This is a genomic window from Labrys neptuniae (assembly GCF_040797145.1).
Taxonomy (GTDB): Bacteria; Pseudomonadota; Alphaproteobacteria; order Rhizobiales; family Labraceae; genus Labrys; species Labrys neptuniae.
Window position 1 is genome coordinate 57672 of sequence record NZ_JBFNQD010000003.1, and the last position, 56824, is coordinate 114495.

Genomic DNA, 56824 nt, shown 5'->3' on the forward strand with positions numbered 1-56824 from the left:
CTGGTCATGGGTGAATTCGGAGGCCGGCACGCAAATGACATCGAGCCCGTCGCGCACCTTCTCGCCCAAAAGGTCGACGAAGTGCTTGGCCGTCGAGCCATGGCCCAGGCCCAGCCTCATGCCGCTTTCGACATGGGCGAGCGCGGCTCGGGCTGCTTCGCGCTTCATGTCGTCAGGGGTCATGGCAACCTTGTGCTGTTCGGGTTATCGGACGATGCGTCTCAAGCGGAGTTCGGTCTTTTACAGATTCCTCCTGATCGCGTCATGGGCGCGATCAGGAGGAATCTGCCTGGGATCAGGCGGCGGTTATAACGGCTTTGCCGCCGATTGCATCAGTTAAGTTTGAGAAGCAAGGGGCTAGACACAAGGAAAATCGGCCTCCCCCCTTAGCCCGGCGAGCCCACCCATGCGCCCATTGCGGCTTCTGCTTATTTCCCCGGCGGCGTGCAGATGACCTGATCCTTCCAGACATAGCACACGCTCATCGTCCCGGTACGCTGTTCCACCCGGAACACCGAACTCTCGCGCTCGTGGCTGGAGGCGATCAGCGTGTAGTCCCCGGGCTCCTGCTTGCCGGCCCCTTCACCGGCCGGGAAACAAAGGGTGACGCCGGTATTGTCCTCCTTGACCCCATATTGGCAGGCCCCCACCTCGCCGGTCAGCCGGTCGACCCGATAGATCCGGTTGAGGTCCTTTTGCGGGGCCGCCACGAAGACATAGTCGGCGGCAAGCGCCGGACCGGCGGTAAGAAGGAGGGCTGCAAGGCCTAGCGAACGCTTCATGATGACTGGCTCGTCGTTTCCTCGGCGGAGCGCATGTCCCGAATGCCTGGGGCGTCGTGTCACACGCCCTGGCGTGATCGAACCCGGTTACATTCGCATGGACGATACGATCCTAGCTCGAATCGTGAATTTTCAAATCTCCGCTTGCCACCCAGACATGGCATTTTCCAGACCAAGCCGGAAAGAACAGCATGATGCAGCCGCGGACGGCGATCTTCGACCTTGATGGAACGCTGGTGGACAGCGCCCCAGACCTGATGGGCACGCTGAACTTCATCCTGGCTCGCGAAGGGCTGCCCGCCTTGCCGCTCGAGAAGGCGCATAGTCTGGTGGGTGCCGGCGCCCGCGCCTTGCTGGAACGCGGCTTTGCCGTGTGTGGCTTGGCGGTCGAGCCGGCCCGCATGGATGTGCTCTTTGGTGATTTCCTCGATCATTATGGCAAACACCTGGCCGACAAGACGGTTGCCTTCGACGGCGTCGAGAAGGCCTTGAAGACATTGAAAGCGCGGGGCTGGATATTGGGCGTATGTACAAACAAGCCGACGGATCTTTCGGTCCGGCTACTGGAAGCCCTGAGGCTGGCCCCCTATTTCAGTGCGATCTGTGGACGCGACGCCTTCGCCTGGTTCAAGCCGGACCCCCGTCACCTCACCCTTTCCATCGAGGCCGCCGGCGGCGATCCCGCCCACGCTATCATGGTGGGTGACAGCAAGACCGACATCGACACGGCCTTGCGCGCCGGGTTGCCGTCGGTCTGCGTGGATTTCGGCTACACCGACATTCCCGCCACGCAGTTGGGGGCAACGCGCGTCATTTCGCATTTCGATCAACTGATTTCTGCGATCGATGCGATTACCGGCTTGACAGCGCAGCCGGCTTTATCCAAATAGGCGCTTCCCTTCGGGGGCGCGTAGCTCAGCGGGAGAGCACTCCCTTCACACGGGAGGGGTCACAGGTTCAATCCCTGTCGCGCCCACCATCCAAACTCCGCAAATTTATCCTCTGATGACCGTATTCGCCGTTCAGTGTTGAGACGCGGTGCGATGGATCAATTTGCGGGTCTGCGGCGATATACATCGTCATCCCATACGGAACTTTCTCCCTGCCCATGCGTTTGATCGAGCGTTTTCGATCAAATGCGTGTTTTCGTTTCATTTCGACAGGAGAGGCCCATGAGATTTCTTATTGCCGCCGCTATCGCCCTGGGCGCCACCTTCGCCCTCGCCACCCCATCCTCGGCCATGCCGGTGTCCCAGCCTGACAATCCTTCGCTGGTGCAGACCGTCAGGGACCGGACCTGCAACGCGCCGTCCCGCACAGCCCGCTGCAAATGGTATGGGATGCCCGGCGTGCATCGCGGGCCGCGCTGGCTGCGTCAACACGGCGGTGAAGGCTACCGGCATCGCCACCATCACCGCCGGCACTATCGCCACCATCGGCGCGCCTGATTTTTCCTGAGAACGCTGGCGAACCATCGCTGGGTGCAAGGCGCGCTTACCGGAATCGCGCCTTGCGTCAACTTTTGGTTCCAGGGCGCTTTTTCCTTCGCCACCACTGCCCTCAGTTCGTGACCGGCTTCAGCCGCGGCTTGGGCTCTGCCATGGCAAGGCCGGCTCCGGCCAACATCACCGCCATGCCGAGAAGGTCGAGCAGGCGCACCTGTTCGCCGAAGCAGATCATGCCGAGCAGTACGGCGATGATGGGAGACACGAACGCATAGGTCCCGGCGCGGGTGGCACCGATCTCCCTGAGAAGCGTCATGTAGATGGTGTAGCCGATCAGCGAGCCGAAGAGCACGAGGAACAGCCACCCCGCCCAGGCTGCCGAACCCCATTGGCCCGCCAAGGCGGGAATTGCTCCGGGCTCGCCGGCAAGCGACAGGGCCAGCAGCAGCAGGCCACCGAAGAGGGTAGTGGTGCCGGCCACGAAGGTCGAGGAATAGAGCCGCAGCAAGGGACGCGCTACCACCGAGCCCCAGCCATAGGCCACGGCCGCCCACGACACCGCTGCCGCCCCGGCCAGGCGCAATGCCGCGCCCTCGCCCGCCGCGGCGGACCAGTTTCGAACCGCAGTCGGCCCGAACAGGATGGCCAGCCCTGCCATGCCGAGAACCAGGGCACCGAAACGCCGCCGGTCGAAACTCTCTTCCCGCAGCCAGAGCGCAAAAGCCATCAGCGCTATCGGCGTCAATGACATTTCGAGCACGGCAGCCGTGCCCGAATCGACATGCGCCACGCCCCAGAACAGCGCCGCGTAACATAGCGTGATCATCAGCAGACTGGTGGCCGCAAGACGCGGCAGGTCCCGCCATGCCAGCCGCGGCAGCCCCTCGCGCCAAGCGGCGAACCCGAGCAGTAGTACACCCGCCGCGGTAAAGCGCGTGCCGGCGAACAGAAGGGGCGGCACCACCTCCACGCCGGCCTTGATCCCGATCCAGGTGGTTCCCCAGATCACGCAAAGAGCCAGGAACAGCAGTGTGGTGCGGCTAGGCATGCGGAACCTCTGTCGACTTGTTGTAACGGTTATATATCATTATAAGCGTTACAATGCACGCTTGAGTTTGGAGCCCAGGCGCTGGAAAGTGCGAGGATGAGCCAGACCAGGACCATTGCCACCGCCCGCCTCGTCGGCGGACATCCGGCCTTGGATTTCGTCAACACGGTCGACGCCTGGCGCGACCGCTGGGGGCCGGACCTGCTCGTCGCTTATGGCGACCTCGTCACCTGGGCCGAACGGGTCGATCTGATCGATTCGGCCCTGTCGGCCCGCCTGCGGCACCAGGCCGATACCAAGTCTGCCGAGGCGGACGCAGCCCTGACGCGGGCCCGGGCCCTCCGCACGACGTTGAGAAATCTCTTCCTCGCCGAAACCATGGACGAAGCGGGATGCGAGGAGGACGGTGTCCGCCTCAATGCCATGCTGCAGAACGCCAACCATCAGCGCGAACTGCGCCTGGTCGCCGGCTCCTTCGAATGGGGGTGGCGCGAGAGCGATAGTCTCGACGCCATCCTTCATCGCATCGCCTTCGCCGCGGCGGACCTGCTCACCAGTCGCAGTGACCGCCGCAATGTGCGGGAATGCCATGGCATCAATTGCGGCTGGCTCTTCCTCGACACCTCGCGTGGCGGACGCCGCCAATGGTGTTCGGAAGAGGCTTGCGGCACTCATATGCGCGTGCGCCGCTTCCGCGAGAAAGGCGGCTCGGACACCTGACCGCCTGTGGTTTTCAAAATTGCCGCCAATGGGCTGGCCTCGCTGCGCCTCCATGGGTTAAGGGACATGGCAAGCCATTGCCTGCCGCCGCCTGGTACCTCACCAGACGGCGGGAGGGCAGATGCAAGGAACAAGCATGGAGCGTTTCCTTGAACGCGCCTTGCCTCGAGGGAGCCCGAAGACGCAATGCCTGACCATGCCGATGCCCGCCGCCAGACTCTCGACGCCATTTTCACGGGGGCGGTCGCCGCGTCCCATCCGGCTACCTTCCTGCCACAGCATCTACCCGCGCCACCCAGCACAGGGCGTCTGATCCTGCTCGCCGCTGGCAAGGCGGCCGGCAGCATGGCGGAGATCGCCGAAGCCCATTACACCGCCCTCGGCATCCCGGCCGATCGCATCGACGGCGTCGCCGTGGCCCGGCATGGCTATGGCCGCCCGCTCAAGACCCTGCCCATGATCGAGGCCGGCCACCCTGTGCCGGACCAAGGCAGCATCGACGGCGCCGAGCGCGCGCTGGCGCTTGCAACTGCAGCCGGCGAGGATGATCTGGTGCTGGTTCTGCTCTCCGGCGGCGCCTCCGCCAATTGGGTGGCACCCGCCGGTGCACTGACCCTGGACGACAAGCGCGCCATCACCCGCCATCTCCTGCGCTCGGGTGCCGCGATCGGCGAGATCAATGTGCTGCGCAAGCGCCTGTCGCGCATCAAGGGTGGGCGCCTCGCCCAGGCCGCCTATCCCGCGCGCCTGCTCACCCTGGCCGTCTCGGACGTGCCGGGCGATGATCCCGCTGTGATCGGCTCCGGCCCCACCGTGCCCGACCCCGTCAGCAATGCCCAGGCCCTTGCCATTGCCGAGCGCTTCAACACGCCTCTCGGTGCGGCCGGGGCCCTCTTCGAGGATGCCGGCAACGAGACGCCAAAGCCGGGCGATGCCGTCTTTGCCAACAGCGAGTTTCGCATCGTCGTCACGCCCGGCGACATGATCGCGGCCGCGACCCGCCTTGCCGAGCAGCATGGCTACGAGCCCGTCGTGCTCGGCGCCAATGTCGAGGGCGAAGCCCGGCAGGTCGCCGCCGACCAGGCGCGGCAGGCCCGCGCGCTGAAGGCTGCCGGCCGCCGCGCCGCGCTGATCTCCGGCGGAGAGCTGACGGTGACCATCACCGGCAAGGGACGCGGTGGCCCCAACCAGGAATTCAGCCTGGCCCTGGCCCTCGCCCTCGACGGCGAGACCGGCATCAGCGCGCTCGCCGCCGATACGGATGGCACCGATGGCGGCGGCGGCCTCGCTACCGACCCGGCCGGCGCCATCGTCGACGAGACCACGCTCGCCCGTGCCCGCGCGGCGGGAATCGATCCGGCTGCCTATCTCGCCGACAACGACTCGACCGGTTTCTTCGAAGCCATCGGCGATCTCGTCGCCCCCGGCCCGACCTTCACCAATGTCAACGACCTCCGGGTCATCCTGGTGGATTGAGGCGTTTACGGGAAAGGAAGATGCGGACGTCCCGTCCGCATTTTTGAAACATCCGTCCGCCGCCAAGAAGGCTGGCGCGACTCGTAATTTGACCTGAAACTCCTGCTTTGGTGTCGCCGCTAGCGATTCCAGCATTGTTTCAAGGTCATATTTTCGATGTTTGCGCGCTTATTCCGATTTCTCGAAAGCCGCATAGACATATTCGCCGCTTTCGACGAACACGACACGCCACCCACCGGGGTGTGGCGTTTCATGTGGCATCACCTCAAGCCCGTGAAGGGCTGGCTCGCCGCCATCATGGCGATCGAGCTGGCCTTCAGCGGCGTGGAGGCCGGCATCTATCTGATGGTCGGCTGGTTCGTGGACCTGCTCAACAAGGGCTCGCCGCAGACCCTGCTTCGCGACCACGGCCTGCTGCTCGCCGGAGCCCTGTTCGTGATTCTGTTCCTGAGGCCGATTCTGTTTTTCGTGACCCAGGCCGTCACCAATCTGATCGTCGTGCCGCCGCTGACCAACCAGATCCGTTGGCGCAACCACATCTACACGCTCGGCCATTCCCTCACCTATTTCCAGAACGACTTTGCCGGGCGCCTGTCGGCACGCGTGATCCAGGCCGGGCAGTCGATCCGCTCGGCGATCATCGCGGTGATCGGCGACCTCTGGTATGCGCTGGTCTTCGCCGGGGTCACCATCGGCTTCTTCGGCTCGGTCGATGCCTGGCTGGTGCTGCCCGTCGTCCTCTGGCTGGCGGCCTATGCCGCACTACTCTCCTTTTTCGTGCCACGCGCCCTCAAGCGCTCGGAAGCCAATTCCCTCGGCCGTTCGACCACCACCGGGCGCATCGTCGATTCCTATACCAACATCCTCACCGTGAAGCTGTTCGCCCGCTCCGACCTCGAACGCTCGGCGGTGAAGGAGGCGCTCAAGCGTTGGAACCAGAGCTTCCTGGACCTGATGCGCCTGATCCTCGGCGCCAGTTTCGCGCTGCAGGTGCTCAACAGCCTGCTGCTGGTGGTGATCGCCGGTATGATCCTCCTGCTGTGGAGCCAGGGCAACATGACGGCCGGCGCCGGTGCGGCAGCCCTCACTCTGGTGCTTCGACTGATCCAGCTCTCGGGCTGGCTGATGTATCTGATCCGAGACGTCTTCGAGAATATCGGCGCGGTGCAGGAAAGCATGCTCACCATCGCCAAGCCGCATGACCTTGTCGATTCTCCCGATGCGGCCACGCTTTCGGTGCCGCGCGGGGAAATCGTGTTCGAGCATGTCCGCTTCGGCTATGGCGGCACGCAGCCGGTGTTCACGGATCTTTCGCTCACCATCCGCCCCGGCGAGAAGGTCGGCATCGTCGGCCCGTCCGGCGCCGGCAAGTCGACGCTCGTCAACCTGCTGCTGCGCCTCTATGCGATCCAGTCGGGCCGGATCCTGATCGACGGGCAGGACATTGCCGGCGTCAGCCAGGACAGCCTGCGCCGGCAGATCGGTGTGGTGACACAGGACAATTCCCTGCTGCACCGTTCCATCCACGACAACATCGCCTATGGCCGCATGGAAGCGAATCGGGACGCCATCGAGGACGCCGCCCGGCAGGCCGCCGCGCATGACTTCATCGTCACGCTGGGGGATCAGGACGGCCGCGCCGGCTACGAATCGCGCGTGGGCGAGCGCGGCGTGAAGCTCTCGGGCGGACAGCGCCAGCGCATCACCATCGCCCGCGTACTGCTCAAGAATGCCCCGATCCTGGTGCTCGACGAGGCAACCTCCGCCCTCGATTCCGAGGTGGAGGCAACAATCCAGAGCCAGCTTCGCCGCCTGATGCATGACAAGACGGTGCTCGCGATCGCCCATCGCCTCTCGACCATCGCCGAACTCGATCGCCTGATCGTGCTCGATGGCGGCCGTATCGTCGAGCAGGGACGGCATGAGGACCTGATCGAACGCGATGGCCTCTATGCCAGGCTGTGGCGGCGCCAGTCCGGCGGCTTCCTGGCCTTGGAGGATAGTTCGGCCGCTTGAGTAAGCATACAATTTAGTACCTGGGGGTAGGCTCGTTAGTACCTGGGGGTAGGCTCGTGGGTCGAGCGAGATGATAGGGGACCGTAAAGGCTCGACATTTGTGCCCCCTCGCCCCGCTTGCGGGGAGAGGATTGAGGTGAGGGGCTACACAGAACTCACATTGCTCGCGCAGCGCTGCCCCTCATCCTCACCTTCTCCCCGTAAGAACGGGGCGAAGGGGTGGCCAGCGTCGCATTTCTTGGCCGGAATTAGCAGTCTATGAGCGAGATGCCTTATGCTTCACTCCCGCACGCCACCGCAGCTCGAAATCGGCCGCCTTGGCGCTCGCGGGAAGGTGAACCAGGATGCCGCCCTCCTCCGTGGTTGCGACCGCCTCGCCGTCGAGGCTCGCCCGGGGCTTCATGCCGGCATGGAGATGCGGGAAGCGCAGGAAGCATGCCCGCTCGAGCGGCGGCAGCCGCAATGACAGCATGCCGTCCATCATCGAAAGCTGGGAGATCCGTCCGGCGACATCGGTGTCCAGCACAGTGCGCTCGCCCTGGATCAGGCGCAGGCGGCCCTGCGAAAGAGCGAGGCGAACCTGCCCAGCCGGGCTTGCGAAGGGTCCCAACTCGCCCTCCCCGCCCGGATTGGCGATTTCCCAGCCATGCCAGGGCGTGACATCGGTCGCAGCGGCGATACCGAGCTTCGCCATCAACGCCCCCCAGCTGTAGAAGCGCTCGGTGTCGGGCTGGTCGAGCGGCTCACCCGTCTCGGCATTGTAGTTTTCAGGGCAGATACGCCGGCTTTCCCAGGCGGAGCGGAACAGCGCAAAGCTGCGCTGGGCCAGGGCCGACGCCCTCTCGTCCAGCCCGTAGCGGTGCAGCCCGTGATAGACGAGATAGTTGAAGGGCGGCCAGATCCGGCCGCGCCAATAGGAATTGTCGCCGAAGGCGGGATCCGCACGGCTGACACCGGGAATGACCGGATCGCCGCCAAAGGCCATGGGATCGTCGAGATGCTGACATAGCCGGTCGACCTGCTCGGGCGTCGCGGCACCGGCAAGCATGGGATAGAAACTCGTCGGTGCCAGGCTCTTCACGAAGCCGCCGCCGCGCCGGCGATTGGCGAAGATGCCGCGATCGCCGTCCCATAAAGTCTCGCGAATGAGGTCTTTCGTGGCCTCGGAACGAACGGCATGGGCAGCCGCCTCCTCCTCACGGCCCAGCTCCGAGGCCATCAAGGCGAGCATCTCGGCATCAAGGGCCAGCAGGCTGTTGAGGCCGACATCCCAGAGATCGAGCGTGCGCGTCGCCTTGTCGTAGCGGGCCTCGTCGTGGACCGGCGAATTGTCCATCGCCGATTCATTGCGCGCCCCGAAATGAGTGCCCTTGTAGAGCCCGTCGCCCATATCCGAGGTGCCGAAGGAGGCAAGCCCCGTCCCGCCCGGATCGCGTTCGCGCCACCACCAGGCATGGTTGCGCGCCAGCGCGGCATAGGCGCCCTCGATCAGGTCTCGAGCGCGAAGGCGCAGATAGAGCTGCCAGACCACGAAGCCGCCGATGGGGCTCTGGCTGCGATCGACCCAGGCATCGCTGGCCGTCAGCAGGCAGGGCAGGTTGCCCTGTGGCGTCGCGCCCGAAAACACGGCGGCGAGATTGTCGCGCGCCAGGCCGGCATCGAATTCGCCGGCCATCAGGGCGGCATAGAACTGGTCGTTCAGCCAGACGCCAAAGCCGCCGAACTTCCCGAGGTCCCAATTGCGGCTGATGGCGGTATAGGGGCGCTGGTTTATGCCATCCCATACCGTGTTCCAGGCGACGACGTCGCGCAGCGCCGCCAAAGCGGCGGCGGGCTCGCCAACCGGTTGAGGCGGCACTATTTCGGGCTGCGCCAGCAGGGCCCGCGCCTGGGCGATCGCGAGGTCCTGCCTGTCGGCCATCGCGAGCGCGAAGCGATTGTCGCGCATCATTTCCAGGTTGAAGCGCAGCACGAGGACGGGCGCTGCCCCGGCCCGGGAGCGGGTATGGAAATAGCCGTGCGTTTCGTAGTCCTGCACCGCATCGGCGAGACTAGCATGTCCAGTCACCTGGACAGGCGGCTCCTCGCTGACGAGCGCCGCGAAGCGATGCCCGACACGGATGACGGCAGCGCCCTGCGCTGCGTCGAAGCGAACCTCCTCGCCGCTGTCCGACGACAGGCAGAGATTGATCCAGAAGCGCAGCCCCCATTCGCCGGCCTTGGCCGTCTGCCAGCTGCCGGTGAGGCTGAAGGGATCGGGCTTGGCGTAACGCCAGTCGAGGGTCGTTCCGGCGTGGGAGAGTTGGAGCTCCACCAGCGAGGCATCGAGGGCGTGCCGCCCCAGCGTGACGGCATCGCCCGGTTCGAACAGGCAGGCCTTGCCCGTGCTGGCCGCGAAGGCAAGCGGCGTGAGCCGAAGGCCGAGCGGCAGGAACACCATTTCGGCCGGCCGCGACGACCAGCTGTTCCACGCGCGTTCGAGCGGAATATTGACGCTGACCGGCATTGTCAGGCCTGCAACAGAACGGTGTTGGCCGGCGACCAGGCCAGCGTGATGGCCTGTCCGGGCGATACCGCCGAGACCTCCCGGTTCTGCGACAGGACCTTGATGTCGCTGCCATCAGGCCCTTCGGCGATGAAGGTCGAGACCGCACCGGCATAGATGATCTCGCGTATCCGCGTGGCGAAGACATTATCGCCGCCGGGGTTTTCTCCCGGCGCCAGAAGCCGCATCTTCTCGGGCCGCACCGCCGCCGTGACCTTGCTGCCGGAGCCCGGCAGCCCATCGCTCGTATGGATGACGCCGCCGTCGATCGCGATGCCGTCGCCGGTCATCTTGCCCTCGAAGAAATTGGCGTCTCCCAGGAAGGAGGCGGCAAAACGCGTGCGCGGGCGCTCATAGATGTCGAGCGGCGCGCCCTCCTGCACGATGCGCCCGCCATCGAGGATGGCCACCGTATCGGACAGGGTCAGCGCCTCCTCCTGGTCGTGGGTGACGAAAATGGTCGTGAGCCCGCTCTCGCGCTGGATGCGGCGCAGTTCGATCTGCATGTCCTGGCGCAGGCGCCGGTCGAGCGCGGACAGGGGCTCGTCCAGCAGGAGAACCCTCGGCTTGGTGACAATGGCACGGGCCAGCGCCACGCGCTGCTGCTGCCCGCCCGAAAGCTGCTTGGGCTTGCGCTGCTCGAAGCCGGTGAGATGCACCATCTCCAGCACCCGCGCCACCTCCTTGCGCGCCGCCTCGCCGCGAATGCCCTGGCGATTGAGCCCGAAGATGACATTGTCGAACACGCTCATATGTGGGAACAGTGCATAGGACTGGAACACCATGCCGACCTTGCGCTGCCACAGGGCCACCCCCGTGACGTCCTCGCCCCCGAACAGGATGCGCCCCTCATCCGGATCGACGAAGCCGCCGATGATGCGCAGCAGCGTGGTCTTGCCGGAGCCCGAGGGGCCGAGCAGGCTGGTGAACTCGCCCGCCTTGAAGGCGGTGCTCACCTTGTCGAGCACCCGCAAGGATCCGTAGCCCTTGCTGATCGAAGCGACTTCAACGCCGATCACGACTGCCTCCCAGATTGGACAATTGGGCGAAGATCAGCACGAGAACGGCCGAGACGCCGAGGAAGATGGCGGAGATCGCATTGATCTCCGGCGTGAAGCCCTTGCGGATCGAGGTGTAGATCTCGACCGGCAGGGTGGAGACGCCCGGCGTCGCCAGAAAGTAGGAGACCACGAACTGGTCGAGCGAAACCGCGAAGGCGAACAGCAGGGCTGCGATGATGCTCGGTGCCAGCAAGGGCAGCGTCACCGCAAAGAAGGCATGGATTGGCGTCGAGCCCAGGCTCATCGCCGCCTCCTCGAGATCGGCCCGCAATGTCTGCATGCCGGTGCCGACGATCAGCACGACATAGGGGATGGCCAAAGCGACATGGCCGATCAGCATGGCATGCAGGCCGCGCCCGATGCCCGTCCAGAAGAAGAACACCAGCATGGCGGTGCCGGTGATCAGCCAGGGAATGGCGATCGGCGGCAGCAGCAGCACCTTGAGCAGCGACTGCCCCCGGAAGGTGCGGCGGTTGAGGGCAAGCGAGGCCAGGGTACCGACAGCCGTCGCGATGACCGAAGTCGCCAACGCGATCATCAGGCTGTTGTAGGTGGCCGAGAGCAGAGGCCCGTTCTCGGCGAGGACGCCGAACCAGTGGAAGGTCGGCTCGATCGGCAGGGTGTAGAGGGGCGAGGCGTTGAAGGCCATCGCCACCATCACCGCGATGGGCAGATAGAGGAAGACCAGGGTGGCGGCGAGGAAGGTGCGCCCGAGTGCAATCATGGCGCCCTCCTACGGCGTCGCGGCGCGGCCGGACAGCACGCGCGAGGAGACGGCGAAGATCGCGAGCACCACCGCCAGCATGGTGAAGGACAGGGCCGCGCCCAGCGGCCAGTTGAAAGCCGCGGTGAACTGGTCCTCGATCACGGTGCCCATGGTGACGCCGATACGTCCGCCCAGGATACGGGGCTCCATGAAGCTGCCGATCACCGGCACGAAGATCAGGATCGATCCGGAAATCAGGCCGGGCATGCAGAGCGGCAGCAGGATCTTCCAGAACACCACCGGCGTGCGGGCACCGAGACTGCGAGCGGCCTCGATGGTCGAATCCTCGATCGCCGTGGCTGAGAGGTAGCAGGTCAGGATCATATAGGGCAGGTAGGCATGGACCAGGCCGATGATGATGGCCGGAAAACTGTAGAGCAGCGACACCGACGGCGCGGCCGGCACGATCCAGTGCAGGGCATAATCGAGAATGCCCCCTTCCCGCAGCACCATGGTCCAGGAGAACACGCGCACCAAGCCGTTGGTCCAGAATGGCAGGATGATCAGGAGGAACAGGATGTGCCTGGAGCGCCCGGCGGTCGCACGCGCCAGGGCGATCGCGGCGGGAAGGCCGATCAGCGCGCACAGGCCCGTGGTCCACAGCCCGATCTGGATCGAGGTCCAGGCGACGTTGAACAGATAGGGCCGCTTGATGAAGGCGAGGTAGTTGTCGACGGTGTAGACCAGTGCCCGCCCCGGAACCGGCGAGCTCTTCAGGAAGCTGAAGAACAGCATGGCGCAAAGCGGCAGGAAGACGGCCAGCAGCAGCCAGCCATAGGCCGGCGTCAACAGGGCGGCCGTGGCCCAGCCCTGCCCCAGGCGCCTGCGGGGGCCTGACTTGCCGCCATCGGCTTTCGACACGATCTCCACTCGTCCCTCCCCTTGTCGCCGGCATCGCTCAGCCTGAAAGCGGCGATGCAGCAAGCGCCATGGACCCTTCCTGCGATTGCAAGACGGTAGCGAACGGCCCTTGTCCGATGTGACAAGGGCCTGCCGATCTGATTCACGCCAAGCCGCCAAACCCTTGACGTGAAAGTCTTTTCCACGAGGTTCCCGGCGGAACGAGGCCCGCCGCAACCCTGCGGAACTGATTCATTCGGACTGGCTACTTCCTTGAATCAGCGTCGCTTTCTTGAAGCCCTGCTATTTGGCGTAGAAGGCCTTCACTTCTTCCCACAGGTCGTTGAAGGCCTGGCGGCGATCATCCGGCAGGGCGGCCATGAAGGTGAGCTTCGGCAGGTAGTCAGCCTTGTGGATCTGCCGGTTGAGATCATCGGCCGGCAGCTTGTTCATGGCTCCCTCATTGGCGGAAGCCGGTGCGCCCGCTTCCTTCGCCCAGGTCAGGTAGAAGGTGGGGTCGATCATGTAGTTGAGGAATTTGAGCGCATCCTCTTTCTTGGTGCTCGACGTCGGCACCGCCAGGCTGTCGAGCCAGCCGATCGCCCCTTCCTTGGGCACGATGAATTCCACCGGCAATTTGTGCTGGCGGATGGAGCGCACCGCCGCGCCGGACCAGTAGACGGAGATGTCGAAGGAATTGGCGGCGAAGGCCTTGTTCCATTCGTCCTCGCTGGACCACATCAGCTTGACGTTCGGCTTCATCGCCTTGAGCACCTCAGTGATCTTGGCGAGGTCCTTGGGATCGTTGGCATCCTGGCCGGTCAGCAGGGCGCCGATGCCGACCGAGGTGACCGCATCGTCGAACAAGGCCAGCTTGCCGGCATATTTGGGGTCGGAGAAGATCGTCCAGCTGTCGGCGCTGATGCCCTGGCGCACAGCGAGGGAATTCATGCCCCAGAGCCAGGCCAGACCATAGGTCTTGCCGTCGGCCTTGAGATTGGCGTGATCCTTCAGCGCCGGCGCCAGGTCCTTGGCATTGGCGATGGTGGCGAGATCGACCGGATCGATCAGGCCTTCGGCCTGTGCCTGCTGGGTGCGGGCGCTGTTGATCAGCACCACGTCATAGGCACCCGGATTGGTGCGCAGCTTGGTCAGCATCTCCGGTTCGGAGTTGAAATAGTCATGCTTGACCGTGATGCCGGTCTGCTCGGCGAAAGCCTTGAGCGCGAAGGCCTCGTCGGTGCCGTAGCCCTTCCAGTTGAGCACGGTGATTTCCTTGGCCTGGGCGGAACCCGGGCGCGCCCACAAGCCGGCGACGGCCGCGGCTCCCAGGGCGGTAAAATGGCGGCGCGTGATCCGATATGTCATCTTTCCAATTCCCTTCGTCGATGGCGACATGCTGCTCTCGATTTTCTTATCATTGGTTGGGCGTTCGTGCCTGCGGGGGCATCCACCCTATCTTGTTGTTGTCCTCTCGGCCTCCTGTTCGGCCAGGAAGGCGTTCAGTTCGTCCGTATGGGGCGCGGTTGCCGGCCCCTTGCGGGTGACGGCAAGGGCAGCGGCGGCATTGGCGCGCTTCGCGGCCTCGGCTGCGGGATAGCCGGCCGCGAGCGCGGCGAGGAACACGCCGGTATGGGCATCTCCCGCTCCGGTGGCGTCGACCATGCGTACGGACGGTGCCGGAACCTGCAGGCCGGGCTCGCCGATGTCGCCCCCAAGCAGGAAGCACCCGGCCGAGCCATCCCTCAGGATCACCAGGGCGCCCGGCGACAGGCGATCGCGAACCCGCTTGGCGGCCACTGCCTTGTCGTCGGCTCCGGTGAGCAGGCCGGCCTCGCGCCGGTTCAGGGTCAAGATATCGGCCCGTGCCAGCACCGCGGCCATGATGTCGGCTGGAATATCGGCGACCAGGGGACCGGGATCGATCATCACGGTGACGCTCGGCGGCAGGCCGGCGATCCAGTCGGCGATCGCGGGGCCGAGTTGCGGGTAGCAGAGATCATAGCCCGAAGCGAACAGGGCATCGGCCGGGCCCAGTTGCAGGGCGGAGAGCGGTTCTTGCCCCGGCCGCGCCTCGACGCCAGGGCTGGTGACGAAGGTGCGCTCGCCGTCAGGCTCGACCATCACGATGCAAAATCCGCTGTCGCCATCCGCGCTCATCGGCATCAGCACCTCGATGCCTTCGGCGACCAGTTCGGCACGAATACGCTCGCCATAGGGACCATCGCCGTGCTGGCCGGCAAAGGCGGCCTTGAGCCCGTTGCGGGAAGCCGCCGTGAGGATGTTGAAGCCCCCTCCCGCGCTGATCGTCGCCCCGGACCCCAGCACGTCACCACCGCGTTGCGGCAAGCGGGGCACGTCGAGGCGGACATCGGCCAGGATGCTGCCCACGGACAGGAGACGAGTGAGAGGCGGCCTGGTGCTCATGCCGTCGCGGGCCCTTTCCCGGTGGGCGGCAGGATCGATGCCCTGCCTCGCAGCGCCAGCAGGCGATCCGCCAGGCCGACAAGATCGAGATCCGGATTGGCGGCTTCCAGGGCAGAGATCACCGGGGCCGGAAAGCCTTCGACGCCGTGGCAGGCGCCGGCGACTGCGCCGGCGATGGCGGCGACGGTATCGCAATCGCCACCCAGGCTCGCCGAAAGGCGGCAGATACGCCAAGGATCTTCGGGCGCCAGCGAGATGATGGCCATCGCCGCGGGCACGGCCTCCTGCGTGGCGACGCCGGTTCCGACGATGTCGTAGATGAGTTCGAGGGCCTCGGCTTCGCCTTTGCCCCGCACCAGCTCGATCGCCCAGCGGATCCGCGCGGCGATATCGCCGCCGGCGAAATAGAAGCCGCGTTTCGCCCCATGCCGTGCACCCTCCACGGCGGCCTGCAGCGCCTCGTCGATGCTTGCGCCGTCGACAGCCGCGCTGACGGCGGCGGCAACGGCCGAGGCGCCGGCAAGGCCGATCGTGGTGTTGTGGGTGACATGGCCGGATTGGAAGACCGCATCGACCAGCGCCTCGACGGGACGCGCGGGGAAGACGATGCCGACCGGGGCAACGCGCATGGCCGCACCATTGGTCGCGCCGGTGCGCCCGGTCTCGTCGGTCGGCATGCCTTCGGCGATCAGTGTCAGCGCCTTGCGGGTGGAGGGGCCGAGGAGATCGGCAGAGCCCGCCGCGATCATGCGGGTTTCCCAGGCCAGAAGTTCGTCGGCGAAACGCCTGGGATCGACATAGCCTTTACCCTCGACCAGGAGTTCGCCGAGGATGACGGCCTGGTCGGTATCGTCGGTCACCCGACCCGCCGGCATGCCGCGGCTGATCGGGTTGTCGTCGGGCGCCGGTTCGAAGCGCTCGAGGATGCCGTAGCGTGCCGAGACGACGGAGCGCGGCATATATTGCGTGGGCATACCCAGGGCATCGCCGATCGCCAGGCCGACCAGCGCCCCCCGGGCTCGGCTTTGAGCGGAAACAGCCATGGTTGCCCTTTCGAGGAAGCGCCAAAAATTCGTTTGTGTACAAACGATCTTCCCGTGCAATTCGCCCCCTGTCAAGGGGCATCCGATCAGAGCGTTTTGCGATTTGGCGGTTACGCCAAGAATCGCAAAACGCGTCGAACCAAAGAGCTAGAGCAAACAAGCGTCTCCGTCTCAACGCGCTTTGCTCTAGGTAGCCGGATACTGCTTTCTCCACACCGATTCCGGATCGGCGTCAAAGGAAAAGCCGGGATTTCTCCCGGCCTTCTGCTTGTTTGAACACTGGGCGACAATCCGATTCGGGAAAGACGCCTACAGCGTTGATGCGGTTCACATAAGTGCCTTCGAGATTGCACAACCTTTGTCATTGCCGGGCTTGACCCGGCAATCCAGCTTCCTGGTCGGCAACACGCGGCTCCTGGATAGCCGGGTCAAGCCCGGCTATGACAAAATGGGGCGTTTTCTCCCCCACGTGAACTGCTTTGGCTTACAGCCTTGATCCTTCGTCAGAAATCGAACTTGTCGATGTTCTCCTTGGTGAAGACGAAGGGCGAGCCGAGCAGGACTTCCGAGCCGTTGATCACATTGAGCTCGCCGAGCTTGCCGGCCTTGACTTTGGTGTCGCCGGGCTTGAGCGAACCATCGGCCGTGGCGCGCAGGACCTGCATGGCGGCATAGCCAAGATCGACCGGATTCCACAGCACCACGGATTTCACGCAATCCTTGGCGACATAGGGCTTCATGGCATTGGGCGTGGCCAGCCCGATCACCGCCACCTTGCCGCACTGGCCGGCCTGGGTCACCGCCTCGGCCGAAGCGGGCGTGGCGACGCTGGTCATGCCGAAGATGCCCTTGAGATCCGAGCCATATTTGTTGATCAGCGTGGTCGCCTGCGAGAAGGACAGCGCATTGTCTTCCTGCGCTTCCACCGTCTCCAGGAGCTTCAGCTTGGGATGGCACTTGGCGGCATAGGCTGCCATCTCGGCGATCCAGCGGGCCTGGTTGGGCGTGGTGAAGGTGGAGGTGACGATGGCAACGCCCGCATCCTCGCCGCTCTCCTTGACCATGTTGTCGACCATGGCCTTGGCGATGCCGTTGAACTCGGCCTGGTTGACGAACCACTGGCGGGAATCCGGCGTGGAATTGGCGTCATAGCCGACGACGTTGATGCCCTTGGACAGCGCCTTCTTCAGCACGGGCGCGATCGCGACCGGGTCGTTGGCGGCATAGAGAATGCCGTCGACGCCGGAGGTGATGTAGTTGTCGATGAAGGTGATCTGCTCGTCGATATTGGCCTTGGTCGGGCCGTCGGTCTTGGCATCGACATTGCCGAGTTCCTTGGCCGCATCGGCGATGCCCTTGGAGGTGGCGTTGAAATAGCCGATGCCGATGAGCTTGGGCACGTCGACCACCTTGATCGGCTTGCCCTTGCGGTCGGGTGCGCCGGTGACGGCACCGCCGTCATAGGGCTTGCTCGTCGCGCTGGCCGGCGTGGCATCGCAGGCGAGCGGATTGGTGGGAAGGTCGCCGCCGGTCCAGGCCGAGGCGGCATGCGCCAGGCCCACCAGGGACACGCTCAAGGCGAGAGCCAGGGATATACGGATCATGGTCTTCCTCCACAGTTCGCCGGTCTTGTACCGGCTGCCATTGCCGTCCTCGCCGCCGGAGAAACCGATTCCGGAACGAGAGCCAGATCGTTGAAATTGAACGCCTTACGCCAAAACATCCTCTTCGAGCGGGAGCACTGCCCCCGCCGAAAGATCTTCGTCATGCCGGCCGCTTGCGACCGGCGATGCGGCTCAGCAGGGGAACCAGGTTGCTGAGCAGCACGGTGAGGATCAGGGCCGTACCGATCAGGATGATGGTGCTGTCACCCTTGTAGCCCTGCAGCAGCAGGCCGTTCTTCAGCGCCTGCATCAGAGCAAGGCCGAGCACCGTGCCGATGACGGTGCCGCGCCCGCCGAAGATGCTGGTGCCCCCCAGCACCACCGCCGTGATGGCATCAAGCTCCCAGCCCGACCCCATGTCCGAGCGCGTGGTGGTGACGCGGGAGACGAAAATCACGCCGGCCAGCGAAGCACACAGGCCCGAGGCGCCATAGATCAGGATCTTGGTGCGGTCGACCGCGATGCCCGAGAAGCGCGCGGCAATCTCGTTGGAGCCGATCGCATAGGTAGCACGGCCGAACACGGTCAGGCCGAGCACGCAGGCCGCCACGATCGCCGCCAGCACGAGCAGCCAGACCTGCACCGGCACGTCGAGCACCTGCCCCTGCCCCAGCACCAGGAACCAGTCGGGATAGCCGCGCACGGACCGGGCCTGGCTGATGCCCTCCGCCAGGCCGCGATAGAGGGCGAGCGTGGCCAGGGTGGCAATCAGGGGCGGCACCTTGAAGCGGGTGATGATCAGCCCATTGACGACGCCGCACAACGTGCCGAGCGCCAGAGCCAGCACGATGGCGACCGGCAGCGGCAGGCCGAGATTCTGCCAGAGCACGCCGAGCACGATGGCGACCACGCCGACGATCGAGCCGACGGAGAGGTCGATGCCGCCGGTGACGATGACGAAGGTCATCGCCAAGGCAATCAGGCCGATCTCCGTCATCAGCCGGGCCTGGTTGAGGAGGTTGTCGACGGTGAGGAACCTGTCGGAGGATTGCGCCAGGAAGACGAGCACGACCACCAGCAGTAAAGCCAGGATGGCCTCGTGGCGGAGCAGAAGGGAGCGCCAGTTCATCATGCCCTCCCCTCAAACCATGCGATGGCGGCGGACCATGTCCGCCAGCACCGTGACGAGGATGAGCACGCCGACGATCGCCTGCTTCCAGAACACCAGCACGTTGGAATAGGGCATGAAGGTCAAAGCCGAGGTGATGGTGGCGAACAGCATCGCCGCCAGGGTCGAGCCGATCACCGTGCCGGTGCCGCCGAGGATGGAGACGCCGCCGATCACGGCGGCGGTGATGACGGTGAGCTCGAGACCGGGCGGCACGGTCGACTGGATCACCTGCAGCTGCGTGGCGAAGAGCAGTGCCGCCAGACCCGCGAAGAAGCCGTGAATGGCGAAGACGGCAACGGTCACGGGCTTGGCCGGAATGCCGGCTGCGCGGGCAGCCTCCGGATTGCCACCGACCGCATAGATCGAACGCCCGAAGGCCGAATAGCGCATCCAGAAGGCGACCGCCGCCGTCAGCACCACCATGATGACGATGGGCGAGCGCACGCCGAACCAGCTCATCTGCGCGATCAGGAAGTCGGGCGGCAGGTTGTTGATCCAGTTGCCGCTGGTCGCCAGGATCAGACCGCCCTTGAGGATCGAGAGCATGCCGAGCGTGACCACGATGGAGGGGATGCTGGCATAGGCGACCAGCACACCGACGAAGGCATTGATGGCGATGCCCACCAGCACCGGCACCAGCCAGGCGATCCAGACGGGATAGCCCTTGGTCGCCAGCGTACCGGCGATGGTGGCGAGCACGCCGATCAACGAGCCGATGGAAACGTCGATGTGGCCGGATATGATCACCATCGCCATGCCGATGGCGGCCACGGCGATATAGGCATTGCCGGCGAAGATGGCGTTCAGGTTGCTGGCGCCAAGAAAGCGCGGATTGTAGAGGCCGATGGCTGCGATCAGCACGACGAGCGCGCCGAGCACCACCATCTCCTGGCCGAGCCCGCCGAAGAGGCGCGCCAGGGGGCTACGCGAGGGCGCAAGGGCGGAAGAGGATGCAGTTTCGCCCATCAGGCGGCTCCCTGCAGGGGTCGAGCATTGGTCATGGCGGCGCCGACGGCATCGGGCGTCGCCCGGACACGGTCGAATTCGGCAACGATGCGCCCGCCATTGATGACGAGGACGCGATCGCTCATGCCGAGCACCTCCGGCAGTTCGCTCGATATCATCAGGATGGCGACGCCCTGCTGCACCAGCCGCCCCATCAGCGCATAGATCTCGGCCTTGGCGCCGACATCGATGCCACGGGTCGGCTCGTCCATGATCAGGATACGCGGATTGGCCTCCAGCCACTTGGCCAGCACGACCTTCTGCTGGTTGCCGCCGGAGAGCTGGCCGACGACCTGCTCGGGGCCGCGGGTGCGGATGCCCAGGCGCTTGATCGCCTCCACCGAGCGGCGGATTTCATCGCCGAAGCGGATGGCGAAACCGTTCGACATCTTGTCGAGTACCGCCATCGAGACGTTCTCCCGGATGGTCATCGGCCGCACCAGGCCCTGGGAGCCGCGATCCTCGGGCACATAGGCGATACCAAGGTCGCGCGCCTTGCGCGGGCCGTCGATCACCACCTTGCTGCCATCGACCAGAATCTCGCCGGTGCCGGCCGGCGTGATGCCGAAGATGGTCAGCGCCAGTTCCGTGCGCCCTGAGCCGATCAGGCCGGCGAGGCCCAGGATCTCGCCGGCCCTGAGGCTCAGCGAGACGTTCTTCACCTTGCGGCCGTAGCTGACGTCGCGCAGTTCGAGCGCGACCTCGCCGAGCGTTGCCTCCACCTTCGGGAAGAGCTGCTCGATCGAGCGGCCGACCATCATCGAGACGAGCGAGGCCTCGGTCACCTCGGAAATGTCGCGCGTGCCGATATAGCTGCCGTCGCGCAGCACCGTGACCCTATCCGCCAGCTCGAAGATCTCGGGCATGCGGTGGGAGACGTAGATGATGGCGACACCGCGCTCGCGCAGCTTCTTGACCACGCTCATCAGGCGGCGCACATCCGCCTCGACCAAAGCGGCCGTCGGCTCATCCATGATCAGCAGGCGGGCATCCTGCGACAGCGCCTTGGCGATCTCGACCCGCTGGCGATTGGCCACGGAGAGGGTGCCGACCTTGGCATCCACGTCGAGATCATGGCTGTCGAGGGAATCCAGGAGCTGCCGTGCCCTGAGGCGCATCGCGCTCCAATCGAGCCCGCCCCACTTTTGACGGGGGGCATTGCCCAGAAAAATGTTCTCCGCCACTGTCAGTTCCGGGAACAGCAGCAATTCCTGATAGACGGTGGCGACACCATGGCGGCGCGCGTGGCGCGGAGAGGTGAAGCGGACAATCTCGCCGCCGACCGTCAGCGTGCCGGTATCCGGCTGATGCACGCCGGCGATCACCTTGATCAGCGTCGACTTGCCGGCGCCGTTCTCGCCGAGCAGGGCATGGACCTCGCCCGGGCGCACGTCGAAATTGACGTCGCGCAGCACCTTCACCCCGGAAAAGGATTTGGAGATGTCGCGGAGGCTGACGACGGCTGTCATGGCGCCCTCCGAACGACGGCCGCCCTGGAGCGACCCAGGCGTGATCGAAAGGCTTGCCCGGTGGTGATCGCCATCCGGCCGACCCACGTCTCCCCCATGTCAGCGCCTTTCCTCACGCTTTTTTGTAAGACATATCGCCCAACTAGATCAAAAATCATCTTTCAGCAAGCGGGATACAGCATCCTGTGCAATAATTAACTCATGCATGATCTAGAATCGTCACTCTCGCAATAGCCGGATTTCAGAGAGAGACTAGCATTATCCGTTATATTTCAATATTTAGAGGCACCTCGGCAACGGGGCGGCGCCGCCTGGCGTCGCCAACACATGCAAAGGCCTGAGCGCCAATTCGATTGATCTTAATCACAAAGACCAGGACGCGGTCATGTCAGACGGCATCGGGCGAGAGAGCAACGATCCGGATCGTGATGCCGGCATTCTCGAGCATCTTGGCATCCCGATCCGACAAGCCATCATCGGTGATAAGCACGCCCACCCGGGAAAGCGGCAAGGCGACGCTGCGCGCACGGATGGCAAATTTCCGACTGTCCGCCAGCACGACGACCTGATCGGCATTGGCGCTGAGATCGATGATGGTGCGCACCAGCAGGGGGTGGGATTCCAATAGCCCATCCCGTCCGATGCCCTGGGCACCGAGAAAGAACTTCGATGCATAGAACGGCGGCGCCGGAGCTGTGGGATGGATGATGCCGGGCTCGCGGTGCAATTCGCCTCCCGCAACCGTCAGGCTGCAGCTGCCGCGGTCGCTGAGAAAGGCGATCAGGGGCATGGAATTGGTATAGAGGCGCACATTGCGATGCGCGAGCTTCGCGCCGAGATAGAAACAGGTGGAGCCACCATGGATGATGACGGAATCGCCATCGCGCACCAGCGTCGCCGCTTCCTCCGCGATCGCCTGCTTGGCTTCCACGGCGAGATCGCGATTTTCGTCATAAGGCTTGGCCGCATGACGGCCGGGCGCGGCCGACCCGTCGAGCGCCGCGATGCCGCCATAGACCTTCTGGGCCTTGCCGGACTGGTCGAGCTTGTCGATATCCCGGCGGATGGTGGCAGCCGACACGCCCAATTGCCCCTGCAGGTCACGCACAGTGAGGAAGGGACGCTTGCCCAGAACCTCGATGATCCGGTTCTGACGGTTCAGTTCGCTCAAGGCTCGCTCCCATTGGACGTTTCGTGAGCAAACTAGATCATGGCGAACGCAGCTTCAATCGATCTTCCTCATACCTTCCTGCACCATCTCGGCGTAAACGAGATAACGCAGGGGGCCGCTGGCGACGGCATTGAACGGCCAGCAGGTTGCCAATACGAGGTGGCGGCCGGGCGCAACGGGGTCGATGCCCGAACCATCCCAGCGGCGTATGTCGTGGCCGGTGACACGATAGCGAGCCGTGATGCCTTCGCGGTTGGTGATCTTGATCTCGTCGCCAAGCCGCATTTCGCTGAGGAAGGCGAAATGGGTATCGCGATGGGCGGCATAGACGGCGGTGCCCTCCTCCCCGGCCGCCGGCGTACCGGCGACATGAGCCGGCCCGAACGCCAAGGCCTGTCCGCTTGCTCCCTCCAATGCCACCGCGCTCTTGCCGAGGCGAGGTACCTCGATGCGGGCGGCCGGATAGGTATCCAGCCAGGACCAGGGCTTGACGATGGCGCCGCTGGCGACGGACTGGTCGAAGGCCCGGTCGAGCAGGATCTGGGCCAGGAAGGCCTTGGCGTGGATCCACGCCCCCTGCCCGGCCAGGACCAAGCCGGCGCAGAACAACCCACCCACGACCAGCATCCGCAGCTTGGCTGGCAAGGAAGCTCCCGCCGCTGCGGGCGGGAGCCTTTCGAGTTTGAGCGCGATCATGCCACAGCCCTACGCCGGCGGGTGAGGAAGCCGAAGCCAAGGCCGCCGGCGAGCAGCAGGCCGCCGATGATCAGGCGCAGTTCGGCGTCGGTGGCGGTCTGCGGCAGGCTGATCGCGCGCGAGGCATCGATCGTCTGCACCTTCCTGCCATCGAGATCGAGCAGGGCCTGGCGCTGCTCGCGGTCTGCAACCGTCTCGCCCTTGATGCCGAACACCTTGTCGAAGTCCCAGCCGGCCGGCAGGTTGAGCGGCACGTCGGAACGGGACAGGCGCACGCCGCGGGGGCGGACCGGGGTCTTGTCCACCGCCACCAGGCTGGTGAAGCGGGTGACGAGGTGATGATCGAGGGCGAGCGCCAGGATGCGCTTGTCGGCATCCTCGCGGCTGATCTGGCGCAGCGTCTGCGCCACTTCGGTGTCGTCGATCTTGCGGCGCGCCCACAGCTTGGAGATGCCGGCTCCCTCGGCGGCGCCGGCAACCGGCAGCGAGATGGACCAGCCCTTGCCGTCAATGAGGCCGCGTACCTCGACATTGCCCGCGAGTTGCTTGACCTTGGCCGCCAGCACCAAGGTCTCGCCATGATAGAGGTCGGGCAGGATGCGCGGCGTCACGTCAGCCGAACCGGCCGAGATGGCGACGTCGACATTGGTCATCGCCGGGCTTTCCAGTTTGTCGACCAGTTGCTTCATGCGCTCCTGCACCTGCTCGACCGAGCCGATCTGCATGAAGGCGCCGCCGCCGAGCTCAGCCGCGCGGGTCATCAGGTAGGAATTCGGCGCCGAGCCGATACCGACCATGAAGACACGGGAGCGACCGCGATGCGAGGCGATGGCATCGAACAGTTCCTGCTCGTTGTCGATGCCGCCGTCGGTGATGAACACCACTTGGCGCAGGAAGCCCTTTTCATCGGCATGGTCGTCCTTGAGGGCCTCCAGCATGGGGGCAACCATCATGGTGCCGCCATTGGCCCGGAGCCGCGAGACATAGTCCTGGGCCCGCGCAATGTTCTCGGGCGTGGCCTGCAGTGTGCCACCGAAGAGATTGGTGAAGGTGTCGTCGAAGCGGATGACGTTGAAGCGGTCCGATGGTGTCAGGCGGCCGAGAGCATAGGTAAGGCTTGCCCGGGCCTGCTCGATCGAGGTGCCGCCCATCGAGCCGGAATTGTCGATCACGAAGGTGACGTCACGCGGACGCTGGTCGGCTTGCGCGCTCCTGAGGCTGGGCGGCGTGACATAGGCAATCAGATAATCGTCGCTGCCGACCTTTTCACGGAACAGGCCGACGCCCGGCGTCTGGCTGGGCTGGGCAGACCAAGTCAATTCGAAATCTCGGTCAGCCGGCACCGATCCCGAGGCCAGTTCGATATGGCGGGCCTGGGGGCCCTTGTCGGTGATCTTAATGGGATGAAAGGCACTCTTCACGTCGCCCAGCGCAAAGCCGGCGTCGAGATCGATGCGGATCTGCACGGGATTGACCGGCGCATTCTCGCGCGGATCGAGAACGGGCGCCTGCGGCACCTGGCTCGAGGCCGGAGCCGGCGTGACGGCGCCCCAGCCCGACTTGTCCTGGAAGGTCACGGTCTGAGCGGAGCCGGCGCCGATCCCGCTCGGCGAGAAGCGCGGCGCCACCACCAGCGGCACGCGGAGGGAGAAGGTGTTGTCGGCCTGACGCACCGGTTCCTGATATTCGATCTGGATCACCACCGTGTCCCCGGGGCCGATATTGGCGATCGAGTTCATGAACATGTTCGGCCGTTGCTGCTCGACCAGCGCCGCCTTCTTGCCTTCGGCCTTGGCGCGCTCATAGACGAGCTTGGCCTGCTGCTTTTCCTTGATGTCCGCCACGACGACGCGCTGGCCGATTACCATCTTCATGGTGTCGACTGCGGCACCGTCGGGCAGCGGGAAGACATAGATGCCCTCGACCCAGGATTTGCTCGGATTGTGGAACATCTGGGTCAGCGTGGCGCGGATTGTGGGGCCGCTGACGTTGAGCTGGACATCGGTGGCCGTCCTGACGGCCTCGACATAGCTGCCGGGATCGTCCGTGCGCATGAGCAGGGATCCCGCCTTGACATCGTCGACGGTGATGCGCGGAGCGGCATAGGCGCCCACCACGAAGATGAGGAAGGTTGCAAGGACCAGCACCACCATGAGGAAACGTTCGGCCAACGCAATCAGCGCGGCGCGAGCGATGCCGGAATGAGGGTGCCGTCGTCTGCCGGTTTGGCGGCCGGCAACCGCTTGGTTCATGTGCATGTCGTCCTCGGTTGAACGCTGTCTGGCCTCAGTTGGCCTGGTTCCGTTCTGCTCCCGCGAGGACCGTGCGTACGAGCTTCATTAACTGCGTTTGTTAGGCATAAACCGTCACAAATCGCCTTGCCGGCTGTGGACTCCTGCGGCAATGTCCGGTTTTGTACGTGATTGTGCGCAGAGCTATGTCGGCGCCTCCGAGCAAAGCGCGCTCATGTCTGAACGCGCTTTGCTCTAAAGCTTTGTTTTAACGCATTTTCCTCATCGAAAAGTCGATCGACTCTTCGATGAGGAAAATGCTTTTGCAGGACCGGTATCTTGACGTCGGACAGCGAGTTTTCCAGCGAACAAGCCCACCAGATCACGCTCGCGGTGCGCGAGGCTCTGGCGCGTCGGCGCATTTCGCGCCAGACCCTCGCCGAAAAGGCCAAGATCAGCCTGTCGACCCTGGAGAAGGCCCTTTCCGGGCGGCGCCCCTTCACGCTCGCCACCGTCATTCGCCTGGAGGAAGCCCTCGGCACCGACCTGCGCCATGCCGATTACGCTCCCGCCCCGGCTGCCATCCAGGGTGGTGGCACGGCGCCGGAACATCTGGGTTCCTACACCAAGGCGGCCGTGTCCTGGCTCACCGGCAATTACCTCACTCTGCGCCCCTCCTTCGGCGAGGCCGGAGCGGTGTTTGCCTATCGCACCGAGATCACCTGGAGCGACAGCGCCTCCCGCCTGATCTTCCGCGAGGCCGAGCGCCTCGACACCGGCTTCAACCAGCAGGGCGAGGTCTCAGTGCCGAACCAGTCCGGCCATGTCTATCTGGTGACGTCGATCAGCGGGCAGTACCGGGTGGCAGTGGTCGGCCGTCCCATGAATACCGGTGAGATGTACGGCATCCTCACTTCGCTGCGTGCCGGGCGTGGCACGCAGCTCACGCCCGTATCAGCCGCCATCGCCCTGGTACCGATTCCTCCCGGCCGCGAGGCCGACCTCTCCTTCGGCAGGATCGGCCCGTCGCATCGTCACTATGGCGCGTATCGCGAGCATCTCGATCGCGTGACGGCGGAGGAGTTCGCGCTGTTCAAGCCAGGGCCGTAGAGCCGAGATTGACGCCCAATGAAGTAATACCGGCTTGCAGGATATTTGACCGCCTCTTCCTGGGACCGCCTTCACCTCTCCCCGTCCGCGAAAGCCAGGCCTTCGTCGGCCCAGCCCGTCAGGCCGCCGATCATGATCTTCACCGGACGGCCGAGCCGGGCAAGCTTGAGGGCCGCCTGGTCGGCCCCGTTGCAGTGCGGGCCGGCGCAATAGACCACGAAAAGGGTACCGTCAGGCCACTGCGCCATGCGCCCGGCATCGATCTCTCGATGCGGCAGGTGAAGGGCACCCGGAACGTGCCGACGGCGGAAGGTCTCCGACGAACCGACGACATGCAGCAGCACAAAATCCTGCTTTCCGGAGGCAAGCGCCTGGGCCACGTCCGAGCAATCGGTCTCGACCGACAGCCGGCGCTCGAAATGGGCGATGGCAAGGTGGGATGGGGCCGCGGGAATGGCGCTGACCAGGCTCATGATCGTCTCCTCATGCTTGGATGCGATCCTGATAGGCCATGCCTGCCGCTGCAGGGAACCGGCGCGACTGCCAGTCTACGTCAAGATCTGGCCAAAGCCACCTCCGCCGCAACCAGAGCCAGTAGGCCAGGAAAGCGCGTCTCGATGTCCTGGCGGCGCAGGCTGGCGGCCCGGCTGTTGCCGCGATCGAAATGCCAGATCAGGCCCGCCTCGCGCAGCACGCGGAAATGATGGGTCAGCGTCGCCTTGCTGACCTCGAAGCCGAAGGAGGCGCAATGCCGCGCCGTGCCGTCGGGTGCCTCAATCAGTTCGGCGATCACGCGGCGGCGTAGCGGATCGGCCAGCGCCGCCAGCAATTTGCCGAACTGCATTTCTTCCGGCTCGGGATGGCCTTCGCGATCGGCCATGGATAACCTCCAAGGTAAGCCTTGCATCATACCTATGCGATCTGCTAGGTAAGGCTAATATCTTACCAAGGAGGCCATCATGATCAAGACCCTGTCGGGCAAGGTTGCCATCGTGACCGGAGGGAGCCGCGGGATCGGCGCCGCCATTGCCCTGCGGCTGGCGGAATCGGGCGCCGATATCGCGATCACCTATGCGAGCCGGGCCGACAGCGCCGAAGCGGTCGCGCAGCAAATCCGGGCCGCGGGCCAGCGTGCCCTGGCGATCAAGGCCGACAGCGCCGATGCCGCCGCCGTTCGCAGTGCCGTGGACCAGGCCGCCGCCGCGTTCGGCCGCCTCGACATCCTCGTCAACAATGCCGGTATCTTCACCGGCGGCACGGTGGAACAGGTCACCCTCGAAGACTTCGATCACATCATCGCCGCCAATCTGCGCGGCGCCTTCGTCGCCTCCCAGGCGGCCGCCGCCCATATGGGGGAAGGCGGACGCATCGTCTCCATTGGCTCCAATCTGGTCGGCCGGGTCGGGCGCGCCGGCATCGGCCTCTACGTCATGAGCAAGGCGGCCCTGACCGGTCTCAGCCAGGCCATGGCCCGGGATCTCGGCCCGCGCGGCATCACCGTCAACATCGTCCATCCCGGCCCGACCGATACCGACATGAACCCTGCCACCACCGAACGCGCCGATCAGGCCCGGGCAGCGATGGCGATCCCCAAATATGGCGAGCCCGGGCAGATCGCCGGCCTGGTCGCCTGGCTGGCAAGTCCGGAAGCGCAATACGCCACGGGCGGCACCTATACCATCGATGGCGGCACCAATGCTTGAGATGCCTGGTGTCAATACGCACAGCGTGCTTCAGCCAAGTGTTGTTGAGAGGACACAGGCTTTGATTTTCGCGTGAAGACTAGCGATCGACAGTCGTCTACCAGTTGAAGAATCCGAAGATCGAGGCTCTGTTCATTCAAGGGGGATCGAAGAATTTCGATCAAACCATTCGGGGCTTCAACATGCGTCGTCTTTTGACCGGCCTGGTCTTGGTGTCGAGCTTGGGCATTGCCTCAAGCTCGGCCAACGCCGCCAGTATTTTCGAGAAATTGTTCGGCACCTCGCGCCAGCCAGCCAATGCCGGCGCGGTTGCCGCCGTCTCGCCGATTCCGCGCGAGGTCGTGACCTATAGCGGCCGCGAAAGGCCCGGCACCATCGTGATCAATTCGCAGGAACGCCGGCTTTATCTCGTGCTCGACGACGGCACCGCCCTGCGCTACGGCGTCGGTGTCGGCCGCCGGGGCTTCGAATGGGGTGGCGTGCACCGCATCTCGCGCAAGGCCGAGTGGCCGGGCTGGACCCCGCCGCCGCAGATGCGCAAGCGCCGGCCGGACCTGCCCGCCTATATGGAGGGCGGCATCCAGAATCCGCTCGGAGCGCGTGCGATGTATCTGGGCTCGACCCTTTACCGCATCCACGGCTCCAATGAGCCGCAGACCATCGGCCAAGCCGTCTCGTCGGGCTGCATCCGCATGACCAACGCCGACGTCACCGACCTCTATGAACGCGTGAAGGTCGGCACCAGGGTCGTGGTCGTCCGCGGCTGAGGCACGTGTCATCCCGGACGCGCTGCATCACGCAGTGATGCGGCACAGATCCGGGACCGCGCTTGGAATAGAGCGCCTTTCTTGTCCTGCGGTCCCGCGTCTGCGAAGTGTCACTGCGTGCCGCATTTCGCACGGGATGATCTCGCATCATTGCGCCGTCCAGCCCCCGTCGACCGGCAGGGTGGTGCCGGTGATCTGTCTGGCGGCATCACTGCACAGGAAAACCGCGACGGCCGCGATTTCGTCGACCGTGACGAACTCCTTGGTCGGCTGCGCCGCCAGCAGCACATCATGCTTGACCTGTTCCTCGGTCAGTCCGCGCGCTTTCATCGTATCCGGAATCTGCTTTTCCACCAGCGCCGTCCAGACATAGCCGGGCGCGATGGCGTTGGCCGTGATGCCGTGCTCGGCAACCTCGAGGGCCACCGTCTTGATCAGGCCGGTAACGCCGTGCTTGGCGGCGACATAGGCAGACTTGAACGGCGAGGCCACGAGCGCATGCGCCGAAGACGTATTGATGATGCGACCCCATCTGCGCTGCTTCATGCCGGGAAGCGCTGCCTTGATGGCATAGAAGGAAGCGATCAGGTTGATGCGGGTGATGGCTTCCCACTTGTCGTCCGGAAACTCGTCGATCGGGGCGACGTGCTGGATGCCCGCATTGTTGACCAGGATGTCCAGAGTGCCGAAAGCCTCCTCGGCCTCGTAGATCATGGCGGTGATTTCGGCCCCAACCATCATGTTCGCGCCGCTGTAGCGGCACTTCACGCCAAAATCCTTTTCGATGCCGGCCCGCTCGCGCTCGATGGCATCGGCGTCGCCGAAACCGTTGATGGTGACGTTGGCCCCTTCGGCCGCCAGGGCTCGGGCAATGGCGAGGCCGATGCCGCTGGTCGAGCCGGTGACCAGGGCATTGCGGGAGGAGAGTCGGGCCATGTTCATCTCGTCAGGCAGGAGGTGGGAAGGTGCGGCGGACAGGACCGCCGGCCCGGAAGCTGGCATGGCTAGATGTCGCCTTTATTACACCAGCCCTCGGCTCCCAGAGCGCCTTGCAACGAGACGGGATCACCCAGAATCGCAAAGACGCTCGGGGACGATGAGTGGGGGCGAACAGGCGTTCAGGCATGAACGCGCTTTGCTCCAGCGGACATGGACCTGTCATGCTGCCATGCAACATAAGCAGAGATCCTCCCCGCTTTTCATGAAGGACATCCCGTGGATCAAGCCGAAGTCGTCAAGCGCGCCTATGCAATGCCGCTGACCAATCCCTCCTTCCCGCCCGGCCCCTACCGCTTCTTCGACCGCGAATACATCATCATCACCTACCGCACGACGCGCGAGGCGTTGGAAGCTGTGGTGCCCGCCCCGCTCGAGATCGACGAGCCGCTGGTGAAATACGAATTCATCCGCATGCCCGACTCGACCGGCTTCGGCGACTATACCGAGACCGGACAGGTCATTCCTGTGCGATTCAAGGGCCAGCACGGCGCCTATGTCCATTCGATGTATCTGGATGACGATGCCCCTATCGCCGGCGGCCGCGAATTGTGGGGCTTTCCCAAGAAGCTCGCGACACCCAAGATCGTGCATGAGGGCGAAGTCATCGTCGGCACGCTGCACTATGGCAGCGTGCTCTGCGCCACCGGGACCATGGGCTACAAGCATCGCCTCGCCGACCGGCAGGCCGTGCTGGACTCGCTCGGCGCGCCCAACTTCCTCATCAAGATCATCCCGCATGTCGACGGGTCGCCGCGGATCTGCGAACTCGTGCGCTATCACCTCACCGACGTGACGCTCAAGGAAGCCTGGACGGCCCCGGCCGCGCTGGAGCTGCACGCCCATGTCATGGCCGATGTCAGCCGCCTGCCGGTGCTGGAGGTCGTCTCGGCCGTGCATTTCGTCGCCGACCTCACGCTCGGGCTCGGCGAGGTGGTGCACGACTATCTCGCCGCCCGCTGACCCCGCCTAGAGCAAAGCGCGTTCAAGCGTGAACGCTTTTTTACTCTAAGTCTTTGGTTCAACGCGTCTTTGCGATTCTTGGTGATTCCACCAAATCGCAAAACGCTATGCCTGACCGGAGTTTCCACCGTGCTCGAACGCAATAGAGACAAGGCCGCGCGCGCCACCATCGAGGAGATCTCGGCACAATATGATCGCATCGCCCTGGTGTTCCAGGGCGGCGGTGCCCTCGGTGCCTACCAGGCCGGCGTCTACGAGGCGCTGGCCAATGCCGGCTGCGAACCGAATTGGCTTTCGGGTGTGTCCATCGGCGCCATCAACGCCTCCATCATCGCCGGCAACGAGCCGCGCCACCGGCTGCAGCGGCTGGAGCAGTTCTGGCAGACGATCTCCGGCCGCAAGATCTGGGCCTATACGCCGGAAGGCGATCTGTTCCGCGACATCCGCAACCGCACCAGCTCCTGGATCACCATGTCACAGGGCCAGCCCGGCTTCTTCAAGCCACGCCTGCCCAATCCCTGGCTGGAGCTTCCGGGCGCTGAAGGGGCCACCAGCTTCTACGACACCTCGGACCTGAAGCGGACGCTGGAAGAGGTTGTCGACTTCGACATCCTCAACGATGGCCGCAAGCGCCTGAGCGTCGGCGCCGTCAATGTGCGCACCGGCAATTTCGTCTATTTCGACACGGACGAGGTCCGCATCGGCCCCGAGCACATCATGGCCTCGGGCGCCCTGCCGCCAGCCTTTCCCGCCATCCGCATCGAGGGTGAATATTATTGGGACGGCGGCATCGTCTCCAACACACCGCTGCAATATCTGCTCGATCAGGAGGAGGAGCGCAGCTCGCTGGTGTTCCAGGTCGATCTCTTCAGCGCCCGCGGCACCCTGCCCCGCAGCATGCCGGACGTACTGTCGCGCCACAAGGACATCATGTATTCGAGCCGGACGCGCCAGAACACCGACAATTTCCGGCGCATCCACGGCATCAAGACCCATCTGATCGATGCGCTGAAGCGCGTGCCCAAGGATTTGCTGACGCGGGACGAACAGGCGCTCATCGACAGCCACGCCAAGCTCGGCCTCGTCAACATCGTGCACCTGATCTACCAGCACAAGAACTACGAGGGCCACGCCAAGGACTATGAATTCTCCGGCACCTCGATGCGCGAGCATTGGGACATGGGGCTGGAGGACACCCAGCGCACGCTGCGCCATCGCCAATGGCTGCTGCCTCCCGTGGACGCCGAGGGCGGCATGGCCATTCACGACCTCCATCGCGAGGACCCAACCTGAGAGAAGCGGGGCTGCTCAGCGCTGCCCCGGCCTTTCGCGCGTCAGGCCCTTTTCCTTGAGGTCGGCAAGATAGGAGGCCCAGCGGCTCTCCTTCTCCCAGCCGAGTTCCGCCAGATAGGTCCAAGTATAGAGCCCGGTATTGTGCATGTCGTCGAAGGAAATGCGTACGGCATAATTGCCGACCGGATCGAGGCTGAGGATCGCCACGTTGATCTTGCCGCCCACCGTCTTGCGCTCGGCGGCACTGTGCCCCTGCACCTCGGCACTCGGCGACATCACGCGCAACATCTCGGCACTGAACACATGGGACTGGCCGTCGTCGAAACTCACGGTCAGGGTCTTCTTGTCCTTGGACAGGCGCAATTCGGTCGGCCAGGCCTTCACGACGTCTCCGCTCACGGCATCTTCCCTTTTCTGTTCTGATCGCCACATAAGGAGAAGGCGGATGCTGCGCAAGCCGCAAACCCAATCCGATGCTGTTTGAGCATTCGGCTCGGACTCTGCGACATAATGGCAATTTGCCTAGACTATCATTGGTGTTTGGGCCCTCGTCGGCTTAGAAGAATACCAAAGGGGACATGCCCCTAAAGCGTCTTTCGATGCGGCGGTTCATTGATCTCGCCGCAAAGACGCGTCGAAACAGCGAGCGGGGGTGGAGCGGCTTTGCTCAAGAACGCCTTGCCCCGGGAGTGTGGACGTGCTGGATGATCATGCAATGGCGGACATGCCGCCGATGATCGACCCTTTCGGGCGCGCGATCAATTATCTGCGTGTTTCCGTGACGGACCGCTGCGATTTTCGCTGCGTCTATTGCATGTCCGAGGACATGACCTTCCTGCCCAAGAAGGACCTGCTCACCCTCGAGGAACTCGACAGGCTGTGCAGCGCCTTCATCGCCAAGGGCGTGCGCAAGCTGCGCTTCACTGGCGGCGAACCGCTGGTGCGTCGCGATATCATGACGCTGTTCCGCTCGATCTCGCGCCATCTCGACAGCGGTCGGCTCGATGAGCTCACCGTGACCACCAACGGCTCGCAGCTCGCCCGCTATGCTGCTGAACTCAAGGATTGTGGCGTCAAGCGCATCAATGTCTCCCTCGATACGCTCGATCCGGCTGCCTTCAAGGCGATCACCCGCTGGGGCGATTTCGCCAAGGTCATGGATGGCATCGACAAGGCTCAGGAAGCGGGCCTTGCGGTGAAGATCAACGCCGTCGCGATCAAGGGCATGACGGAAAACGAAGCGGTCGGGCTGATCGAATGGGCCCATGGCCGCGGCATGGACCTCACCTTCATCGAAGTGATGCCGATGGGCGACGTCACCGGGCACCGGGTCGACCAGTATCTGCCGCTCTCGGTGCTGCGCGCCCAGCTCCTCGACAGCTACACGCTGGACGACATTCCCTATAATACGGGCGGCCCCGCCCGGTATGTGCGGGTGCGCGAGACCGGCGGGCGCCTCGGCTTCATCACGCCGATGACCCATAATTTCTGCGAGAGCTGCAACCGGGTGCGCGTCACCTGCACCGGCACGCTCTACATGTGCCTGGGCCAGGAAGACGCCGCCGACCTGCGGGCTCCCCTGCGCGCCTCCGAGGCCAACGATCTGCTCAACGCCGCCATCGACCGTGCCATCACCCGCAAGCCCAAGGGACATGACTTCGTCATCGACCGGCGCACCAGGCAGCCCGCGGTTAGCCGGCATATGAGCGTGACGGGGGGATGATGGAGCGCGGACATCTCAGCGACATGAAGACATGCCGCGATGTCCGCTCTTGGAAACGCTATGCCCGCAGGCGAGGAAGGGCGGACAGGATGTCCGCGCTCCCAGGGGTTGAAGACTCGGTCGGTTTGCCTTCCACTTGCCTCCCATAATGTCCAAGACCTTTGATGTGATCGTCGCCGGCATCGGCGGCATGGGATCGACCGCCTGCTATCAGCTCGCCAAGCGAGGCGTGCGTGTGCTCGGCCTCGAGAAATTCGAAATCGGCCATGCGATGGGTTCCTCGCACGGGCTGACGCGCATCCTGCGCCTTGCCTATTTCGAGGGAGAGGCCTATGTGCCGCTGGTGCAGCGGGCCCGGGAATTGTGGATCGAGACCGGCAAGCTCACCGGCGAGCCGCTTTTCTTCGAGGTCGGCGCACTCGATATCGCTCATGAAGGCAGCGGCATCGTCGAGAAGGCACTCGAAGCCAGCCAGGCCCATGGCCTGGAGCACGAATTGCTCGATCGCGATGCCATCGAGGCGCGCTACCCCTTCACGCTCGATCGCAATCATGTCGGCCTCTACCAGCCCCAGTCCGGCTTCGTGGCCTCCGAGCGTGCCATCCTCGCCCATACGGCGCTCGCCTTGCACCACGGTGCCGAGATTCACGGCTGCGAAGCCATGCTGGGCTGGGAGCCGACAGCGGGCGGCGGCGTGCGCGTGACGACAGACCGGGGCAGCTACGAAGCCGGCAGGCTCATCCTGTCGCCCGGCGCCTGGATCGGGGAGCTCGTGCCCACGCTCAAGCCCTCGACCGAGGTGGTGCTGCAGACACTCGGCTGGTTTGCCCCTGCCCGGCCCTCCCTGTTCGACCTCTCCCATTTCCCGGTTTTCACGCTCGAAGCCGACGAGGGGCATTTCTACGGCTTCCCGCTCTGGCAGCATCCGGGATTCAAGCTCGGCTCGCCGCATTATGGCGGAGAAGCCTATGATCCCGATACGCCCAGCCGTGAACCCTCGCCCCGGCACCGCGAGCAATTGCGGGCCTGCCTCGCCAAGCACATTCCGGGCGCCAATGGCGACCTGCTCGGCCTCAAGGCCTGCATGTATACGATGACGCCCGACGAGCATTTCATCATCGATACCCTGCCCGGCCACGAACAGGTCATCGTCGCCTCCCCCTGCTCGGGCCATGGCTACAAATTCGCCAGCGCCGTCGGCGAAGCTCTCGCCGAACTCGCTACCACGGGCAGCAGCCGCTTCGACCTCGGCATGTTCGGCCTCTCGCGCTTTTCTTGAGTTCTGCTCGGTTTGTCTTTGCCAAATCGTCAGGCAAAGTATAGGTAAGTATTATTCTCTTACCTTCCTGATTGCCCGCTGCCCGCCGGCGGCGATCTTTTGATTGCGCCTCCATGCCGCCCGCACAATCGCATTGGTCCGGAATCGTCGCGATGGTTCTCGCGACAGGGTTGTTCGTCGTCAGCGACAGCCTGATGAAGCTCACGGCGCAGGGTTTGCAGCCCTTCCAGGTCCTGTTCATGCGCGGTTTCTTCGGGCTGATGTCCTGCGGCCTCCTGCTGGTCGCGACCGGACAGCTTCGCCAGCTCGGCGGCGCCCTGCATTGGCGAGCCATCTTGCGCGCCCTGCTCGAGGCAACGGCCACCTTCTTCTACATGGCGGCGCTCTCCGCCATGCCGATCGCCGACGCGATCGCCATCGGCCAGACCGCACCGCTGCTGGTCATCATCGCCATGGCCGTCATCTTCCGCGAGCGCATCGGCGCCGTCCGCCTCGTCCTGGTCTGCACCGGTTTCCTCGGCGCCCTCTTGGTGGCACAGCCCGGCGGTTCGGGTCTCTCGCCCGCCGCGATCTACGCCTTCCTGACCGCCATGATGGTGGCGACGCGGGACCTGCTCACCCGCGGTACGCCGTCCACCATTCCAACCTTCGTCGTCCTGACCACCACGACCGTCGTGCTGACGCTCGCCACCGGTTGCGCCACCCTGATCCATGAGAGCTGGATGCCGCCTTCGTTCGATCAATGGCTGACCATGGCCGCATCCGGCTTCATCGTCACGCTCGGCCAGATGGCGATCTTCCTGAGCTACCGCCGAGCGCCGGCCGGGATCGTGGCGCCCTATTATTACAGCTTCACCGTCTGGGCGGTGATCGGCGGCTTCCTGGTCTGGGGCGAAGTGCCGAACGGGCTCGCCATCACCGGCATGGCGATGATCGTGGCCAGCGGGCTTGCTTTGCTCTTCGTCAGATCGAGGCGCAGGCAGGAAGCCATCGCCTGATGACCACGGTTGCATTTACCCAGGCCGATCTCGGTCGCCAACGGGCCAATCAGCGCGGCATCGTCCTGATGATCGCTGCGATGGCCTGCTTCGTGGTGAACGATTCCGTCGCCAAGCTCGCCACGGCGCGCATGCCCGTCAGCGAGGTGATCGCCATTCGCGGCGTCTTTGCGACGGCCTTCGTGCTCACGCTCATCCTGGCCAGCGGCCTTCAGCGCCATTTCCGCCTGATCTGGCAATGGCGGGTCGCCGCGCGCGGCGGCATGGAGAGCGTGGTCGCCTTCGCCTCCATTCTCGGCCTCAGCCATGTGCCGCTCGGCATCGCCACCGCCATCGGCCAGATCGCGCCAATCCTGCTGCTGGCCTTGTCGGCGCTGCTGCTCAAGGAGAAGGTCGACGCCAGGCGGTGGGTGGCCGTGTTCGTCTGTTTCGCCGGCGTGATCCTGGTGGCCCGCCCGAGCACGCAAGGCCTGAATCTCTATGTCCTGGCCACCTTGGCCTGCGCCGTGCTGGCGGCGCTGCGCGATCTCGTCACCCACCGCATCGGCGCCAGCGTGCCGACCCTGCTGGTGACGCTCGGCACGACGACCATCGTCTCCCTGGCCGGCTTTGCCGGTTCGGCGCTATCCGAATGGCAGCCGCTCCATCTTGCCGACCTCTCGCTCCTGATGCTGGGAGGCCTGAGCCTGGTCGGCGGGCATGCCCTGGTCATCGCCGCCTATCGCGGCACCGATGTCTCGGTCGTCAGCCCGTTCCGCTATTCGGCCATCGCGCTTTCGGTCCTGGCTGGGCTTGCGGTCTTCGGCGATTTACCCGATGTGTGGGCGGGCGCCGGCATGATATTGATCATCCTGAGCGGCCTTTATGCTGCCGGCCGCGAAATGCGGCGCCGGCGCGCCATCGAGGCGGCGCTGGAAAAAGGTGTTTGAACAGGGAGTACGGCATGAGCGAGCTGGTGGTGGAGAATGCGGGCTCGGTACGCACCCTGACGCTGAACCGGCCGGCAAAGCTCAATGCCTTCACGGCGAGCCTCCACGCCGAACTCCGCACGGCCCTTTCAGCGGCAATCACCGATGACGACGTCAAGGTGATCGTGCTCACCGGCGAAGGGCGCGCCTTTTCCTCGGGCCAGGACCTCACCGAGGACCTGCCGCGCGACAGCCGCGGCGGCATCGATCTCGGCCCTGCCCTGGAACGGGACTACAATCCTCTGATCAAGCAGATCGTCACCTCTCCCAAGCCGACCATCGCAGCCCTCAACGGGCCGGCTGTCGGCGCGTCCATGAACATCGCCCTGGCCTGCGACATCGTGCTGGCGTCGCGATCGGCGACCCTGCAGGAAGCCTTCGCCAAGATCGCCCTCATCCCCGATGCCGGCGGCACCTGGCTGCTGCCGCGCCTGATCGGTCCCAAGCGGGCTCTCGCCCTCATGCTGACGGCCGAACCGGTGCCGGCGGAGGAGGCCCTGCGCATGGGCCTCGTCTACAAGCTCTATGAGGATGTCAGCTTCCGCGACGACGTCGCGGCCTTTGCTGCCAAGCTCGCCCTGGGCCCGGCCCTGGCTTTCCGCATGATCCGCGAGGCGGTGCTGGCCAGCGCCGACAACGATCTCGATGCCCAACTGGCCCTGGAAGCCGCGTTGCAACGCAAGGCCGGCGCCTCGCATGATTTTGCCGAAGGCGTCGCGGCCTTCCTGGCCAAGCGGGCGCCGCTGTTCCAGGGTCGCTGACGAGGCGTTCTGCGTTTCGGTGGAGCACGAAGGCGTGTCGAAACAAGGAATTTGAGCAAAGAAGTTCACGCATGAACGCACTTTGCTCTACAGCGTCGGACTCGATTTCGGAATCGAGTTCGACGCTGTAGGTTATTGTTGTCGCCTCGCCTTTGCCGAAAACCGGCGTCCACTTTTCGGCGCGATGCTCTAGAATTGCACTTTCTTAACGTGAAATCGTCAGCATTCCGGCCGAGAATGCAACCAGGCTAAGTTGAGGATCTGATTTGTTTCGTTCACGCTGGATCTGGCTGGTGCTGGCCGCCATACTCGGCATCGCCGCCATCTATGTCAGTAGCAATCCCGAAATGGCGAGCCGCTATGCCCAGGCGCAGCGCGACGCAGCCCTGAGCGCCGATACCAAACAGACGGTGATGCTGCTGATTGCCCTGGCGGTCGGCGGCTATCTCGCCTGGTTCTTCCTCATCCGCAAGGAGTGAGCGCCCGGCGCCCGGGAAGCGCTCGACATACGCCAGAAAAACGAAACCCCGCCATTGCTAGCGGGGTTGCCTTGCGACAAAGACCAGGATCAAACCCGAAGGCGAAACACCGGCCCTTTCATTTCAATCGGCCCGCCCCCCAGTACATCCGTGGTAGGGCTGCCTTTCGATCGAGCACCCGACGCGTCCGCCGGATCACCCTTGAAAGGCTATATAGGGAGCCTTTGTGACGGGAACAAGACGGGCCGGAGCAAAATGCTCCAGCCCGCAGAGGGATTTCAGGCATCTGCCTCCACGAGCCCTCCACGTTTTGCTCCGGCAAGAAGGAGAACCAGGCTCGCCATGCCGGCGGCATAGGCGACCAGCGGCCAGGCGGTATCCCCCGGCAGAACCAGGACGACCAGGGTTCCGCCAATGCCGACCATCAGGCTCTGCACGCAGAAATACAGCGCAACCGCGGCGCCGGCGATGTCATCGAAGCCTTCGAGCGCGCCATTGGCGGCGATACCGCCGACGAGGACAATGCCGACGGCGATCACCCACATCGGCGCGAGGAAGCTCCACCAGGACGGCGCCCCCATGATCTCGCCCGCCGCGAGCAGGCCGGCGCCGGCCAGGATCGTCACCATCGCTCGTCTCAGACAACCCAGGCGCCCCCAGCGCTCGACACGGCCGGGCACGAAGCGCGTTGCGACCATCATCGCCAGGGCGGCCGTGGCGAAGGCAAGGCTGAAGGCCAGGGGCGAATAGCCGGCCCTGTCGATCAGCACCCGTGGCGCGGTGGAGAAGAAGACGAAGAAGCTCCCCATCGCCGTGCCGAAGCCTGCCGTATAGGTCCAGAACGCATAACTGCCGAGAACCGTGATGGCAGGGCGCCGGGCGAGTTCCTGTGGCGTTTGCCGGGTCTCGGGCCAGCGCCATGCTGCATGGACGAGGGCGCCCGTCATCAGCAGCCCAAGCGTGACGAAGATCGCCCGCCAGCCAAAATGATCGGCGATGAGTGCCCCCGCGACCGGTCCCAGGGCCGGCACGAATGCCAGCATGGCGCTGAACAGGCTGTAGATGATGGCGCCCTCGGGACGTTCGGCATAGACATCCCGCACCGTGGCGAAGGTCGCCACCAGGCAGGCGGAAGCGCCGGCTGCCTGCAGGAAGCGCAGGGCCAGGAAGATGACGGCGTTCGAACTGGCTGCAAGTCCCAGAGAAGCGAAGAGGAACACGACTGCACCGCCGATCAGGATCGGCCGGCGGCCGACACGGTCGGACAAGGGCCCGAAGATGATCTGTCCCACCCCGAGCATCACCATATAGAGGCTGAGGGTCAGCTGGACCACCGACGCGCTGGTACCCAGCGCTGCCGGCATGATGGGCACGATGGGCAGATAGATATCCATGGCCAGGGAAGCGAGGATATCGAAGGGGGCCATCAGCAGCAGGGCCGACGGCAGGCAATGACCCCAGACGGGGTTTTTGGCAGGCATGACAAAACATCCGCTCAAATGAAAACATTCGGCGGCGGTCTGCCTCTTCAGTGCAAAACCGGACGGGATCGGACAGAACGCCGCAACAACATCGACATGTCGTTGCGGCCTAGCGGTCCGACGATTTGAGGCCCTTCATGTCCGGCTCCTGTCAAACGGATGAAACGAGGCCTTTAGCAAAATGCCGACGGACGAACAATCCTCGGCAGTCAGGATCCCTGTCAGGCCCCGCCCCCTCACTCAGGATTGCATGCCTTCCAAATCGGAGACGAGGCGCAGATAACCGCCGCGATAGTCCCCGAAATCGGTCAGCTGCGCATCCACCGACTGGCTCGCAGTCTGGCATCGCCCCACCCAGCTGCGTACGCCGGCGACATCCTCGGTCGTCGTCTCCAGCTCGGCGCCGATATGGCGCTGGAGGAAAGCGGTAAGGGCCGCGACGGCCTCGTCAAACCCCGATGCCGTTGCCAGCATCAGGCTTTCATACAGCTTGCGCTCTTCCTCGTCGGTCTCGGCATTGTAGTCCGGCTCGCCATCGAAACCCGGCGGCGAGCCCATATCCTCGAGGGTCTTCATAGGTGCGGCTTTCCCATCATCGCCTGATTCAGCTGCGCGGCTTTTCGAGCCGGGCGACGAGGCTGCAAGTATCCCAGCGCCGGCCGCCCATGGCCTGGACCTCGGCATAGAACTGGTCGACCAGGGCCGTCACCGGCAATTGGGCACCGTTCGCCCGGGCCGTATCGAGGCAGATGCCCAGATCCTTGCGCATCCAGTCGACGGCGAAACCGAAATCGAACTTGCCTTCCTGCATCGGCTTCCAACGGTTCTCCATCTGCCAGGATTGCGCGGCCCCCTTCGAGATTACGCCGATCACCTTCTCGAGGTCGAGCCCAGCCTTGTTGGCGAAATGGACGCCCTCGGACAGGCCCTGCACCAGCCCGGCGATGCAGATCTGATTGACCATCTTGGTCAGCTGCCCGGCACCCGAAGGTCCCATGAGCTGGCAAGCTTTGGCATAGTGGGCAATCACCGGTTCGGCCCGGGCGTAGACATCGGCATCGCCGCCGCACATCACCCCGAGCGCACCGTTCTCGGCGCCGGCCTGCCCGCCGGAAACCGGGGCGTCGATGAAGCCGAGGCCGAGCTTGCCGGCCGCTTCATACAGTTCGCGCGCGACCTCGGCGGAAGCGGTGGTGTGGTCGACGAAGATGGCGCCCTTCTTCATGCCGGAAAAGGCGCCTTGCGGCCCAGTCGTCACCGAGCGCAAATCATCGTCATTGCCCACGCAGGCAAAGATGATGTCGGCATCCTTGGCTGCCTCGGCCGGGGTCGGCGCAGCGGCGTTGCCGTATTTCTCTACCCAGGCCTGCGCCTTGGCGGGCGTACGATTGTAGACGGTAACCTGATGGCCACCCTTTACGGTCAGATGGCCCGCCATCGGAAAGCCCATCACGCCGAGACCGAGAAACGCCACTTTCATCGCAAGAACTCCTTTATCCCAGCGCTTCTAGAGCAAAGCGCGTTCAAGCGTGAACGCTTATTTGCTCCGGCTCCGTGTTCCCAAGCCAATTCAAAGGATCGGCTAAGGCGTCTTTGCGACTCTGGGGCTTCCACCAAATCGCAAAACGCTTGAGCAGCTGCAGGGCTCAATAGATCGAGAAGGGGAAATATTTGTCGTTGATCGTCTTGTAGGTACCATCAGCAACGATATCGACAATCGCCTTGTTGAGCTTTTCAGCAAGATCCACATCGCTCTTGCGCAGGGCGATCCCCTCGCCCTCCCCGAAGAACCTGGCATATTTCGCCAGGTCGACATCGGCCTTCAGTTCACAGCAGGTGCTTTCGGGCTTGCCCAGCCAGTCGGCCAGCATCAGCTTGTCGGCAAGCACGGCATCGAGGCGCCCGGTCACAAGATCGGCATTGGCCTCGCTTTGGCTGCCATAAAGCTTGATCTGGGCCCCTCCTGCCTGGATCTCCGCCTGCAGGAAGGAAGCCTGCACCGTATTGGCCACGACGCCGACCACCCTGTCCTTCAGTCCCGCCGCATCCCAGGTGGCGATCTTGCTGTCCTTGCGCGCCACGAAGCTCGTCGGCCGGTCGTAATAGCGGTTGGTGAAGGCGACCTGGCGTCGCCGCTCAGGGGTGATCGACATGGAGGAGACGATGGCGTCGACCTTGCCGGCGTTCAAGGACGGAATCAGGGCATCCCAATCGAGGACTTCGAAACTGCAGGTCGCATCCATTTTCCGGCAGAGCGCCCTGGCGATATCGACATCGAAGCCGATGGGCTGATCCTTGGCATCGAGCTGGTTGAAGGGCGGATAGCCGCCCTCGGTGGCGATGCGGATCGATTTCCACTCCCTTGCCGAGGCCGAGCCGCCGGTGAAGGCGGCGAAAGCTGCAGCCAAGATGAGAGCGCCGATCCGAATCATGCCATCTCCTCGATGCTTCCCCGAAGTGCCCGGCGATTTGGTGCAACCGCCCACTGGGAGTTCAGCCATTCAAATGTGGCATTCATACGCGATTGCGCCGCCCGGTCCGCCGCCGCGCCGCCATCATGGCGTCGAAAGCATCGCGGGCGGCTTGCAAGGCCGGCGTTTGCGCAAAGCGATCCGGCAATCTCGCCATCAGCACCAAGCGATCCTCCTCGCTCATCTCCACCCAGCGGCCGATTTCCAGGCTGGTGCGTCCGCAACCGATGCAGAAGCCGCTCGCCGCATCGATGCGGCAAATGGCGACGCAAGGTGTGGAGGTGATCTGCATGGCGTTCACAATCCGGCTAGCGAGGTATCAATAATTTAGACATGCCAGCCCAGAGGCGCCAGAGCGCCTGCCAGGATTGCCATTTCGGCAAGCATCACGGCAGCACCGCAGACATCGCCGGTCTGCCCGCCAATCTGCCGTTCAGCCAGCCGCGTGACAGCGTAGGCCGCCGCAAGCCCCGCCAGGGGTGCGAGAACCGACATGAAATGGCCGGTTCCGGCCCAGGCCAGCAAGGCAGTTACGACCATGGCAGGGATGGCGCCGGAACGCCAGGCATGGCCGGTCAACCGGCCTGCCGAGGCACCGGCACCATCCAGACGGGCTGGTCCCAGCAGAACCAGCGGCAGCAGCCCCAGGATGCGGGAAGTGGCGACGGCAGCGGCCAGAACCAGGCCAGTACGCCAGACATCGCCGATCGCCGTCAGCAACGCGGCGAGCAGCGACACCCGGGCGGCGAGAGCCAGCATCAGCGCGGTCGCTCCATACGCACCGATGCGCGAATCACGCATGATCTCCAGCTTGCGCTCGAGCGTGCCGCCACCGCCGAAACCATCGGCGACATCGGCAAGCCCGTCCTCATGCATGGCACCGGTCATCACCGCCACGGCGGCTATCGCGAAAATCGCGGCAACCGTCGCTGGCAGACCGACAAGATGGGTGAGGACCAGCACGACGGCCGCCGCGAGACCAAGCACGGTGCCCGCCAGCGGTGTCACCGGCGCCAGCCTTTCCATGTCGGGCCGGCCATGCGGATCGACCTCGAAGGACAGGACGGGCACCGGCAGGCGCGACCAGAAGCGCAAAGCCTGCGGAACGCTGGCGAGAAAGGATGAATGCATCATGGCGACAACCTGCATGCCATGCTGGCCCCCATCAAATCAACGGTGCGACGGGCTCGCTCGCCCCTGCTCCTGCCTGCTCCCCCGTGTCGAGACCGGGGCATCAACCGTCGTCACGCGACCTTTCCGCCGCGCGGTCATCGGTCTATAAGCGCCGCAAATCATCTCTCCCACATTGGAAACATCCCAATGGCTTTTGCCGGCACCGCCCTGCCCTTCGACGACATCCGCGAGCTCGCCCGCAGCATGCCCGCCCTCGACGCCAACGCCGTGGCGGGGGTGAAGCAGCGCGACGGTCAATTGACCAAGCCGCCGGGCAGCCTCGGCCGGCTGGAGACCATCGTCGAATGGCTCGCCGCTGTCCAGGCCACGGCGTCTCCCACCGTCTCGCGCCCGCTGGTGGCGATCTTTGCCGGCAATCACGGCGTGGTCGCCCGCGGTGTTTCGCCCTATCCGCAGGAAGTCACGCGCCAGATGCTGGAGAATTTCGCCGCCGGGGGCGCCGCGATCAACCAGATCTGCTCGACCTTCGACATCGGCCTCAAGGTTTTCGACCTCGCCCTCGACATCCCCACCGGCGACATCACCTGCGAGGCGGCGCTCGACGAAAAGGCCTGTGCGGCCACCATGGCCTTCGGCATGGAGGCGGTCTCCGGCGGCATCGACCTGCTGGCCCTGGGGGAGATGGGCATCGGCAACACCACCATCGCCGCCGCCATCTATCATGCCCTCTATGGTGGGGAGGCTGCCCATTGGGTCGGTCGCGGCACGGGTGTCGACGATGCCGGCCTGGCTCGCAAGATCGCAGCCGTCTCGGCCGCGGTCGAATTCCACCGCAGCCATCTCAAGGATTCGCTTGAAGTGCTTCGGCGCCTGGGCGGCCGCGAAATCGCGGCGATGGCCGGCGCCATCCTGGCGGCCCGCAGCCAGCGCGTGCCCGTGGTGCTGGACGGTTATGTCGTCTGCGCCGCCGCGGCCATTCTCCACGCCATGGATCCTACCTTGCTGGACCATTGCGTCGCCGGACATGTCTCTGCCGAGGGGGCTCATGGCGATGTACTGGTTCGCCTCGGCAAGAAGCCGCTGCTTGATCTCAACATGCGACTCGGCGAAGCATCCGGCGCGGCCCTGGCGATATCCCTCATCAAGGCGGCTCTTGCCTGCCATACCGGCATGGCGACGTTCGCGCAGGCGGGCGTCACCGACAAGGCTTGAGCTGCGCTCGTTGGTACAAACGGGGCGTCGCGACGACTGGATGTAACAAACCGTTATATCTCGTGTTCGAACCGCGAAAGCTTTGCCGCGAAGTGGTCACGATCGGGCGCTAGGCCTGACTCGCTGCCAGAGTCGGGTATGTTTCGGCAAAAATGCCTGCTTTGCTCTAACTTTTGTTTCGACGCGTCTTTACGATTTCCGGATGATCCACCCGATCGCAGGGCGCTTTAGGAGCCTATTCATGTTCAGGACGATCAGTGCTGCCATCGCCGTGCTTGCCTTTACGGCGCCTGGCTTTGCCGGCGAGAAAACGGATCCCCGCTGCAGCCAATATGGCGAAGGGTTCGCTTATTCGGCCGATACCGGCATGTGCATCAGGGTCGGCGGCGAATTCAGGGCCGATTACGGGTTCAGGAAGCAGAGCGGCCTCGGCCAGCAGAGCGGCTTTGGCTCCACTGTCAAGGGCCATGTCGATGCGCGCGGCAACAGCGATCTCGGCCCGTTTCGCATCGTGGTCGAACCGACCGCCCGCAAGTTCTGAACCAGGCAGCTTTCCCGATCGAATCGCGAAGCTCGATCGGGCGGAAGCCGCAGGATCTCAGGTGCTTGCGATGCTTCACCCCCGTTCGCTTTGTGCGTTTTCGCACAGACAGTTTTGGCATTTCGTGAGCCGGCGGCTCCTGGCTCATTCTCGCCGGTTTTGCCTGCTTTCTTTGAGTTGAAGTTCCGGGACTTTTCGGTTCATACCGGTGGGTGACTTGACGCACATCATCCGGTTGAAGCCTCGCCGATCCTGCGAGGCTTGTTATCGAAATAGAACAGACTTCGGCATGAGGCAGATCCTTTTCCGCTCCCTCCAATTCGCGGCGCCCCGGCGGCAGGAGGCCCTGCCATGCGCGTGACGGTGGTCGGCTGTGGCGATGCCTTCGGATCGGGAGGACGGTTCAACACCGCCAGTTTGGTCGAGATCGAGGATCCGCAGGAGGGCCGTACCGTCTGCCTGCTGGATTGCGGTGCGACGACGATGACGGCGCTCGGCGCCATGGGCATCGATCCCGACCAGATCGACCTGATCATGCTGACTCACCTGCATGGCGATCATTTCGGCGGCATCCCCTTCCTGCTGCTCGATGCCCAATGGGTGCGCAAGCGCACTCGTTCGCTGCGCATCATCGGCCCTCCCGGCACGATCGAGCGCCTCTCCACCACCATCGAGGCACTGTTCGCCGGCGCCACCATGGAGACGCCCTGGAGCTTTGCCTGGAGCGTAGAGGAAATGGCACCGGGGACGCAGCGCGAAGCCCAGGGCTTCACCATCCGTACCGTCGAGGTGGTCCATCCCTGCGGCGCGCCGGCCACGGCGGTGCGGCTGGAAGGCGGCGGCAAGGTCTTCGTGCATTCCGGCGACACCGAATGGACCGAGGTCCTGCCCGAGATCGCCGACGGCGCCGACCTGCTCTTCCTCGAATGCTTCGCCATCGAGGAGACGCCGCCCCATCTCGACTATAATCGCCTGCTCGCCCGCCGCGGCGACTTCAACGCCAAACGCGTGGTGCTCACCCATATGGGCCCGACCATGCTGGCCTATCGCGACAAGGTCGACCGCAGCCTGTTCGACCTTGCCGAGGACGGCATGGTGATCGAGGTCTAGCGGCTCCTCCCGGAGCGCGGACATCTTGTCCGCTCTTGTGGAGACATTGTCGGTTGGCAAGAAGAGCGGACATCGCGACATGTCTTCATGTCGCTGAGATGTCCGCGCTCCTACTGTCGTCACATCGGCGGCGGCGCACCGTTCTGGCCCGTGGCCACGCTGTTGGTTCGCCAGTCCTTGCCGTCGGGCTGGGCCACGACGAACACCGCGATCCCCGGCTTGATGATCGTCCGCTCGGCCGCATTGAACTGCACGATGGGGACCTCAGGCGGGATCACGATCTTGCGGCTGCCGCCGGGAAAGGTGAGCGTGACCTCCCGTCCCGCCGCGGTCGAGACGACCTCGCCCCCCACCGTGCCATTGGTCATGCGCGCGCCTGGCTTGGAATCCCAGTCCCGCTCGCCCTCGCCGCTCTTGACGCCTGGCGGGAAGACATGGACCTCCAGCGATTTGCCCGAGCCGTCCGCCTGGGGGATCTGCGCCGTGCCGATGAAGCTGCCGGCATGGATGGCTTCGACGCTGATGGGCGCGACCAGTCGGGCCTTCCAGTCAGGTGTGAGATGGATCGCAACGCTCTGGCCGTCCGAGGTCTTGAGGCTGAGCCCCTTGCCGTCCAGCGCCTCGATCGTGCCGCGGAAGATCTTGCGCGGCGCCTCCTGCGCCTGGGCCGGGAGGATGAAGGCGAGCGCCAGCAGGCCGGCAAGCCGATAGGGTTTCGTCATGATGCAAACTCCGCGCCCCCGCGACGCAACAGCGTCCCCGATGACGCAGCATAGCGCTCGGGCGGGACGAGGCGATTCACTTTGGCGGGAGCGGTACGCGATCGGCCGGATCAGGCCGCCTTGGCCTCGATGGCACGGCGGACATGGGCAGCCGCCTCGAACAGCACCTCGAGCCCGGCGCCGGGCTTGACCGCCTCGGTGGCGAGATGGCGCCGGTAGAGCCGCGCGCCCGGCCGGCCCGGGAAGAGGCCGATCATGTGGCGGGTGATCGAGCTCAACCGCACGCCCTCAGCCAGCTGCGCCTCGATATAGGGCGCCATCGCCTCGATCGCCTCGAACCCGTCGGCGACCGGCGCAGCCACGCCGAACAAGGTCGGGTCGACGGCGAGCAGGATCTCGGGGTTCTGATAGGCCTCGCGCCCGACCATCACGCCATCGAGACGGGCCCGATGCGCACTCCATTCCTCGACGGCCTTGATGCCGCCATTGATGGAGATGTTGAGATCGCGATTGGCTTCCTTCAGCCGGTAGACGCGGCCATAGTCGAGCGGCGGCACGTCGCGGTTTTCCTTGGGGCTCAGCCCCTTCAGCCAGGCCTTGCGCGCATGCACGATCAAAGCGTCGACGTCGGCAGCCCGGACGGCCACGGTGATGCGATCGAGAGCGACCTCGGGATCCTGCTCGTCGATGCCGATGCGGCATTTGACGGTGACGGGCAGGTCGACCGCGGCCTTCATGGCGGCGACGCACTCGCCCACCAGTTCCGGCTCCGCCATCAGGCAGGCCCCGAACCGTCCCTCCTGTACGCGGTCGGACGGACAGCCGACATTGAGATTGATCTCGTCATAGCCGAAATCGGCGCAGATGCGGGCCGAGATGGCCAGGTCCTTCGGGTTGGAGCCGCCAAGCTGCACGGCAATGGGATGTTCCTCGCCGGAGAACCCGAGCAGACGCTGCCGGTCGCCATGGATCACGGCACCAGTGGTCACCATCTCGGTATAAAGCAAGGCCTCCGCCGAGAGAATGCGATGGAAGAACCGGCAATGACGATCCGTCCAGTCCATCATCGGGGCGATGGAAAAGTCTCTGTCCAACATGCTGCTTTCGTTGCTCTTTTGCGCTCGCAACGCCCATCAGGAGGGCATCGGGCCGCAGAGCGCCTGAGGCTCTTACAGCATTTTCCTGTCTTTTCAAAGAGTTGATCGGCCCGTCGTCAGCCGACGCGCTCGACATAATAGCGGGGAACACTCTCTTTTCCCGATAGCAGTAGAAACTAGGGCAAAAAACCGACGAAGATCCGCACGTATTTGAAAAACGACTAAATGTCACATCCCAAACATATATGGAATCGATTCAAAAGTATTATGTTTTATTATCCTCGGCTTCACGCATTTTTGACAAATAAATTCCTGAAATATCGAACATCTTCCTAAGGACATCATTCTTATTTTCTTCATTTGCAAACGTATGGACAGTTTTTGCAGCAACGAACGCAATATGCCCGACAAACTCCTGCATTCCACCCCCGTGGATAATTACATGCTCTCGCAACCGAGCTATGAAGTCGTTACACATATCGATCTGCTCATGCAGTGGGTTCCGTGGTCGGGCAGCATGTTCGGCAAAGCACTTTTCCAAAAGCTGCGAAACCGGCTCTTTACCTGCAGGTAGCAATTTGAAGCTCTTAACCGGCAGTCGTGGTAGTCCCTCATCAGGTATTTCGAAAGCCTCCGGAGCCGCCCAGCCAAGCGCCGTCATCGCCGACCATAAACGACCATTCGGAGAATCTTCCAGCGTCAGTATTGCGTTTCCGACATCGCGGCTGACGCCCTCAAGAGTGGAGAGATCGCCCGGGCCGAGTGCCATGATCTGGTCGAAAATGCCCGCAATCTGTTCTTCAGTCGCAGGACCATCAGAGGCAGCAGATTTTTTTCGCTTAAAAAACACCAGCCCAGCTCCAAATTGTCAGCCATATACCCGGGTAGGCTGCTTGTGATCGAGTTGCCATCCCCGCTTCGACGCCTCCATTCGATGCGGCAAACTGCCTGCGCACTATCGAGATCGAGGCAATCTAGCCTCGTGACTAGAGGCAGATGTTCGAATTCTCTTATATACCCCATCACGAGGATATCGGCCCATCGTCACCCAACGCGCTCGACATAATAGCGGGGTACCCGCCCCTTTTCCCGGTCGCGATAGAAATCGGCGCAGAAGTCGGCGAAGGCCCGGAAGCGGCGCGAGACGTGCCGGCGCCGGGAATAGATCAGGTTGATCGCCGTCTCCGGCGAACGCCAGTGCGGCAGGACAGGCGCGAGCAGGCCGTGCTCGCATTCGGTTTCGACGAAGAAGCCGGGCAGATAGGCAATGCCCTCGCCGGCCACCGCGAAATATTTGAGGGTCCAGTAGTCGTTGGTCATGCAGCTCACCGGCGGCAGGATGTCGGTCTCCGCGCCTTGCGCGTCGGCAAGGTACCAGGATTGCGGGCGGGTGGGCTGGCGGAAGATCAGGCCGCGATGGCGGGCGAGATCCTCGGTCGTTGCAGGCAGGCCGTGGCGCTCGAGATAATCGGGGCTGGCATAGAGCCCGTAGGAGGCCGTCGCCAGGCGGCGGCTGACATAGTCGATCTCGGACGGCTCACCCCAATGAAAGATGCCGTCGAGGGCGAGTTCGGTAACATCCGAGAAGGGCTGGCGCGAGGTGAGGAACATCACGTCGAGCACCACCTGCGGATAGTTCTGGCGGAAGGCGAACAGCAGTTCGGAGGTGATGGTGGTGCCGAACTCGCCGGTGGAGCCGACCCGCAGCGTGCCGGCCACCTCGTGGCGCATCTCGGCCATGGCCGTCGCCGCATCCTCGCAGCTCGCCTGGATGCGGCGGGCATGGCGCAGCAATTCGGAGCCGGCATCGGTGACATGCAGGTGATGGCCCTCGCGCACGAAGAGCTCGACGCCGAACTCGTCCTCGAGCTGGCGGATGCGATGGCTGAGCGTCGATTTGGGTAGGCGATGCAGCCGGGCGGCGGCGGAGATCGAGCGGGCATCCGCGACTTTCACGAAGCAATCGATGATGGAAAGATCCATGCCAGCCTCAATTTCGTTCAAAGAATTGGACGATCAGTTCATCGGATAGCCTAATTCGGCCAGTTGTGTAAACGATGCTCTGCCGAAATACTCCCCCCAATCCAGGGAGGTTTCAGTGACGGATATACGGGAATTCATTCGCGCCGCGTCGGGCCACGGCGCCAAGGCGAGCCTGGCGGTTCGCGGCGGCCGGCTGGTCAATGTGGTGTCGGAGGAGATCTACAAGGCCGACATCGCCATTCTCGGCGACCGCATCATCGCCGTCGGCGACATCGCCGATCATATCGGCTCCGAGACCGAGATCGTCGATGCCAGCGGCAAATATCTCTGCCCGGGCATGATCGACGGCCATCTGCATGTCGAATGCTCCAAGCTCTCGATCACCAGCTTCGCCAAGGCCGTCGTGCCGCTCGGCACCACCTCGATCGTCACCGGCCTCGACCAGATCATCGTGGTGGGCGGCCCCGCCGCCGCCCGCGAATTCCTCGACGAGGCGCGCCAGACGCCGCTGAAAGTGTTCTGGGGCGCGCCCTGCAAGACGCCCTACACCATGCCCCGCTCCACCGTCGGGCATTATTTCGGCCCGCAGGACCACCTCGCCACCCATCACTGGCCCGAATGCGTCGGCATCTGGGAGACGGTGCGCGAATTCATCCAGGAAGAGGATGCCGACGTGCTCAAGGCGATCGAGATCGCCGAGGCCAGCCGCCTGCCTTTGCTCGGCTGCTGCCCGATGACGCGCGGCGCCCGGCTCGACGCTTATCAGCAGGCCCGCGTGCGCGCCGACCATGAGAGCTATACGCCCGAGGAGATGCTGGAGAAGCTGCGCGCCGGCATGCATGTGGTGGTGCGCGAATCCTCGATCTCGCATTTCCTCTCCGACAATCTGCGCATCGTCACCGAAATGGGCGTGAAGGCCCTGCGCCGCATCAGCTTCTGCACCGACGACGTCGTCGCCAGCGACATCCTGGCGCGCGGCCATCTCGACAACATGGTGCGCATGGCGATCGCCATGGGCATCTCGCCGATGGCGGCGATCCAGATGGCAACGATCAATGGCGCCGATGCCCTGAGGATCGACGACAAGGTCGGCTCGATCTCGCCGGGGCGGGCCGCCGACATCCTGCTGGTCAACGATTTGCGCGACTTCAAGATCGAAGCGGTGATCGCCAAGGGCGCCCTGGCGGCACGCGACGGCAGGATGGCCGTCGATCTCGCGCCGCCGCCGCGTAGCGAGGCGCTGCTGCACTCGATCAAGCTCGAACCGGTCAAGCCCGAGGAGATCGTGGTGCCCATCACCGGCGCCGGCGACAGTGCCGACGTGCTGGCGATCGCGGTCACGCCCGAGAAGATCTTCGTGCGCACGCGGCGCGACGTGACGCTGCCGGTGAGGGACGGGCGTGTGCAAGCCGATATCGGCCAGGACGTGCAGTACATCACCGTGGTCGAGCGCTACGGCAAGACGCGCAACCGCCCCGTTGCCTTCACTTCGGGCTTCGGCCTGAAGGCCGGCGCCATGGCCAGCTCCACCGCGCCCGACGACAACAACATCATCTGCATCGGCACCAATCCAGAAGACATGGCCGTTGCCATCAACCATCTCATCGCCAACCAGGGCGGCCAGGTGGTGGTGCGCGACGGCAAGGTGCTCGAATTCCTGCATCTGCCGATCGGCGGCATCGTGGCGGATATCGAGCCTCAGGCAATGGCCGAGAAGGAATTGCGGCTCGACGACGCGGTGCGGAGCCTGGGCTGCGACCTGCCCTGGCCGTTCATGTACATGTTCGTGCTGCAGATCACGGCGATTCCCGATTACGCGATCACCGATCTCGGCGTGGTCGATTGCGTGAATTTGAAGGTGATCTCACCAATGATCCAAGCGACGGGCAACGACATCGGGGCAGCGGCATAGACGGCCCCTGCCCAGCTCCATAACGACAATAATCCTGAGGGGAAGAGAAATGGGCTATCAAACCGATGTCGAGGCAAGGGGAGCGGGCCAGGGCCAATCCTGGCTCGCCGCCGCGCTCGACCGCTATTTCCGGATATCGCACTTCGGATCGACGGTTCGCACCGAGATCCTGGCCGGGCTGACGACCTTCCTGGCGGCTTCCTACGTCATCGTCGTCAATCCCGCGATCCTGCTGCCGGCCGGCATTCCGTTCTCGGCCGGCGTCACCGCCACCGTGCTGGTCAGCTTCATCGGCAGCTGCGCCATGGGCCTCTATGCCCGCAGCCCGATCCTGGTGGCGCCCGGCATGGGCATCAACGCGCTCTTTACCTATACGATGGTGCTCGGCGCCAAGGTGCCGCTGGAGATCGCGCTCGGCTGCGTGTTGTGGGCTGGCGTGCTCTTCACCATCATGGCGATCCTCGACCTGCGCACGGCGGTGATCGAGGCGATACCGGCCGACTTGCGCTATGGCATCGCCTGCGGCATCGGCCTGTTCATCGCCCTGATCGGCCTGGTCAACGCCAAGTTCATCGTCTCGAATGCCGACACCATCGTCGGGCTCACCCATTTCTCGCCGGTGACGCTCACCTTCATCGCCGGTTTCATCGTCACGGTGGCGCTGGTGGTGCGCCGCCTGCCCGGCGCCATGATGCTCGGCATGATCATCACCACCCTTCTCGCCATCCCGATCGGGCGCTGGTGGGGCGATGGCGCCGCCTTCAATGCCGGCACGCCGGACCTGCACACGCTGGTCAACTGGAGCGGGCTGACCGCCGCCCCCGATTTCAGCTTCGTCGGCAAGATCGATCTTCTCGGTGCCCTGCAATTTGCCTATGCGCCCTTCATCTTCGTGTTCCTGTTCACGAATTTCGTCGAGGCGCTGTCGACCTTCCTCGGCCTGGCCGAAGCCGCCGACCTCAAGGACGAGAACGGCATGCCGCGCAACGTCAAGCAGTCGATGCATGTCGACGCGGTCGCCGCCCTGATCTCGGCGCCGCTCGGCACCAGCCCGGCCACGGTCTATCTGGAATCGGGCGCCGGCATCGCCCAGGGCGGCCGTACGGGCCTGGTCGCGCTGGTCTCGGGCCTGCTCTTCCTGCCCTTCCTGTTCCTGTCGCCGCTGCTTTCGCTGGTGCCGGCAATCGCCACGGCGCCGGTGCTGATCCTCACCGGCCTGTTCATGTCCGAACCGATGGGCCGCATCCAATGGTCGAGCATGGAGGACGCCATCCCGGCCTTCCTCGCCATCGTGCTGATCCCCCTCACCTTCTCGATCACGCTCGGCCTGTCGCTCGCGGTCATCGCCTATGTCCTGCTCAAGCTTCTCGCCGGCAAGCCGGGCGAAGTGAGGCCGGTGATGTGGTTCGTGGCGGTGCTCGCGGCCATGCTGGTCTTGCAGGTGCAGGCCTGACGATCCGCGCGGGCGGGTGCCTCGATGCCCGCCCGTCTCTTCTTCGAACTGAAAGGACAGCAGGACATGCTGAAGCCCTGGTCTGAAATCGCGCCCCGGCTGGTCGACGTCGCCATGGGCCGCACGCCGGCCGATCTGGTCATCCGCAACGGGCGCTGGGTGAACGTCTATTCCGGCGAGATCGTACCGGAAACCGATGTCGCTATTTCGGCTGGGCGCTTTGCCTATGTCGGGCCGGATGCCGGCCACGCCATCGGGCCTGAGACCAGGGTCGTCGACGCCGCCGGCCGCTATCTCGTACCAGGCCTGTGCGACGGGCACATGCATGTCGAGAGCGGCCTGGTCACGGTGACCGAGTTCGCGCGCGCCGTCATCCCGCACGGCACCACCACCATGTTCATCGATCCACACGAGATCGCCAATGTGCTGGGCCTGCCCGGCGTCAAGCTGATGAACGACGAGGCGCAAAGCTTGCCGATCAACATCCTGGTGCAAGTGCCGAGCTGCGTACCGAGCGCGCCCGGGCTGGAGCGCGCCGGTGCCGAACTCAGCGCCGATGACGTCAAGCAGGCCCTGTCCTGGCCCAACATCATCGGCCTCGGCGAGATGATGAATTTCCCTGGCGTCGCCTCGAACGATGCCAAGATGCTGGCGGAGATCGCAGCGACCCAGGCGGCCCGCCTCACCGTGGGCGGCCACTATGCCTCCCCCGATCTCGGCCGCGCCTTCCATGCCTATGCGGCTGGCGGCCCGGCCGACGATCACGAGGGCACCACCGTGGACGACGCCATCGCCCGGGTGCGCCAGGGCATGCGCGCCATGCTGCGCCTCGGCTCGGCCTGGTACGACGTCGCCGCGCAGGTCAAGGCCATCACCGAGCGCGGCCTCGACCCGCGCAACTTCATCCTGTGCACCGACGACAGCCATTCCGGCACGCTGGTCAATGACGGCCACATGAACCGGGTGGTGCGCCACGCCATCGCCCAGGGCCTGAAGCCCGTCACCGCCATCCAGATGGCGACGCTCAACACCGCGCAGCATTTCGGTCTCGAACGCGAGCTCGGTTCGATCGCACCGGGCCGTCGCGCCGACCTCATCATCAGTTCCGATCTCGCGGCGCTGCCGGTCGAGATGGTGTTCGCCCGCGGCGAATTGCTGGCCGAGCAGGGAGCGCTGACGGCGGAAATCCCGCGCTACGCCTATCCGGATAGCGCCTGCAATACGGTGCGGCTCGGCAAGCGCCTGGAGGCCCGGGATTTCGACATCGCCGCGCCCGGCACCTCCGAGGTCACGGCCCGGGTGATCGGCGTGGTCGAGAACCAGGCGCCCACCAAGGCGCTGGAAAGGACGCTGCCGGTCAAGGACGGCATCGTCGGCATGGACAGGGCCAATGATGTCTGCCAGATCGCCCTGGTCGAGCGCCACCGCGCCACGGGCGAGGTGGTCAACGCCTTCGTGTCCGGCTTCGGCTACACCAGGGACTGCGCCATGGCCTCCACCGTGGCGCATGACAGCCATCACATGATCGTGGTGGGCACCAACAAAAGCGACATGGCGCTGGCCGCCAATCGGCTCGGAGAGGTCGGCGGCGGCATCGTGATGATCAGCGAGGGCCGCGAACTCGCTTTGGTCGAACTGCCCGTGGCCGGGCTGATGTCGGACGAGCGGGCCGAGATCGTGGCCGGGAAGGCGGGCCGGCTGGTCGAGGCGATGCGCGCCTGCGGCTGCACGCTCAACAACGCCTATATGCAGCACTCGCTGCTGGCGCTGGTGGTCATCCCGGAGCTGCGCATCTCCGACAAGGGCCTGATCGACGTCACCCGATTCGCCAAGACCTCGGTGCTGGTGGAGGGGTGACGCAAACCGAAAGCGGCGTGCCGGTCACGCCGCTTTCGCCGGACCGGCGGGGAAGACACCGGACATCACCGAAAAGCCCTGGATGCGCTTGACCCTGTCGGCCCAGCGGCGGATCGCCGGATAGTCCTGGCGGGGAATGCCGCCCTCCTCCGACAGCATCACATAGGGAAAGCAGGCAATGTCGGCGATGGTCGGCTGGGGCGCGCTGCACAGCCAGTCGCGCTTTTCCTGCTCGCCGAACCACAAATGCTCGTCAAGGATGCGGAACAGGCGGTGGGCGCCGGCCCGCGCCGCCTCGACGTCGAGCTCGTAGAACAGGCCATCATGCAGCCGCGCCGCCGAAGCCGTGGCGGTGATGCCGTCGGCGAAGGCCAGCCACTGGCTGATCTCGCCGAGCAAGGCCGGATTATCGCGCGGATACCAGCTGCCCCCAGCATCATATTGGGTAGCGAGATAGACCAGGATGGCCTGGGCGTCGCGCAGCACCAGCCCGTCATCGTCGATCACCGGCAATTGGCCGAGCGGATTGATCCTGAGGAACCAGTCCGACTTGTGCTCGCGGCCGGGATAGAAATCGACCGGCACGGTTTCATAGGGGATGCCCAGGATGCCCATCAGCAGGCGCAGCTTGTAGCAATTGCCCGAGAGTTCGTAGTCGTAGAGTTTGATCACGGCTTTAGTCCTACAGATCGAGAATGAGGCGGGCCGACTTGGCACGCGAGACGCAGGTCATGATCTTGGTGCCCGACTTCTTCTCGGCCTCGGTGAGATAGACGTCCTGGTGATCGGGTTCCCCCTCGATCACCGAGCATAGGCAGGTGCCGCAGGCTCCCTGCTCGCAGGAGGATGGCATATCGATACCGGCCTCGCGCATGACTTCGAGAATGGTGCGCCCGGCCGGCACTGTCAGCGTCATGTTCGAGCGCGCCAAAGCGATCTCGAAGCTGGAACTATCGTCGATCTCCTTGGTGTTCTTGAAATACTCGAAATGCACCGCCTCTTCCGGCCAGCCGAGCTCTGCGGCGATGGCGCGGGCCGCCTCCAGCATCGGTCCCGGGCCGCAGAGATAGAGATGCGTGTCGCCATCATAGGCCCCGAGGATTTCGCGCAGCTTGGCCGCCGTCGCTTCCGGGCCGAGCCCGAGATGCGGCACCAGCGTTGCCTTCAACAGCTCCAGCCGATCGCGGAAGGCAAGCTGTGCCTCGTTCTGTGCGAAATAATGGAACTCATGCGCCAGCCCCTGGTGATGCAGCGCCTGGGCCATGGCCAGCATCGGGGTCACGCCGATGCCGCCG

55 protein-coding genes and 1 tRNA gene (2 of these 56 only partly in view) are annotated in these 56824 nt (G+C 64.4%); 23 read left to right on the forward strand and 33 right to left on the reverse strand.

Going from position 1 to position 56824, the window contains the following annotated elements; genetic code table 11:
* A protein-coding gene (gene rpiA, locus ABXS05_RS11045) for a ribose-5-phosphate isomerase RpiA (RefSeq protein WP_311933222.1) crosses the window boundary here: on the reverse strand, positions 1–183 show its start. The gene continues 516 nt to the left of window position 1, outside the view; only the first 183 of its 699 coding nucleotides appear in the window; the start codon lies at positions 181–183; its stop codon lies off the left edge, out of view.
* A gap of 245 nt (positions 184–428) precedes the next feature.
* Positions 429–782: a hypothetical protein gene (locus ABXS05_RS11050; protein ID WP_311933223.1), complete on the reverse strand. Its 354-nt coding sequence runs from the start codon at positions 780–782 to the stop codon at positions 429–431.
* Between the two features lie 194 nt (positions 783–976).
* Here ABXS05_RS11050 and gph point away from each other — a divergent pair, with 194 nt between their 5' ends.
* The 3 genes from gph (at position 977) to ABXS05_RS11065 (ending at position 2230) form a co-directional block, all read left to right on the forward strand.
* Positions 977–1672 carry a phosphoglycolate phosphatase gene (gene gph / locus ABXS05_RS11055; protein WP_367624306.1) on the forward strand — a complete coding sequence of 232 codons (696 nt, stop codon included), beginning with the start codon at positions 977–979 and terminating at the stop codon, positions 1670–1672.
* Positions 1673–1686: 14 nt separating this feature from the next.
* Positions 1687–1761, forward strand: a tRNA-Val gene (locus ABXS05_RS11060).
* A 193-nt stretch (positions 1762–1954) separates the two neighbouring features.
* Complete coding sequence (locus tag ABXS05_RS11065) at positions 1955–2230, forward strand: hypothetical protein (protein WP_311933225.1); 276 nt, start codon at positions 1955–1957, stop codon at positions 2228–2230.
* Positions 2231–2342: 112 nt separating this feature from the next.
* On the opposite strand, the gene ABXS05_RS11070 is transcribed toward ABXS05_RS11065, so the two are convergent.
* Positions 2343–3275, reverse strand: coding sequence for a DMT family transporter (locus tag ABXS05_RS11070; RefSeq protein ID WP_367623945.1), 933 nt, complete (start codon positions 3273–3275; stop codon positions 2343–2345).
* A gap of 96 nt (positions 3276–3371) precedes the next feature.
* Here ABXS05_RS11070 and ABXS05_RS11075 point away from each other — a divergent pair, with 96 nt between their 5' ends.
* From ABXS05_RS11075 to ABXS05_RS11085, 3 genes are all read left to right on the forward strand, one after another.
* Positions 3372–3995, forward strand: coding sequence for a CGNR zinc finger domain-containing protein (locus tag ABXS05_RS11075; protein ID WP_367623946.1), 624 nt, complete (start codon positions 3372–3374; stop codon positions 3993–3995).
* A gap of 186 nt (positions 3996–4181) precedes the next feature.
* Positions 4182–5471 (forward strand): glycerate kinase type-2 family protein, encoded by a 1290-nt coding sequence (locus ABXS05_RS11080; RefSeq protein WP_367623947.1) that lies wholly within the window; start codon positions 4182–4184, stop codon positions 5469–5471.
* 156 nt (positions 5472–5627) lie between these two features.
* Positions 5628–7487 (forward strand): ABC transporter ATP-binding protein, encoded by a 1860-nt coding sequence (locus tag ABXS05_RS11085; RefSeq protein ID WP_367623948.1) that lies wholly within the window; start codon positions 5628–5630, stop codon positions 7485–7487.
* Between the two features lie 256 nt (positions 7488–7743).
* Here the strand turns inward: ABXS05_RS11085 and ABXS05_RS11090 are convergent, their stop codons facing one another.
* The 14 genes from ABXS05_RS11090 to ABXS05_RS11155 form a co-directional block, all read right to left on the reverse strand.
* A complete protein-coding gene (locus tag ABXS05_RS11090) occupies positions 7744–9993 on the reverse strand; it encodes an MGH1-like glycoside hydrolase domain-containing protein (RefSeq protein WP_367623949.1) in 2250 nt (749 codons plus the stop codon).
* 2 nt (positions 9994–9995) lie between these two features.
* Complete coding sequence (locus tag ABXS05_RS11095) at positions 9996–11051, reverse strand: ABC transporter ATP-binding protein (protein ID WP_367623950.1); 1056 nt, start codon at positions 11049–11051, stop codon at positions 9996–9998.
* Complete coding sequence (locus tag ABXS05_RS11100; protein ID WP_149254489.1) at positions 11038–11817, reverse strand: ABC transporter permease; 780 nt, start codon at positions 11815–11817, stop codon at positions 11038–11040. The genes ABXS05_RS11095 and ABXS05_RS11100 overlap by 14 nt, the downstream gene beginning before the upstream one ends.
* A gap of 9 nt (positions 11818–11826) precedes the next feature.
* Positions 11827–12720 (reverse strand): ABC transporter permease, encoded by an 894-nt coding sequence (locus tag ABXS05_RS11105; RefSeq protein ID WP_394310112.1) that lies wholly within the window; start codon positions 12718–12720, stop codon positions 11827–11829.
* Positions 12721–13002: 282 nt separating this feature from the next.
* Positions 13003–14067 (reverse strand): ABC transporter substrate-binding protein, encoded by a 1065-nt coding sequence (locus tag ABXS05_RS11110; protein WP_311933233.1) that lies wholly within the window; start codon positions 14065–14067, stop codon positions 13003–13005.
* 87 nt (positions 14068–14154) lie between these two features.
* Positions 14155–15126 (reverse strand): PfkB family carbohydrate kinase, encoded by a 972-nt coding sequence (locus tag ABXS05_RS11115; protein ID WP_367623951.1) that lies wholly within the window; start codon positions 15124–15126, stop codon positions 14155–14157.
* Positions 15123–16169, reverse strand: a complete 1047-nt coding sequence (locus ABXS05_RS11120; protein WP_367623952.1) for an ADP-ribosylglycohydrolase family protein — start codon at positions 16167–16169, stop codon at positions 15123–15125. Before ABXS05_RS11120 ends, ABXS05_RS11115 begins: the two co-directional genes overlap by 4 nt.
* 503 nt (positions 16170–16672) lie before the next feature.
* On the reverse strand, positions 16673–17773 hold the full coding sequence (locus ABXS05_RS11125) for an autoinducer 2 ABC transporter substrate-binding protein (protein ID WP_367623953.1): 1101 nt from the start codon (positions 17771–17773) through the stop codon (positions 16673–16675).
* A 160-nt stretch (positions 17774–17933) separates the two neighbouring features.
* The gene (locus ABXS05_RS11130) at positions 17934–18902 is read right to left on the reverse strand and encodes an ABC transporter permease (protein WP_367623954.1); all 969 of its coding nucleotides are present in this window, start codon (positions 18900–18902) and stop codon (positions 17934–17936) included.
* A 12-nt stretch (positions 18903–18914) separates the two neighbouring features.
* On the reverse strand, positions 18915–19910 hold the full coding sequence (locus tag ABXS05_RS11135) for an ABC transporter permease (protein ID WP_367623955.1): 996 nt from the start codon (positions 19908–19910) through the stop codon (positions 18915–18917).
* Positions 19910–21418, reverse strand: a complete 1509-nt coding sequence (locus ABXS05_RS11140) for a sugar ABC transporter ATP-binding protein (protein WP_367623956.1) — start codon at positions 21416–21418, stop codon at positions 19910–19912. The genes ABXS05_RS11135 and ABXS05_RS11140 overlap by 1 nt, the downstream gene beginning before the upstream one ends.
* Before the next feature lie 388 nt (positions 21419–21806).
* The gene (locus ABXS05_RS11145; RefSeq protein WP_311933240.1) at positions 21807–22589 is read right to left on the reverse strand and encodes a DeoR/GlpR family DNA-binding transcription regulator; all 783 of its coding nucleotides are present in this window, start codon (positions 22587–22589) and stop codon (positions 21807–21809) included.
* A 54-nt stretch (positions 22590–22643) separates the two neighbouring features.
* Positions 22644–23216 (reverse strand): class GN sortase, encoded by a 573-nt coding sequence (locus tag ABXS05_RS11150; RefSeq protein WP_367624307.1) that lies wholly within the window; start codon positions 23214–23216, stop codon positions 22644–22646.
* A gap of 65 nt (positions 23217–23281) precedes the next feature.
* Complete coding sequence (locus tag ABXS05_RS11155; protein ID WP_367623957.1) at positions 23282–25537, reverse strand: marine proteobacterial sortase target protein; 2256 nt, start codon at positions 25535–25537, stop codon at positions 23282–23284.
* 315 nt (positions 25538–25852) lie between these two features.
* Between ABXS05_RS11155 and ABXS05_RS11160 the strand changes: the two genes are divergently transcribed.
* Entirely contained in the window at positions 25853–26626 is a 774-nt protein-coding gene (locus ABXS05_RS11160; RefSeq protein WP_311933887.1) for a helix-turn-helix domain-containing protein, read from the forward strand.
* Between the two features lie 71 nt (positions 26627–26697).
* On the opposite strand, the gene ABXS05_RS11165 is transcribed toward ABXS05_RS11160, so the two are convergent.
* Together ABXS05_RS11165 and ABXS05_RS11170 are read right to left on the reverse strand one after the other, a co-directional pair.
* The gene (locus tag ABXS05_RS11165) at positions 26698–27099 is read right to left on the reverse strand and encodes a rhodanese-like domain-containing protein (RefSeq protein ID WP_367623958.1); all 402 of its coding nucleotides are present in this window, start codon (positions 27097–27099) and stop codon (positions 26698–26700) included.
* 80 nt (positions 27100–27179) lie between these two features.
* Complete coding sequence (locus ABXS05_RS11170) at positions 27180–27506, reverse strand: ArsR/SmtB family transcription factor (protein WP_367623959.1); 327 nt, start codon at positions 27504–27506, stop codon at positions 27180–27182.
* Positions 27507–27582: 76 nt separating this feature from the next.
* Between ABXS05_RS11170 and ABXS05_RS11175 the strand changes: the two genes are divergently transcribed.
* A complete protein-coding gene (locus ABXS05_RS11175) occupies positions 27583–28329 on the forward strand; it encodes a 3-oxoacyl-ACP reductase family protein (RefSeq protein ID WP_367624308.1) in 747 nt (248 codons plus the stop codon).
* A gap of 182 nt (positions 28330–28511) precedes the next feature.
* Positions 28512–29096, forward strand: a complete 585-nt coding sequence (locus tag ABXS05_RS11180; protein WP_367623960.1) for a L,D-transpeptidase — start codon at positions 28512–28514, stop codon at positions 29094–29096.
* A gap of 147 nt (positions 29097–29243) precedes the next feature.
* On the opposite strand, the gene ABXS05_RS11185 is transcribed toward ABXS05_RS11180, so the two are convergent.
* Positions 29244–30032 carry a 3-hydroxybutyrate dehydrogenase gene (locus ABXS05_RS11185; protein ID WP_367623961.1) on the reverse strand — a complete coding sequence of 263 codons (789 nt, stop codon included), beginning with the start codon at positions 30030–30032 and terminating at the stop codon, positions 29244–29246.
* A 279-nt stretch (positions 30033–30311) separates the two neighbouring features.
* Here ABXS05_RS11185 and ABXS05_RS11190 point away from each other — a divergent pair, with 279 nt between their 5' ends.
* Together ABXS05_RS11190 and ABXS05_RS11195 are read left to right on the forward strand one after the other, a co-directional pair.
* Positions 30312–31055, forward strand: coding sequence for an acetoacetate decarboxylase (locus ABXS05_RS11190; protein ID WP_311933247.1), 744 nt, complete (start codon positions 30312–30314; stop codon positions 31053–31055).
* Between the two features lie 129 nt (positions 31056–31184).
* Complete coding sequence (locus tag ABXS05_RS11195) at positions 31185–32348, forward strand: patatin-like phospholipase family protein (protein WP_311933248.1); 1164 nt, start codon at positions 31185–31187, stop codon at positions 32346–32348.
* 15 nt (positions 32349–32363) lie between these two features.
* Here the strand turns inward: ABXS05_RS11195 and ABXS05_RS11200 are convergent, their stop codons facing one another.
* Positions 32364–32747 (reverse strand): gamma-butyrobetaine hydroxylase family protein, encoded by a 384-nt coding sequence (locus ABXS05_RS11200; protein WP_367623962.1) that lies wholly within the window; start codon positions 32745–32747, stop codon positions 32364–32366.
* 316 nt (positions 32748–33063) lie between these two features.
* Here ABXS05_RS11200 and moaA point away from each other — a divergent pair, with 316 nt between their 5' ends.
* The 6 genes from moaA (at position 33064) to ABXS05_RS11230 (ending at position 38556) form a co-directional block, all read left to right on the forward strand.
* The gene (gene moaA, locus ABXS05_RS11205) at positions 33064–34071 is read left to right on the forward strand and encodes a GTP 3',8-cyclase MoaA (RefSeq protein WP_311933891.1); all 1008 of its coding nucleotides are present in this window, start codon (positions 33064–33066) and stop codon (positions 34069–34071) included.
* Between the two features lie 148 nt (positions 34072–34219).
* On the forward strand, positions 34220–35350 hold the full coding sequence (gene solA / locus ABXS05_RS11210; protein WP_367623963.1) for an N-methyl-L-tryptophan oxidase: 1131 nt from the start codon (positions 34220–34222) through the stop codon (positions 35348–35350).
* A 113-nt stretch (positions 35351–35463) separates the two neighbouring features.
* The gene (locus ABXS05_RS11215; protein ID WP_311933251.1) at positions 35464–36348 is read left to right on the forward strand and encodes a DMT family transporter; all 885 of its coding nucleotides are present in this window, start codon (positions 35464–35466) and stop codon (positions 36346–36348) included.
* Positions 36348–37277, forward strand: a complete 930-nt coding sequence (locus ABXS05_RS11220) for a DMT family transporter (RefSeq protein WP_311933252.1) — start codon at positions 36348–36350, stop codon at positions 37275–37277. Before ABXS05_RS11215 ends, ABXS05_RS11220 begins: the two co-directional genes overlap by 1 nt.
* A 14-nt stretch (positions 37278–37291) precedes the next feature.
* Positions 37292–38077: an enoyl-CoA hydratase-related protein gene (locus ABXS05_RS11225; RefSeq protein WP_367623964.1), complete on the forward strand. Its 786-nt coding sequence runs from the start codon at positions 37292–37294 to the stop codon at positions 38075–38077.
* A gap of 266 nt (positions 38078–38343) precedes the next feature.
* Positions 38344–38556: a hypothetical protein gene (locus ABXS05_RS11230; protein ID WP_311933254.1), complete on the forward strand. Its 213-nt coding sequence runs from the start codon at positions 38344–38346 to the stop codon at positions 38554–38556.
* Between the two features lie 278 nt (positions 38557–38834).
* Here ABXS05_RS11230 and cml read toward each other — a convergent pair whose 3' ends face one another.
* The 6 genes from cml to cobS all read right to left on the reverse strand — a co-directional run bounded on the left by cml (position 38835) and on the right by cobS (position 43642).
* Entirely contained in the window at positions 38835–40037 is a 1203-nt protein-coding gene (cml, locus tag ABXS05_RS11235; RefSeq protein ID WP_367623965.1) for a CmlA/FloR family chloramphenicol efflux MFS transporter, read from the reverse strand.
* Positions 40038–40277: 240 nt separating this feature from the next.
* Positions 40278–40613, reverse strand: coding sequence for a hypothetical protein (locus ABXS05_RS11240; RefSeq protein ID WP_367623966.1), 336 nt, complete (start codon positions 40611–40613; stop codon positions 40278–40280).
* Between the two features lie 28 nt (positions 40614–40641).
* A complete protein-coding gene (locus ABXS05_RS11245; RefSeq protein WP_367623967.1) occupies positions 40642–41517 on the reverse strand; it encodes an NAD(P)-dependent oxidoreductase in 876 nt (291 codons plus the stop codon).
* Between the two features lie 166 nt (positions 41518–41683).
* Positions 41684–42469 (reverse strand): transporter substrate-binding domain-containing protein, encoded by a 786-nt coding sequence (locus ABXS05_RS11250; protein ID WP_367623968.1) that lies wholly within the window; start codon positions 42467–42469, stop codon positions 41684–41686.
* A gap of 82 nt (positions 42470–42551) precedes the next feature.
* Positions 42552–42800 (reverse strand): DUF1289 domain-containing protein, encoded by a 249-nt coding sequence (locus tag ABXS05_RS11255; protein ID WP_311933260.1) that lies wholly within the window; start codon positions 42798–42800, stop codon positions 42552–42554.
* 35 nt (positions 42801–42835) lie between these two features.
* A complete protein-coding gene (cobS, locus tag ABXS05_RS11260; RefSeq protein ID WP_367623969.1) occupies positions 42836–43642 on the reverse strand; it encodes an adenosylcobinamide-GDP ribazoletransferase in 807 nt (268 codons plus the stop codon).
* A gap of 186 nt (positions 43643–43828) precedes the next feature.
* On the opposite strand from cobS, the gene cobT reads away from it, so the two are divergent.
* The 3 genes from cobT (at position 43829) to ABXS05_RS11275 (ending at position 46505) form a co-directional block, all read left to right on the forward strand.
* Positions 43829–44854: a nicotinate-nucleotide--dimethylbenzimidazole phosphoribosyltransferase gene (gene cobT, locus ABXS05_RS11265; RefSeq protein ID WP_367623970.1), complete on the forward strand. Its 1026-nt coding sequence runs from the start codon at positions 43829–43831 to the stop codon at positions 44852–44854.
* A gap of 241 nt (positions 44855–45095) precedes the next feature.
* Positions 45096–45395: a porin gene (locus ABXS05_RS11270; protein WP_068286944.1), complete on the forward strand. Its 300-nt coding sequence runs from the start codon at positions 45096–45098 to the stop codon at positions 45393–45395.
* Positions 45396–45746: 351 nt separating this feature from the next.
* Positions 45747–46505, forward strand: a complete 759-nt coding sequence (locus ABXS05_RS11275) for an MBL fold metallo-hydrolase (protein WP_367623971.1) — start codon at positions 45747–45749, stop codon at positions 46503–46505.
* Positions 46506–46624: 119 nt separating this feature from the next.
* Here the strand turns inward: ABXS05_RS11275 and ABXS05_RS11280 are convergent, their stop codons facing one another.
* From ABXS05_RS11280 to ABXS05_RS11295, 4 genes are all read right to left on the reverse strand, one after another.
* On the reverse strand, positions 46625–47227 hold the full coding sequence (locus tag ABXS05_RS11280) for a hypothetical protein (RefSeq protein WP_367623972.1): 603 nt from the start codon (positions 47225–47227) through the stop codon (positions 46625–46627).
* A 110-nt stretch (positions 47228–47337) separates the two neighbouring features.
* Positions 47338–48354, reverse strand: coding sequence for a tRNA dihydrouridine(20/20a) synthase DusA (dusA, locus tag ABXS05_RS11285; RefSeq protein ID WP_367623973.1), 1017 nt, complete (start codon positions 48352–48354; stop codon positions 47338–47340).
* Between the two features lie 235 nt (positions 48355–48589).
* A complete protein-coding gene (locus ABXS05_RS11290; RefSeq protein WP_367623974.1) occupies positions 48590–49174 on the reverse strand; it encodes a hypothetical protein in 585 nt (194 codons plus the stop codon).
* A gap of 194 nt (positions 49175–49368) precedes the next feature.
* Positions 49369–50307: a LysR family transcriptional regulator gene (locus tag ABXS05_RS11295; RefSeq protein ID WP_367623975.1), complete on the reverse strand. Its 939-nt coding sequence runs from the start codon at positions 50305–50307 to the stop codon at positions 49369–49371.
* A gap of 115 nt (positions 50308–50422) precedes the next feature.
* On the opposite strand from ABXS05_RS11295, the gene ABXS05_RS11300 reads away from it, so the two are divergent.
* The 3 genes from ABXS05_RS11300 (at position 50423) to ade (ending at position 55529) form a co-directional block, all read left to right on the forward strand.
* Entirely contained in the window at positions 50423–52219 is a 1797-nt protein-coding gene (locus tag ABXS05_RS11300) for an adenine deaminase (protein ID WP_367623976.1), read from the forward strand.
* A gap of 49 nt (positions 52220–52268) precedes the next feature.
* A complete protein-coding gene (locus ABXS05_RS11305) occupies positions 52269–53672 on the forward strand; it encodes an NCS2 family permease (RefSeq protein WP_367623977.1) in 1404 nt (467 codons plus the stop codon).
* A gap of 66 nt (positions 53673–53738) precedes the next feature.
* Complete coding sequence (gene ade / locus ABXS05_RS11310) at positions 53739–55529, forward strand: adenine deaminase (protein ID WP_367624309.1); 1791 nt, start codon at positions 53739–53741, stop codon at positions 55527–55529.
* Positions 55530–55553: 24 nt separating this feature from the next.
* Here ade and ABXS05_RS11315 read toward each other — a convergent pair whose 3' ends face one another.
* Positions 55554–56201, reverse strand: coding sequence for a glutathione S-transferase family protein (locus tag ABXS05_RS11315; protein WP_367623978.1), 648 nt, complete (start codon positions 56199–56201; stop codon positions 55554–55556).
* Between the two features lie 10 nt (positions 56202–56211).
* Positions 56212–56824, reverse strand: the final stretch of a protein-coding gene (locus ABXS05_RS11320; RefSeq protein WP_367623979.1) for a Rieske 2Fe-2S domain-containing protein. The gene runs 1154 nt beyond the window's last position; the window shows 613 of its 1767 coding nt (coding positions 1155–1767); the start codon falls outside the window, past its right edge — the gene reads right to left on this strand; its stop codon occupies positions 56212–56214.

What these genes read in the sequence shown, in the direction of transcription:
- ABXS05_RS11070 (WP_367623945.1), bottom strand. Translation starts at nt 3,275, where the DNA reads ATGCCTAGCCGCACCACACTGCTGTTCCTGGCTCTTTGCGTGATCTGG.
- ABXS05_RS11270 (WP_068286944.1), top strand. Translation starts at nt 45,096, where the DNA reads ATGTTCAGGACGATCAGTGCTGCCATCGCCGTGCTTGCCTTTACGGCG.
- ABXS05_RS11215 (WP_311933251.1), top strand. Translation starts at nt 35,464, where the DNA reads ATGCCGCCCGCACAATCGCATTGGTCCGGAATCGTCGCGATGGTTCTC.
- ABXS05_RS11140 (WP_367623956.1), bottom strand. Translation starts at nt 21,418, where the DNA reads ATGACAGCCGTCGTCAGCCTCCGCGACATCTCCAAATCCTTTTCCGGG.
- ABXS05_RS11115 (WP_367623951.1), bottom strand. Translation starts at nt 15,126, where the DNA reads ATGAGCACCAGGCCGCCTCTCACTCGTCTCCTGTCCGTGGGCAGCATC.
- ABXS05_RS11150 (WP_367624307.1), bottom strand. Translation starts at nt 23,216, where the DNA reads ATGCTGGTCGTGGGTGGGTTGTTCTGCGCCGGCTTGGTCCTGGCCGGG.
- ABXS05_RS11050 (WP_311933223.1), bottom strand. Translation starts at nt 782, where the DNA reads ATGAAGCGTTCGCTAGGCCTTGCAGCCCTCCTTCTTACCGCCGGTCCG.
- ABXS05_RS11180 (WP_367623960.1), top strand. Translation starts at nt 28,512, where the DNA reads ATGCGTCGTCTTTTGACCGGCCTGGTCTTGGTGTCGAGCTTGGGCATT.
- ABXS05_RS11080 (WP_367623947.1), top strand. Translation starts at nt 4,182, where the DNA reads ATGCCTGACCATGCCGATGCCCGCCGCCAGACTCTCGACGCCATTTTC.
- ABXS05_RS11065 (WP_311933225.1), top strand. Translation starts at nt 1,955, where the DNA reads ATGAGATTTCTTATTGCCGCCGCTATCGCCCTGGGCGCCACCTTCGCC.
- ABXS05_RS11100 (WP_149254489.1), bottom strand. Translation starts at nt 11,817, where the DNA reads ATGATTGCACTCGGGCGCACCTTCCTCGCCGCCACCCTGGTCTTCCTC.
- cobS (WP_367623969.1), bottom strand. Translation starts at nt 43,642, where the DNA reads ATGATGCATTCATCCTTTCTCGCCAGCGTTCCGCAGGCTTTGCGCTTC.
- ABXS05_RS11295 (WP_367623975.1), bottom strand. Translation starts at nt 50,307, where the DNA reads ATGGATCTTTCCATCATCGATTGCTTCGTGAAAGTCGCGGATGCCCGC.
- ABXS05_RS11220 (WP_311933252.1), top strand. Translation starts at nt 36,348, where the DNA reads ATGACCACGGTTGCATTTACCCAGGCCGATCTCGGTCGCCAACGGGCC.
- ABXS05_RS11240 (WP_367623966.1), bottom strand. Translation starts at nt 40,613, where the DNA reads ATGAAGACCCTCGAGGATATGGGCTCGCCGCCGGGTTTCGATGGCGAG.
- solA (WP_367623963.1), top strand. Translation starts at nt 34,220, where the DNA reads ATGTCCAAGACCTTTGATGTGATCGTCGCCGGCATCGGCGGCATGGGA.
- ABXS05_RS11110 (WP_311933233.1), bottom strand. Translation starts at nt 14,067, where the DNA reads ATGACATATCGGATCACGCGCCGCCATTTTACCGCCCTGGGAGCCGCG.
- ABXS05_RS11280 (WP_367623972.1), bottom strand. Translation starts at nt 47,227, where the DNA reads ATGACGAAACCCTATCGGCTTGCCGGCCTGCTGGCGCTCGCCTTCATC.
- ABXS05_RS11255 (WP_311933260.1), bottom strand. Translation starts at nt 42,800, where the DNA reads ATGCAGATCACCTCCACACCTTGCGTCGCCATTTGCCGCATCGATGCG.
- ABXS05_RS11305 (WP_367623977.1), top strand. Translation starts at nt 52,269, where the DNA reads ATGGGCTATCAAACCGATGTCGAGGCAAGGGGAGCGGGCCAGGGCCAA.
- cml (WP_367623965.1), bottom strand. Translation starts at nt 40,037, where the DNA reads ATGCCTGCCAAAAACCCCGTCTGGGGTCATTGCCTGCCGTCGGCCCTG.
- ABXS05_RS11075 (WP_367623946.1), top strand. Translation starts at nt 3,372, where the DNA reads ATGAGCCAGACCAGGACCATTGCCACCGCCCGCCTCGTCGGCGGACAT.
- moaA (WP_311933891.1), top strand. Translation starts at nt 33,064, where the DNA reads ATGGCGGACATGCCGCCGATGATCGACCCTTTCGGGCGCGCGATCAAT.
- gph (WP_367624306.1), top strand. Translation starts at nt 977, where the DNA reads ATGCAGCCGCGGACGGCGATCTTCGACCTTGATGGAACGCTGGTGGAC.
- ABXS05_RS11135 (WP_367623955.1), bottom strand. Translation starts at nt 19,910, where the DNA reads ATGGGCGAAACTGCATCCTCTTCCGCCCTTGCGCCCTCGCGTAGCCCC.
- ABXS05_RS11275 (WP_367623971.1), top strand. Translation starts at nt 45,747, where the DNA reads ATGCGCGTGACGGTGGTCGGCTGTGGCGATGCCTTCGGATCGGGAGGA.
- ABXS05_RS11185 (WP_367623961.1), bottom strand. Translation starts at nt 30,032, where the DNA reads ATGGCCCGACTCTCCTCCCGCAATGCCCTGGTCACCGGCTCGACCAGC.
- ABXS05_RS11250 (WP_367623968.1), bottom strand. Translation starts at nt 42,469, where the DNA reads ATGATTCGGATCGGCGCTCTCATCTTGGCTGCAGCTTTCGCCGCCTTC.
- ABXS05_RS11130 (WP_367623954.1), bottom strand. Translation starts at nt 18,902, where the DNA reads ATGAACTGGCGCTCCCTTCTGCTCCGCCACGAGGCCATCCTGGCTTTA.
- ABXS05_RS11125 (WP_367623953.1), bottom strand. Translation starts at nt 17,773, where the DNA reads ATGATCCGTATATCCCTGGCTCTCGCCTTGAGCGTGTCCCTGGTGGGC.
- ABXS05_RS11090 (WP_367623949.1), bottom strand. Translation starts at nt 9,993, where the DNA reads ATGCCGGTCAGCGTCAATATTCCGCTCGAACGCGCGTGGAACAGCTGG.
- ABXS05_RS11165 (WP_367623958.1), bottom strand. Translation starts at nt 27,099, where the DNA reads ATGAGCCTGGTCAGCGCCATTCCCGCGGCCCCATCCCACCTTGCCATC.
- ABXS05_RS11170 (WP_367623959.1), bottom strand. Translation starts at nt 27,506, where the DNA reads ATGGCCGATCGCGAAGGCCATCCCGAGCCGGAAGAAATGCAGTTCGGC.
- ABXS05_RS11245 (WP_367623967.1), bottom strand. Translation starts at nt 41,517, where the DNA reads ATGAAAGTGGCGTTTCTCGGTCTCGGCGTGATGGGCTTTCCGATGGCG.
- ade (WP_367624309.1), top strand. Translation starts at nt 53,739, where the DNA reads ATGCTGAAGCCCTGGTCTGAAATCGCGCCCCGGCTGGTCGACGTCGCC.
- cobT (WP_367623970.1), top strand. Translation starts at nt 43,829, where the DNA reads ATGGCTTTTGCCGGCACCGCCCTGCCCTTCGACGACATCCGCGAGCTC.
- ABXS05_RS11085 (WP_367623948.1), top strand. Translation starts at nt 5,628, where the DNA reads ATGTTTGCGCGCTTATTCCGATTTCTCGAAAGCCGCATAGACATATTC.
- ABXS05_RS11120 (WP_367623952.1), bottom strand. Translation starts at nt 16,169, where the DNA reads ATGGCTGTTTCCGCTCAAAGCCGAGCCCGGGGGGCGCTGGTCGGCCTG.
- ABXS05_RS11225 (WP_367623964.1), top strand. Translation starts at nt 37,292, where the DNA reads ATGAGCGAGCTGGTGGTGGAGAATGCGGGCTCGGTACGCACCCTGACG.
- ABXS05_RS11155 (WP_367623957.1), bottom strand. Translation starts at nt 25,537, where the DNA reads ATGAACCAAGCGGTTGCCGGCCGCCAAACCGGCAGACGACGGCACCCT.